Source organism: Nocardia blacklockiae, from assembly GCF_015477355.1.
Classification (GTDB): domain Bacteria; phylum Actinomycetota; class Actinomycetes; order Mycobacteriales; family Mycobacteriaceae; genus Nocardia; species Nocardia blacklockiae.
Window position 1 is genome coordinate 1 of sequence record NZ_JADLRJ010000010.1, and the last position, 55,301, is coordinate 55,301.

The window sequence follows — 55,301 nt, forward strand, 5'->3', positions numbered from 1 at the left end:
CGCCCTGGCCGTTGACCATGTCGTAGAGCAGGGTGCCCGACAGCGGGCCTTCTTTCTCGCCGGGCGCGGGTTTGAGCGCGTCGGCGAACTGGTCGATGGTCTTGATCATCGTGTCCAGCTCGACCGGTGTGCGGGTGCGTTCGACGGTGAGGTGCGACTTGTCCGGCAGGGTCGGTCCGCCGGTGTAGCGGGGGGTGAGTTCGATGTGGCGATCGGTGACGATGGACGGCGAGATCAGTGCGGCCGTCACGTCTTTCGGCAGTTTCACGTCGCTCTTCACGACCATGTGGACCTCGACGAACTGCCCCTTGGGCACGATCTTGTCCACTTTGCCGACCTCGAGGCCGAGCACCGTGATCGGATTGCCCTCGAACATGCCGGCGATATTGCGGAAGTCCGCGGTGATGTGCGTGCTGTGGGCGATCGGGTTCGATGTCGACGCGCAGCTGACCGTGAGCAGTGCCGCGACACCGACGTATGCGATCAGCCCGACGCGGAGAGCGGAAGTCATTCGCTGGTTCTCCAGGCAGGTGAAAGAGCCGGATGCGACGGCGGGGACCAGCTCGAACTCGACTCGCGACGCAGCACGGCGGGGTGAAGCATCCGTTGGGGACAGACACTTTGTATTTTCGGATACACTGTAACCTAAATAACAAGTCCTGGTCAACGGGTTCTCGCAACACTGTTGCCGTTATAGTACGCGGCGGCAGTCGAGCGTCAATGGGCGCCGCGCACGTCCGCGAGGTGGTCGCGGGCCGTTCGCTCCAGGTGCATCAGGTCGTTGGCTACGCTGACGAAGGTGAAGCCCTGCTCCAGGCGTCGGCGCGCGGTGCGACCATCCGGACAATGGATGCCCGCGGGTTTGTCGGCCGCTTTCGCGGCCTCGAGCACGGTGCGCACCGCCGCGTCGAATTCCGCGTCGACAGCGGGGTCGGTAGGGCTGGCGCCGCCGAGTGCCAGGCGCAGATCCGACGGGCCGATGTAGAGGGCGTCGACCCCGGCGACCGCGGCGATCTCCGCGGCGTTGCGCAGCCCGGACGCGGTTTCGATCATCACCACGCACGCGATCTGGGCATTGGCTCGGGCCGGCGCGGGCCCGATGCGCAATCCGGCGCGCAGTGCTCCGTTGCTCCGGTGGCCGGTCGGCGGGAAATAGCAGGCAGCAGCGGCCTGCTGGGCCTCCGCAGGGGTGTCGACCATCGGCACGATCACCCCGCGCGCACCGGCGTCGAGGGCCTGGCCGATCCAGAACTGGTCGTTGGCTTGCACCCGCACCAGGGCGGCGACTCCGGCGGCGTCGATGGCAGTGATCCCGGCGAGCAGGCCTCGATACTCCATCAGTCCGTGCTGGGCGTCGAGGCAGATGTAGTCGTAGCCGGTCGTGGCGATCCGCTCGGTCGCCACGGGGTTGTCGCAGACCACCCAGTAGCCGACGGCCCGGTGGCCCGACCGCAGCCGGCCGGCGAATCCGCTGTCACCGTGCGGTGATTCGCTGGTCATGTGAGCTCCTTCTAGTGGTGGTGGTGTCGATGTGCGGCGAGGCTGTCGATGCCGAAGTCGGCGGACAGATCTCGCCAGACCGAGTGCGCGTGATTGGCCTCGCGCTGGGTGTTGTCGTATTCGATGAGCAGGTCGGGGCCTTGGATCCGGTAGTAGTGGGGCTCTCCCGGCGCGGTACCGCCTGCCCAGCCGAAGTAGGTGTCATCGAGCGCCGCGGCGTTCGTGTAGCGGTCGGCGAGCACCTCCGCCAGAGCGCTGGGCATGCGGCCGGTGTACAGCGCGATCAGATGGCGGAGCTCGTCGCGCTGGGCAGCGTCGAAGGCTCGCGCGGCGAGCCCCTTGGGCGGAACGGAGATCGCCAGCGCGGCGTGGTCGGACTCGGTGTAGCCACTGGCCGCTTCCGCGCGCCGATCGATCTCGTCGACACGTGCGATCAGCTCGGCATCGGCGAACCGCCCTCGCCACAGCTGCTGCATGTGCATCATCGCATCGCCGTGCGAGACCCGAGCTCTGTTGCCGGACACGATGTCCGAGACTGCCGACCGATGAAGCAGAGCCTGGGCGCGCTGTTCGGGATCGCAGGACCGGAGCAGGCGGAACGCGATGTCCTCGAGCCCGCCCAGCGGGCCGGAGCGATCCGCCCAGCAGCGCGACGCCGGCGGGATCCGCGCCGAGGAAACAGGGTGTCATCGACACGATCGCGCCGTCGATGATCAGGTAGTTCAGGGAGATGTGATGGCCACCGAACCGCCACGCCCACACGTGCCCGCCCGGCGTCCCGAAGACCCTGAGCCAGTACAGTCCCGGATCGCGGCCTCGTTCGCGGGCCCAGCGGGTCTGCCAGCCCTCGACTCGGTCGAGGATGTTCTCCAGCCCGACAAGCGTTGCGACAGTGTCGTATCCGGCAGGGGACAGGCCGGACGCCACCAGCTGCATCGCGAGGCCCTGTTGCCGCGGCGACTGCTCGCCCAGCGCCAGCCCGCCGTGGTCGGTCGGTGTGTAGAACCACCGCAGCCGCTCGGCGTCGGCGTCGGGCGTCAGTGGTGAGCCGATCAGCGCGTCGAGGCGCTGCCGGGAGGTAAGCGCGTCCAGCCATGCCGCGGCCCCCCGCCGCATGGCGGCCGCGACCAGCTCGCGTGGTCCGGTTCCCGGCGTCGGACGGGAGGGAGCGGGATGTTCACCGGCCATCGGTCGGTTCCGTGGCGTCGGACACGTCGAGCATCACCTTGATGGCGTCGCCGCGGCGTTCGGCGTAGGTGTCGAACGCCTCGCCGATGTCCTCGAGGTCGAAATGGTGGGTCACGAGCGCGTCGGTGTCCAGCCGGCCCTGCCCGGCCAGGGAGACGGCTCGCGCGACCGAGCCCTGCCCTTCGCCGCGCACCGTATGCAGTGAGATGCCGTTCATGACGGCGTGATTGAGGTCGGCGGTCACCGGCTGGTCGAAGAAACCGACGAGCACGACCTTGCCGGAGCGTTTGGTCATGTGGATCGCGTCGTCCACCGCGGCCGCGGCGCCCGAGCATTCGAGCACGATGTCGGCGCCCCGCCCGCCGGTCAGATCGCGGACCGCGGTGACGGGATCGTCGGTGCGCGAGTTCACCACCAGCCCCGCACCGAATCGTCCGCCCAGCGCCAACCGGTTGTCGCGGGTACCGACGAGGGCTACCGGATGCGCCCCGAGTTGCCGTGCGACCTGTACGGCCAGCAGCCCGATCGGGCCGGGCCCGATCACGGCGACACTCGCGCCCACGACCAGGGAACCGAGCACGTCGAAGGCGTGCATGACCGACCCGACGGTGGTCAGCACCACCGCGGCGTCGAAGGTGACCGAGCGGGGAAGCGCATGCAGCGTGGACACGTGATTGACCACATAGTCGGCGAATCCGCCGTGGACGGTCATGCCCTGGCACCGATGCCCCTTGTCGGGTCTGCCGTAGTTCAGGCAATCGGTGTAGAAGCCCGCCAGGCAGTTGACGCATCGCATACACCCGCGATGCGACTCACTCACCACCCGGTCGCCGACGGTGAACTCGTCGACGCTGTCGCCCACGGCCACCACGACACCCGCGTACTCGTGTCCCGGGACGAAGGTTCCCGGCGGCGGCGGGGCGCCGCCGAAGAAGCTCGAGCTCCGGATCTTCAGGTCCGTCCCGCACAACGACGCCCGCCGCACCCGGACCAGCACGTCCTCGGGCCCTACCTCGGGTATCGCCAGCTGTGTCGTCGTGATCGTGCCCGGCTCGCCGAGGACGGCGGCCCGCATTGTCTCCGAGGGCATTCACGGCCTCCCTGGTGGATTCGGGCAGCAGAGCTGAGCTGCACGCCCGTATTGAATAATGTTGTCCCGCAACGGTTTCAAGCCCGACGGTGCGCACGGCGATGAAGAGTCCGCCGCCGTGGGTTCGAATCGCGTCGGCTGAGGGTGGTGGCGAGGCCGACACGGTCCTCGCGTCGCCCGGCAGGTCTGCGCCGGGCGTGACTCAGGGCTGTGGTCGCCCGCGCTGTTGTGCCTGGCGCCGGAGCTGCCGGCGAACCACTTGCCGCACCACGCGTCGCTGTACGCGGGCGAACAAGCCCGTGCCGCGGATTTCGCGGAGGATGCGTTCGCCGGAGTTCCGCAGCTCGTCCATGAGTTCGTCTACCGGCCCGGCGAGGAGGACGTGATCGCGTTTGCGCCAGGCGCCGGCGATCATGACCGATTCGACGTTGGCCGTCGTCGAATTCAGCGCTGCGGCAACGGGATCGTGGGACGGCCACAGGTTGAGCATGCGCGCGTCGAGGATCACCAGGTCGGCCTGTTTTCCCGGTTCGATCGTGCCGATCCGGTCGGCGAGACCGAGCGCGCGAGCGCCTTCCAGTGTGGCCCACGACAGCGCGTGTCCAGCTGTGAGCGGCATCTGTGGTGCGCCGAGTCCGGTGCGCCGGTATTCGTGCGCGTGCGCGGCGCCGCGATGCTGTGCCAGGCAGAGCCGGGCCGCGACGAGCATGTCCCCCGCGACCACGACCTCGGTGTCGGTGCCCAGCGACGGCGCCGCCCCGCAGCGCAGCAGGTGGTCCACCACGGCGGTGCAATGTCCCTGTCCCAGTTCGTTTTCCGGTGTCGAGGTGATGGTGGCGCCCGCGTCGACCAGTTGCCGGACGGTGTCGTCGGTCAGGCCGGTGCCGTGCACGATGTTCGTCAGCGGACTCCAGAGGCCCGCGGCGCGTACCGCCTCCCAGCCGGCGCCCGGCGCGCCCGCGCTCTGATGCATCGACGCCAGTACTCCGCGCTCGGTGGCGGCCCGCAGATCGGCCAGTGCGACATCGGGTTTGGACAACTGCGGTCCCTTGATCGCCATCCCCACCGACAACAGATCACTCGCACCGATCGCGCCGTCGATCAGGCGGTCGATCTCGCGGGTGTCGTGCGGGCGATCCACCAGCGCGTGTGGGGTGCCGTGGAGGAACACCGCACGGACACCGGCCTGCCGCAATCCCTCGACGGCGGCGTCGGCGTGCTCGGGCGTGCCGCAGTTGTGACACCAGTCGCCGATCGTCGTGACACCGCTGTTGATCTGGCTGACAGCGCCCGCCGCCGTGCCGATCCGCATGTCGTCGGGGCGATAGTGCCGTGCCGCCACCCCGTGGGCCTGCGCGAGGTAGTCCGGCAGAGTCCAGTCCGTACCGGCGAACCGCAGCGCGGTCTGCCAGGTGTGCAGATGGGCGTTGACCAGTCCCGGGATGACGATCCTGCCGGAGAGGTCGACGGTCTCCACGTCGTCGGCCCGCAGACGGCTGCCGATCTCCGCGATCCGGTCGCCGTCGATGAGGATATCGATGTCCTCGGCGTCTGCGCGGTGCGGTGCCATCGTCACCACCTTGGCCCCGCGCAACAGGATTCGGCTCATTCGCTGCCTTCCGGCTTCCGGCGAGCGCGACCGGACACCGATTCTCCCCGCGTGCGGGTCGGTATCATGCTGTGCGCCGCGGCCTGGGTGATGCCTACGCGATCGTCGCCGACCGCGATCGAAGCGAGGTAACCGTCCGGGCGGATCACCAGCAGCGCCGGATCTGCGACACCGTAGCTGCGCGCGAAACCACCGCCGATGTCGGCGAGGACCACCTCGGCGTCCGCCGCGGGCCCCGCGTCCACGGCCACCCGGCACAGCGCGGCACCGGATTCGGGCCGGCGCAAGGCCGTCAGTTCGGCGGCCGCCTCGGCGCCGAAGCCGATGACGGTGAAATGTGGGCCCCGCATGATGTCGAACAGTCGCCGTGGCCCGCCCGCGGCGCTGAGCAGCTTCGCGTCCGGTGCGCGGTCCCCGACCCGGAGGGTGGCCGTGTGCTGGGCGTGGGAGGCCAGCGGGCCGCCGTGGTAGGAGATCGCGAGCTGGCTTTCGTCCTTGCCGCGTTTGATGCTGGAGGGATCGAGCTTGCCGAGGCCTTCGTACTTGCCCGTCGACAGTTTCAGCACGGCGGCCGCGATCGGAAGTCGTTCGGCCTCATAGCTGTCCAGCAGCGCCTCGGGAGCGCCGGCCAGCACCTGCCCGAGCTTCCAGCCGAGGTTGTAGGCGTCCTGGATCCCGGTGTTGAGGCCCTGCGCGCCCGCCGGGGTATGCACATGGGCGGCGTCACCGGCGAGGAATACGCGGCCGGAGCGGTAGCGGTCGGCCAGGCGGATGTTGGGCCGGAACACCGATGTCCATGTGATGGCGGACAACCGGATTCGTTCGTCGCCGGTCTGCGCGCGGATCCGTGCCAGGACGGCTGCTTCGTCCGACGGCGGCTCCTCGTCCGGGCGCAGGCGGATCATCCACTGGAACCGGCCGGAATGTGGCAGCGGGCAGGCGCCGACGAACCGGCCGCGGGGCCCGGGCCAGACGTGCCAGCGGTCACGGCGCAACCCCGACACCTCGGCGTCGACGAGCAGAATCCGATCCGCCTCGTCGGTGGACCCCGAGAAGCCGATCCCCAGTCTCTTGCGGACCGTGCTCGAACCGCCGTCGGCGCCGACGAGGTAGCGGGCGGTGATCTCCTCTGTCCCTCGGGCATGGCTCACCGTGGCCACCACCTGGTCGGCGTCCTGTTCGAAAGCGATCAGTTCGCGGCCGAATTCGACACCGCGGCCCAGAGTCTCCAGCCGAGCGTGCAGTGCGGCGTCGGTGCGGTGCTGCGGTATCAGCCAGGTATTCGGGTAGGGGATCTCGGTGGACGCATCGTGCTGTGCTTGCATGCGCCAGGGAATTGTGAAGGGGCCCAGATGAATTCCCATCAACGGATAACCGGAACCACCGGCCAGGATGTCATCGAGCACACCGAGGTCGTCGAGCACCTCGAGGCTGCGAGGCTGGATGCCCTTGGCACGCGAACCGGCGAAGGCGTGCTCGGCCTTGTCGAGGATCCGCACCGACAGCCCACGCCGAGCCAGATCCACCGCCAGCGCCGTACCGGTGGGGCCGCCACCGGCGATGAGCACGTCCACGTGATCGGCGGCCATCACAGCACCGCCTGTCCCGCACGGCGGGCGAAGGCATCGAACTCGGTCGCCACCTCTCCGGGTCGTTCGTAAGGCGCCATATGTCCGCATCTTTCGAGGACGTGCCAACGGGTGGGAGTGAGCAGGCGGCGCATCTGGTCCATCCGGGCCATCGGGGTGACGCGATCGTCCGCCCCCCACAGCAGCAGCGACGGCACCGGCAGCCCGCCCACGCGGGCATAGAGGTCCTGCCGTCCGGTGAGGGGGAAGTCGGCCAGCGTCGCGAACAGCGCGTAGATGGAGCCCTCGAACTCGTAACAGGACTCCACGGTCGCCGACAGCCTCGCCGACAGCTGCGGATCGCGCACGTTGTGCGAGAGGTGTGTGCGCAGCAGGCGACCGCCCAGGTACCGGCCGGCCAGCGCGCCGACCCGATCGTGGCGCAGCAGTTTCGTCGCCGCCATCGGCGGCTCGAGTCCCGCCGGACCGGCGAGGGTCAAGGTGGCGGTCTGCTCGACATGCTGTTCGACGAAGGCGGCCGCGACCACCGCACCCATGGACGTGCCGATGACGTGCCAGGGCCCGGTCAGACCGAGCCGGGAAATCAGATCCGACAGTTGGCGGACGAACAGCGCGTCGTCGTAGACCGCGCGGACCCGATCGGAATAGCCGCGCCCGTATGCGCTGTAGGCCAGGGTGCGGAAACCTTGCCGGTGCAATTCCGCGGCCAGGCCGTCCCAATAGAACAGCGGAACCGTCAGGCCCGGCGCCAGTACCACCAGCGGGCCGTCGCCCGGACCCGTCAGCTCGTAGTGCGTGACGCCGTCCGAGCATTCGACGAAGCTGCCGCGCAACGGCTTTCGGGTATCCGGATCCAGACGCCGGTGTTCCCCACGTGCCACGAAATATCTCACGATCGCCCCTCCTGTCCGGCGTGCCCGCGGTGCGGGAGGGTGCTCAGGAATCGGCCGATCCGGTCGGCCACCCAGTCGGGCGCCTCTTCCGGCAGCAGATGGCCGCCGCCGTCGTGAACGGCTTCCTGGCTGCCGGGAATGTCGCGGGCGAAATGCTGGGCGTCCATCCCCGCGCTGCGCAGCACCAGTGTGGGCACCGCGATCCGCGGGATCTCTGCGGTTCGGTCGGCCTGCTCGGTGTTGGCGAAGTCGATGAATGCTTGCTGATTGCCCTTGCGCGTCAACATCGCATACACCCGATCGACCATGGCGTCATCGACGATCGCGGTATTACCCGCACCGACCGTGGAGCGCAGATTCCGCGCGGTGGCCGAACGGGTGACCAAATGACGCATCAGCACTCTGGTCACCGGGTTCCGCGCCAAGCGCAAACCCAGCGGCAACGATTTCCCCGGATACCCCGTGGCGTTGACCAGCACCAGCCGGTGCACCCGCCGTGGATGATCCAACGCGAAGTTCCAGGCGATGTTGCCACCGAGGGAATTGCCCACCAGCGAGGCTTCCGCCACATCCAGCGAGTCCAGAAAACCCGCCACCGTGCCCACGTAAGTACGAATGCGGTAGTCGCGATCACGACGAGGACCGGTGAGCCCGAACCCCGGCAGGTCGAGGCGGATCACGTCGAACGACGACGACAACGCCGCAGCGACCTTGTCGAAGTGATGCAACGAGGAACCGCTGCCGTGCAGCAGCAACACCGGCGGTCCCGCTCCGGCCCGCTTGTAATGAATGTTCGCGCCGTCGACCGTGGTGAAGCGCGAGTCCGCGTCGATGTAATCGTCGGCTGCTCTCCGTGCCATCATAATGGCAACAGTGTTGCCGAAATTGGGAGAGTCGTCAAGCCTCGTCGCGCAAACCCGACAGCGCGGTGACGAGCAACCGCAAACCGAAGCCGAACTCCTCCTCGAGCCGACCCGAGGGCAGGACATCGGCAACGGCCAGCGTGGCCGGGAAGGTGGCCGGATCGAGGCGGCGGTAGAACGCGGCGATCGCCGCGGGCTCCGCCTGCGCCAGTTCGTCGTGCGCGGGCAACTGCGCCGCGAACCCCAGGACGAAACGGGCGATGGTGGCATACGCGCGTGCCGCGGTCACCGGAGAGAAGCCGCTGGCCAGCAAGAACTCGAGAAAACGCTCGCGATGCAGCATCGCGTTCGGGCCGACCGGCACCTGTTCGATGAGCAATGGCGCGATGCGCCGATGACGACTCAGAACGTCGAAGAGCCCTTGCGCCGCCGTCAGGCACGCCTGCTGCCAGTCCATTTCCCGCACCGCCACGGGATCGAATTCGATCTCACCGAAGACCCGGTCCACCACATGCGCCACCAGCTCGCCACGGTTGGCCACCGCACGGTAGAGAGTCGCGGTACCGGTGTCCAGTCGCTGGGCGAGCGTGCGCATCGATAACGCCTCGGCCCCCTCCTCGTCGACAATGCGCAACGCCGCGTCGATGATTCGATCGAACGGAAGTCGTGGCCGCCCGGGAGCGCGACGCGCTTTGCCTTCGGAGGCGGATGGGGCGCTGGAATCGGCAGTAGTCACCGTCCCAGTGTCTCAACACCGGGCCGCGCGGCAGTGGCCGAGGAGCGCGTCGCCACCGATAGGGAATGTGGGCAATCGGCTCCGGCTGCTCGGCATCGACGATGAGCCAGGTATCTGCGTTTAGGCGGCCGAGTTGCCGAGGGTTTCGTCCAGTGCGGGTAAGGGGCGCCGGCAGATTTCGCGAGCTTCCTCGGGTGGGAGGCCGAACATCCGCAGCAGGTCCTCGGTTACCTGATCGGCGGCCTCGCCATCGTCGCGTTCCGGCTGGGCGTGGAGCAGCTGCCCGAGGCATATCGCGACGCCGGCGACGACGGTCATGGCCAGCTCGGGGTCTCGAACGTCGAAACGCCCGGCGGCGACCGCGGCCTCGATGTCACGTCGCGCCCGGGGCGCCAGACCCTTGTCCGAGCTTGCGAGGTTGAGCCCGTCGTTGAGAATGACCTTGCTGAGGGTGGGATTTCGGCGGTGCAGGCGGCCGGTGAGGCGAAAGCTCTGCGCGAAGACCTGGGCTGGATCCTCCACGTCGTCGCACAACAGGTCCAGGAGTGCGCCGTGGTGGTCGAGCGCCTCCTCGACGGCGGTTCGGAACAGTTCCTCGCGGCTCTGGAAATGGTTGTAGAACGAGCCCATTCCGACGTCGGCGGCCTGGGTGATCTCGAGGATCGGCACGTTGAGCTTGCCCTCGGCCAGCAGGGATTGCGCCGCTCCGACCAGTGCGGCACGGGTGCGTGCCTTGCGGCGTTCGAGGCGGTTGGGCTCCGAACCGTTGCCTGCGGTCATCGATTCACCCTCTCTGGCGTGCTTGCCCGCCATCGTAACCTTGCCACTCAATTTTGACGGAATCGTCAAAACCTATTGACTGACGCCTCTCTCGTAAGTGACGATACCGTCAGTACATGGAAGGGGGTGGTCGATGAACGGCCATCACGATGCACACGCCGGATTACACAGCGAGCACGGCGCGCTGGCGGGCGAGCATCCCGGACGTGCGCGCAATCCCGTGATCAAGGTGCTCGACCTGGCCTGGCTGGAGTTCGAGAAGCCCGATCTGGACGCGGCGGAAACCTTCGCCCACGCTTTCGGGTTCACGACCGCGATGCGGACGGCCGACGAGGTGCAACTGCGCGGAACCGACCCGGGCTCGCCCTGTGTACTCGTCCGCAGTGGCGGCCGCTCGCGTTTCCTCGGTCCGGCCTTCCGGGCCGCCGATTCCGCCGACCTGCTGCGACTCGCGGAAGCGACCGGCACGCGAGCCGTGGCGCTGCCGGAGTCGCTGGGCGGGTCGACCGTTGATCTCGCGGACCCGAGCCGTCTGCGCGTACGGGTGGTCGCGGGCACGCACGAACTGGAGGCCCTGCCCAGCCAGCGGCCACGTCTGCTCAACGTCGGGCACGAGGTGTCGCGCGTCAACGACACCCAGCGGCCGCCTCGGGTACCGGCGCGCGTGCAGCGGCTCGGTCACGTGGTGGTCCAGACGACGAGGTATCGGGAGACGCTCGATTGGTATCTGGAGCACCTGGGTCTGATCGTCAGCGACTTCCTCTATTACCCGGGTCAGCGTGACAGCGGTCCGGCGATGAGCTTCATCCGCTGCGACCGCGGTTCGGTGCCCGCGGATCACCACACACTGGCGCTGACATTGGGACCGTCGAACCGCTACGTGCACTCGGCGTATCAGGTCGCCGACATCGACGCGCTCGCGGCCGGTGGCGAATATCTGCGTGAGCAGGGCTATCGCCGATCGTGGGGGATAGGCCGCCACATTCAGGGCAGCCAGATCTTCGACTACTGGCGCGATCCCGACGGCTTTCTGGTCGAGCATTTCAGCGACGGCGACATGTTCGACTGCACCCTCGAGCCGGGCTGGGCGCCGATGAGCGCTTCCGGTCTGGCGCAGTGGGGGCCGCCCGCGACCAAGGACTTCCTCGGCATCAAGCCCGGTCTCGACGCGTTGCGCGAAGTGCGCTCGACCCTCGACGCGCTGCGCGAGGACAACGAATTCGATCTCCGCCGCCTGCGCGGCCTGTGGAAAGTGGCCAATTCATGAGCACATCCGTCCTCCGCACCGCCGACGCCTGGTGGGTGCGAACACCGGCGGGCGCGGCTCGCGTCGACACGGTCGCGACGACCACCCGGGAGCTGCTGGCCGACCGTGCCGCGATCACCACCGCAGCCGCCAGTTCGGACACCGTTCCGCCGGAAAGCCTTTCGCTGATCTCTCCGGTGACCGCACCGTGCCGCGTCGTGGCGCAGATGACGAATTTCGTCTCGCACGTGAAGGACTCGGGCATGGATCCCGAGACCGTACCGTTGACCTTCTTCCGCAAGGCCTCCGGATCGATCAGCGGACCCCACGACGACATCATCCGGCCCGCGCACGTGCGGCTGCTCGACTACGAAGTGGAGATCGGCCTCGTGTTCGGCCGCGACATGCCGGTCGGCTCCGACGTCTCGGCGGAGAACCTCGCGGACTACATTGCGGGCCTGGTAATCACGAACGACATCTCGGCCCGCGATGTCCAGCTGCCGAAAACGCAGTTCTACGAGGCGAAGTCGTACCCCACCTTCACTCCGGTAGGCCCGGAGCTGGTGCTGCTGGACGCCGATGAGCTGAAGCGGTTCGAGGATCTGCGGCTGCGGCTGTGGGTCAACGGTCGACCGCGGCAGAACATGACGGTCGCGGACATGATCTACCGGCCGGTGGAGGCCCTGCGGGAGCTGACTCGTTTTCAACGGATGGATGCCGGGGACCTGCTGCTGACCGGCACTCCCGTCGGCACCGCCATCAGCGCGCCACCGAAGGTGGCGGAAATCATCGGCTCGCTGCTGCCGCCGAAGATCAAGTGGCAGTTGTTCTTCCGTGGCCAGGCCAAGAATCCGAAGTATCTGAAGGACGGCGACGTGGTCGAGGCGGCGATCGGCACCGACGACGGCGCCATCGACCTGGGTCGTCAGCGCACGATCGTGAGGTACGCCCGATGACCGACCGATCGATGATCGCGACCTCGACCGAGGAACTGCTCTGGCCCCGCTACGCCGGTCCGGAAGACCTCACGGCCGTCGAAGCCGTGCCGTTGGCGGCACGCGGGCTACCCGAAACCGCCTACGACCTGCTGACCCGCGCGGCGACACGGTGGCCCGGAAGGACCGCGGTGACCGTGCTGCCGGACGCGGAGCATTGGCGAGAGCCGTTGCGGCGCACCTACTCCGAACTGCTGGCCGAGGTCCACCGATATGCCAACCTGCTGCACGAGCTGGGCGCGCGCCGCACCGATGCGGTCGCGCTCATCGCGCCCAACTGTGCGCAGTTGCTCCCCGCCACCCTCGCCGCGCAGCTGGCGGGCATCGCCGCGCCGATCAATGGCGGTCTGTCACCGCACCATGTCGCCGAGCTGCTGCGCCGTTCGGGGGCTCGGGTTCTGATCTGCGCCGGCCCGGAACTCGCACCCGATATCTGGACCGCGGCAAGCGATCTGGCCGCCCACGGGCTGCTGGATGCTTTGCTGGTCTTGCGTCCGACAGCCGCCCCGGATCCTGCTCCGCTCTTGCCCCCGATCGGGGATCTGCTGATCGGCTACCTCGACGTCCTTGCCGCCCAACAGGATTCGACCGGGTTCCGCGGTGAGCCACCCGCGGCCGCGGATCTGGCGGCGCTGTTCCATACCGGCGGGACGACCGGCGTGCCGAAGCTGGCGGCGCACCGTCACTCCGGTGAGGTCGCCAACGCCTGGATGATCGCCGCCAACTCCCTGCTCGACGAGGACTCCGCGATCTTCGCCGCGCTGCCGCTGTTCCACGTCAACGCTCTGGTCGTCACCTTGCTCGCGCCGCTGTTCCGCGGCCAGCCGGTGGTGTGGGCCGGTCCGCTGGGGTACCGGGACATCGCGTTGTACGGCCAATTCTGGAAGATTGTGGCGCACTTCCGAATCGCCGCGATGAGCGCGGTGCCGACGGTGTACGCGGTGCTGGCGCAATGTCGCGTCGACGCCGACATCTCGAGCCTGCGCTACGCGATGGTCGGTGCGTCGCCACTGCCACCCGCGGTGCGCGAGAACTTCCAGCGCCACACCGGCGTGACCCTGGTGGAGGGCTACGGGCTCACCGAAGCCACCTGCGCGACCGCGCGCAGCTTCCCCGACCTGCCGCGACCCGGCGCGGTCGGGCAGCGCATGCCCTATCAGCAGGTCGGGGTCGTCCGCACCGCCGAGGACGGACCGTGGCAACGGCTGCCGGTGGGGGAGACCGGCGTGCTGGTGATCAGCGGGCCCACCGTTTTCGCCGGGTATGTGACCGGCCACGACGAACACGGCCACCATCTCGACGGGCTGGGCACCGTGGTCGACGGCTGGCTCAGCACCGGAGATCTGGCTCACCTCGACGAGGACGGCTTCATTCATCTGCACGGTCGCGCAAAGGATCTCATCATCCGGGGCGGGCACAATATCGATCCGGCGACGATCGAGGACGCGTTGCTGAGCCACCCGCAGGTCAGCGCAGCCGCAGCGGTGGGCAGACCGGACGCGCACGCCGGTGAGGTCCCGGTCGCCTACGTCGTCACCTCCGGTACCGATGTCACCGAGGAGGACTTGGTGGCGTGGGCCGCCGAGCGCGTGCACGAACGCGCGGCCGCGCCCAGAACCGTCACGTTCCTCGACGCGCTGCCCGTCACCGACGTCGGCAAACCCTACAAGCTGGGTCTGCGCGCGGACGCGACCCGCCGTGAACTGCTCGATGCGCTCGCCACGATCTCCGGCATCTGCGGCGTCAACGCCGTGGTCGACGACGGGACGATCGTCGCCACCGTCACGGTCGCGCCCGACGCCGATCGGACCGCGGCCGAGGCGACGCTCGGCCGCTACGCGATCGACTGGAAACTCGAGGTACAGCAATGAGAATCGCGTCGATGGTGCTCGCGGGCCTGCTCGCGGCGGAATTCGCGTCCTTGGGAGCAGGCAAACTGCTGGCGGTCGCCTCGATGCGCAGGCGTGCCGAGCGGCTCGGGTACTCGACAGCCGCATATCGCGGGATCGGTGCGGTCGAGGCCGCCGCGGCCGGCGGTGTGCTGCTGGGGCTCGCCTTCCCGTCGATCGGCGTGGCGGCGGGGAGCGGGCTGGTGCTGTTGATGGCCGGTGCGATCGCCGCACACCTCCGAAACAATGACGGCCCAACGGAAATCGCGCCCGCCGCGGTCTCCGCAGTGGTTGCCGTGACGTACGTCGTCACGCTGGCGGGTGTGTTCTCGTGAGCCCGCCGGCTGTCCCGGTCGTGATCGTCGGTGCGGGTCCGGCCGGGCTCACCACGGCCACGCTGCTGGCGCAGTACGGCGTCGAATCGCTGGTCCTGGATCGGTGGGAAGGGGTCTACCCGCAGCCGCGGGCGGTCCACCTCGACGGCGAGGTCCGGCGAATCGTCGAACGTCTCGGCATCGGTGCGGAATTCGACACCATCTCGCGGCCCGCGTCAGGGCTGCGCCTGGTCGACCCGTATCGCCGGGTACTCGCGCAGTTCGATCGCGACCCGTCCGGAGGACGCAATGGGTTCCCCGAGGCGAATCTGTTCGATCAACCGGAGCTGGAAGCGCTCCTGCGCGCCAACCTGGACCGCTGTCCGGCCGTCACGCTGCGCGGGAACGCCGAGGTCACCGCCGTGACCGAGGAACTCGACGATGTCCGGGTGGATTTCACCGACCTGGCCACCGGTGCCGTGGAATCGGTTCGGGCGGACTACGTTCTGGGCTGCGACGGCGCGCACAGCCTGGTGCGCGCGGCCATCGGCGCGCGCATGCGGAATCTGCGATTCGAGCAGCGCTGGCTCGTCGTCGACATCGCCACACCGGTCGAGCTGGGGCAATGGGACGGTGTGCACCAGGTCTGCGATCCCGGACGGGCGGCGACCTACATGCGCATCGGTCCGACCCGCTATCGGTGGGAATTTCGCTTGCGTCCCACCGAAACGGTGGCGGATTACCGAGACATCTCCAGGCTCTGGCCGTTGCTGTCGCCGTGGTTCGATGGAAAAGACCGCGAGAGCGTCGAATTGGTGCGGGTCGCGGAGTACACATTCCGTGCGCAGCTGGCCGATCGATGGCGGCGCGGACGGGTGTTCCTGCTCGGCGATGCCGCGCATCTCACGCCCCCTTTCATCGGGCAGGGCATGGGAGCTGGTATGCGAGATGCGGCGAATCTCAGTTGGAAACTCGCCGGGGTGCTGCACGGCCACCTGCCCGACACTCTGCTCGATACCTATGAAGCCGAGCGAAAGCCCCACGCGCGTGCCATGATCCGGCTCGCCAAGCTCACCGGACTGACGATGACCGAGGGCGGTGAACTCGGCAACCGGCTGCGCCGCCTCATCGCGCCGAGGCTGCACTGGATACCCGGCCTCTCCCGGATAGTCGCCAACGGCGAGTCTCCGCCGCTGCATCGCTCAGCGCTCGTCGTGGCGCCGCCGCTACGCCGAGGTCTGTCCGGCCGGCTGGTGCCCAACGGCCTTCTAGGGGACCGGCGGCGTGTCGACGATGTCATCGCGGGCCGCTACGCCGTTGTCACCCTCGCCGATCCGTCGCCGGGGGACCGGACGACCGTGGCAGAACGCGGCGGCGTCGTGCTGCGCCCGGCCCCGCACACGGAGCTGTACCGCTGGTTGCGGCGCGCGGGTCCGACCGCAGTCCTGGTTCGACCGGACGGCAGCGTGCAGAGCTGCGGAAGAAGTCCGTCCGCGCTGTGCACATCAGTACCGAGGTTCACACCGAGTTCCGTTCCCGCTGCGGACGGCCGTCCCGATATTTCCAGGAGTTTCGATGCGTAAGCACGTCGATGTACCCAGCTACGAGCCGGACTTGTATTCGCCGCAGGCGATTCGGGACACCTATCCGCACTACGAACGACTGCGGAAGCTCGGCCCGGTGGTGTGGCTCGCCCGCCAGAAGGTCTACGCACTGCCGCGGTATGCCGAATGCAAGCAGGTCCTGCGCGATGACGCGACGTTCGTCTCCGGCGCCGGCGTCGGCCTGAACCCGATCACCAACCGGCTCTCGCGCGGAACCACCTTGAACAGCGATGGCGCCGACCACGCCCGTCGTCGAGGGCTGCTGTCCCCGCACCTGACTCCGCGCGCACTCCGCACCATGCGCGAAGCCGTCGACGCGCAGGCGGACGCGGTCGTCGCCGCCGCCACCGCGAAAGGTCGCATCGACGGTGTCGAACTGGCGACCGCGCTCCCGATGTCGATCGTGCCCGATTTGATCGGCTGGCCGCACAACGGCCGCGAGAACCTTTTACGTTGGGCCGGGGCGACTTTCGACGCGCTCGGACCCATCAACCAGCAATCGGTGCGATCCGCGCCCTCCGGCATCGAGATGATGCGATTCGCTCGGCGGCTCGCCCGCGATCGCGACATCCTGCCCGGCGGGGCGGGACAAGACGTGCTGCGAGCCGGTGACGAGGGCACGATCCCACGCTCCGAGTGTCCAGCCGTGCTGATCGACTACTTGGCGCCGTCGTTGGACACCACGATCAGCGCGATCGCGAGCGCGTTGTCGCTGCTGGCCGCCCATCCCGAACAATGGCGGCTGCTGAAATCGGATCCGTCGCTGATTCCCAACACGGTGAACGAGGTCGTCCGATACGAATCTCCGATCCGCGCGTTCTCACGCAAAGCGGTCCGTGATGCCGAGATCGCCGGAACGCCGATCGAGGCGGGAGCGCGGGTCGTGGTCATCTACGGTTCGGCCAATCGTGACCCACTCGAATGGGAATCCCCGGACACCTTCGACATTCGCCGCGACGCCGCCCGTCAACTCGGATTCGGCCACGGCACCCATGGCTGCGCGGGCCAGGGACTCGCCCGCCTCGAGACCCAAGCCATCCTGCGTGCGCTGATCGAACGCGTCGACCGCATCGAGGTGGCCGGAGAGCCCGAATGGGCGATGAACAACATCATCCACCGTTACGCGCGTTTGCCGCTGCGACTCTTCCCTGCCTGAAGGAGGCACTCCGATGAAAGTCATCATCGACTACGACCGCTGTGAGGGACACGGGCTGTGCGCCGAACAAGCCCCGGCGGTGTTCGGTCTCGACGACGACGCCGAACTGATCTATCACTTCGCCGGCGGCGAAGTGCCCGGCGACCAGGTCGACGCCGCTCGTGCGGCCATCGTTTCCTGTCCGGTCGCAGCCTTGCGGGCATCGTCGTGAGCGAGCGTCACGCCGTGGTCGTCGGTGCGCCCATCGCTGGTGTCACCGCGGCCCGCGAGTTGCGGGCGCTCCCACGGCGCCGACGAGATCGTCGCACTCACCCCCGTCCCGGACCCCACCGGAAAGGCACTGGCGGGAACAGTACGGAACGTGTCGCTTCCGACACTGCTGATCGGCGAGGCGCGACCATAAAGTTCTCGATATGCCTCTCCTCGCGACCACCGGTACCCACCACGTGCGCCTGACCGTGACCGACATCGAGCGGTCCCGCGCCTTCTATCAGGATGTACTGGGATTCGAGGTCGTCGCCGAATCACCGGGCAGCCCAGCCGATCCCGATGTCCGCACCGACCCCTACCGGTTGTACGGCGGGTGCGTGTTCCAGGCCAACGGAATGCTGCTGGGCCTGCGGCCGGTCGCACCGGCCACCGATCGATTCGACTCCGAACGCGTCGGGCTCGACCATCTCAGCTTCTCCGTCCCCTCGAAGGACGAACTGTTCCGCGCCGCCGCCCGGCTCGACGACGCGGGCATCGACCATGGCCGGATCACCGACATGGACCAATTCGGAATCGCGATCATGTCCTTCACCGACCCCGACGGAATCCACCTCGAACTCACCGCCCCGCTGTGACACCCGGGTCGCGAAACCGGTTGTGACAGCGTCGGATACGGAATAGGCGACCCGCTGGACACACGTTATGCGAGACGGAACACAGGTCACGAGGAGGGCGCACACCAGCGGAACCGCCGCCTGCCTCCACCGCGAAACTGCCGGTGAGCCTTTACCAGGGCACTGTTCCGGCGTCGTCGAAGAATCCGCCGGTCGGGCCGTCGTCGGGGAGGGTCGCGAGGTGAATCGCGATCGCCGCGCCCTGTTCGGGGGTGCGGTGGCCGCGGAAGCCGTTGAGGTCGGTGGCGGTGAAACCGGGGCAGCCGCAGTTGATCAGGATGTTGGTGTCGCTCAGCTCTTTCGCGTATTGGACGGTGACGGCGTTGAGGAAGGTCTTCGACGCCGAGTACGCGGCGGAGATCGGGCCGGTCTCGGCGCCGGGCGTGGTCTGCAGGGTGAGCGAGCCGACGCTGCTGGACATGTTCACGATGCGCGGTGCCGCGGAGGCGCGCAGCATGGGCAGCATCGCGTTGGTGACGCGGATGACGCCGATCACGTTGGTTTCCACGGCAGCTCGCACGATCGCGGGATCGACCGTGGTGGGCGTCTGTGGCATGCCGCCGGTGATCGCGGCGTTGTTGACGAGGACGTCGAGGCCCCCGGCTCGGTCGGCGACGAGATCGGCCGCGGCGGCCACACTCGCGTCGTCGGTGACGTCGAGCGGTACGCCGAACGCATCGGTTCCGGTCGCGCGGAGCTTCTCGACCGCGGTGTCGCGGCGGTGCGCATCCCGCGCGCCCACACCGATTCGCCAGCCGAGGGCGCCGAGGCCGGCCGCGGTCTCGTATCCGATGCCTTTGTTCGCGCCGGTCACCAGCGCGATCTTCTGTGTACTCATACCGTCGATCCTGGCCCGGCCTCGAACAGCGCGTCCAAGACCGACCGGGTCCTCGGCGATACCGCACGGGTATCGGCCGTGGTAAGCGCCGGATACGATGACATGGTGGAGACGCGGGAGTTGCGATACTTCGTGGCCGTCGCCGAGGAGTTGCACTTCGGGCGGGCGGCGCGACGGCTCACGATGGCGCAACCACCGCTGTCGCGGGCGATCCAGCAACTGGAACGACGGCTCGGAGTCGTTCTGCTGCACCGCACTTCACGCGCGATCACTTTGACCGAGGCCGGGTCGGTGTTGCTGCGGGAGGCCCGGCTCGCCCTCGACGCGGTCGACGCCGCGGAACGCCGCACTCGCCGCGCTGCCGCCGATCAGCCGGGCGTAGTGCTGGCCACGAAGGCCGGAGCGTCCAGCGAACTGTTGTCGAAGCTGCTCGACGCCTACGCCGCCGAACCGGGCGCCGTCGCCGTCGAGGTGCTGCTGTGCGGGCCCGGCGAACAGGAAAGACTCCTGCGTGACGGTCGCGCCGACGTCGCCCTGCTGCACCGGCCCTTCGACTCGACGGCCGGATTCGACACCGAGGACCTGTACACCGAACAGCAGGTCGTGGTCCTGCCCGCGGGTCATCCTCTCGCCAACCGGACCCAGCTGTCCTGGGCCGAAATATCCGCCTCGACAGATCTGCCCTTGCCGCGCTGGCCTCGACCGGACGGGAGCTATCCGGACGGCCCCGGCCCGCAGGTTCGCGACCACACCCAACTGATCCAACTGATCGCGCTCGGCCGGACCTGCGCGGTCATGCCGGAGTCCGTCCGAACCCACTTGCGCGACGACCACTCCGTCGTGCCGGTACCGGACGCGCCGGCGGTCACCACCGTCATCGCCTGGCCGCCGCACAGCAGATCCAAAGCCGTCGCCGACCTCGTCCGCACCGCACTACACCTCTAGCCGATACCTGCCGCCGGGTGCGGTCGAACAGCGTGACGCCGAGCTGGGATTCCAACTTGGCGACCGACGCGCAGCGCCTGCTGGCTCAGGTGCAGCTGTGTGGCGGCGCGACTGAACCCGGAATTGTCGGCGACGCATAGGAATTGCCCAACCGAGTACAGACATCGCGGCCATTGTCGAGCGGTTCCCGTGCTTGGGAAAACAGTTCCGCGGTGTCGATATGTTTCGATGTCGGCGGATCCGCTGCCGCTCGTCTCGAACTTCGCCGCGGACAGAGCCGATTGCGCGAGGAGTCGATGATGGTCCGTGGCGATGTGCATTTGTGCGGCAGTATTCCGTTGGCGGATACCGAAGCGGTGTTCACCGCGGCGGCGCGGCGGCTGGGTCCGTGGTTGGCCCGCATTCCCGACGGGGAGGTCGGCGAGCGCGACAACTTCACGGTTTGGCAGTTGCCGCGCATGGCCGCCCACCCGGATCTCGAGATGGCGCCGCCGCCGAGTCCGGAATACGGGCCGAGTGCCCGGGTGCGGCCGCGGCCGGGCATCGATGCAGCCACAATAGATTTCGGACCGCTCGGTTACGCGGACGCCGCGCTCGACTCGTGGCAGGTCTTCCGCAAGCTCCGCGAGGACGGGACCATCGACGCGGGCGTCAGGTTCCAGGTTTGCCTGCCGTCGCCGATCTCGGTCGTCGGGGCGTTCGTCGGAGACCCGCAGGATGTGCTCGAAAGTCGTTACGAGGCCGCGATTTTCGCCGAACTCCACAAGATCGTGGCCGCGATCCCCCGCGCGGACCTGGCGGTGCAGTGGGATTGTCCGGTCGAGTTCGCCATATTCGAGGGGATATTCCCCTCCTGGTTCGGCGCCGACTATCCCGAGCAGCTCGCGCAGGTCGTCGAGCGCCTGGTCCGGCTCGGCGATGCGGTACCCGAGGACGTCGAACTGGGGTACCACCTGTGCTACGGCGATTTCGGGCATCAGCATTTCGCGGAACCGGCCGACACCGGTCGCATGGTCGCGGTAACCGCCGGAATATTGGATTCGCTGGCGCGGCAAGTCGACTGGGTGCACATGCCGGTTCCGCGAGCGAGAGCCGACCGCGCCTATTTCGAGCCGCTGTCGACACTTCGGCTGCCCGCGCGAACCCGGCTCTATCTGGGACTGGTGCACGCTACCGACGGCCACGCGGGCGCGCGCCGGCGGATCGCCGCGGCGCGCGGTGTGATCGACAATTTCGGCATAGCCACCGAATGCGGCCTGGGACGCCGCCCGGCCGAACAAATCCCGAGTCTCCTGGATCTGCACGCCGCGGTGGTCACCGACCTGAGCTGAAGCGCCAGGGTCAGCCTGTCGCGTCGGTGGCGGGCGTAGTCCCGGCCTGGGCGCGGTTGAACCCCGCCTATCGACCAACCGATCGGCGCGACAGCGACAATACTGTGGGGATGGCTGACCGCGCCGAAGCATCGCAAGGGGAGAAGGATCTCGTCGAACGGGTCGTGGGGGTGGGGGACCCGATGGCGGTCGGCCGGTTTCGCTACTGGTTCCGGGCGCGGCAGTGGGAATGGTCGGCCGAGGTCGCGCGTATGCACGGTCACCCGCCGGACACGCAGCCCACGACCGAGTTGCTGTTGTCGCACAAGCACCCCGACGACCGTGACCGGCTGGAAGCGATGATCGTCTCGGTCGAAGACGGAGGCGCGTTCTCGAGCCGGCATCGCATCATCGATACGGCCGGACGAACTCACGAGGTGCTCGTCGTGTCCGAGCCGATGGCCGATGCCCACGGCACGGTGACCGGAACCCAGGGCTACTACATCGACCTGTCGGCCGCCGCGAACGAATACCGCAACGAGGCGATCGAGGACGTGCTCCCGCAACTGGTCGATGCCCGCGCGGTGATCGAGCAGGCCAAGGGCGCGCTGATGCTCGCGTACGGCATCAGCGCCGACCACGCGTTCGCGGTGCTGCGCTGGCGGTCTCAGGAAACCAACACCAAACTGCGCGCCCTCGCCCACCGGCTGATGGCGAATCTGCGCGACGTCACCGGCGACGAGGTCCAGCTTCGGTCCCGGATGGACCATCTGCTACTGACCGCACACCACGGGCTCGACCCCGAACCGGCCGACTGACACCTCGCCCGCCGCGCGGCTTGGTGTCGGAACTGGACGAAGACCGAGACCGGCGCGGAACGAATCCGTGCCGCTGCTTGCGGCGAGGCATCGGCTGGGTCGGTTGGTCCGAGGAGGTCGCCTTCACGGCGTATCGCCTCTGGTGTGGTTCGCGCGGAGACCGTCGATGAGGATCGACAGCAATCGTGGTGCGCGCGCGTCGAGTTCGGCGTCGTCGAGCCGCGACAGCCAGCTGATGAGCACGATGACGTCGCGGGCTTCGACGTCGGCGCGGACATCGCCGGTCGTGCGCCCAGCGGCCAGCAGCAGTTCCACGGCGTCACCGATCGGTCCGAGGCTGTGGGCGGCGAGGTCACGCCACGTCGCGGCCTCGACGGCGGCGAAGACGTCGCGTTTGACCCGCGCGTAGGCAGCCACGCGGTCGAACCACGCCGCCAGCGCATCCAGCGGCCCATGGGTTTCGAGCAGGTGCGCGGCCGCCGCGACGAGCTCGTCCATCTCGCGCCGGTACACCTCCGCGAGGAGGTCCTCGCGGGTCGGGAAATGCCGATACAGCGTGCCCTGCCCGATACCGCAGGCTTTCGCGACGGCGTTGAGCTTCAACTCTCCTGGCTGGAGCACGAGTTCGCGGGCCGCCCGGAGGATCCGTTCGCGGTTGCGTTGCGCGTCCGCACGCCGTGGTTCGCCGCTGCCGACAGAAGCGGACATGTGTCCGCTAGTGTGGTCGGTGTAACCGGACATATGTCCATTCTAGGCGGAGGATCCTCATGGCCATCCACGGCAAAGTCGTCGCCATCACCGGTGCCAGCAGCGGAATCGGTGAAGCGACGGCTCGTCATCTCGCGTCACTCGGTGCGGCCGTCGCGCTCGGTGCCCGCCGCACCGACCGGCTGGACCGTTTGGTCGCCGAGATCGAAGCCGTCGACGGCGAGGCGGCCGACACCAGGGTGGACGTCACCGAGCCCACCGACCTCCAGTCGCTCGTCACCCTCGCCGTCGAACGCTTCGGGCGGCTGGACGTGCTGGTGAACAACGCCGGGGTGAGCAGGATCGGTCCCGTCGCCGACCTGGACGTCGCGGGCTGGTCGGCGATGGTCGAGGTGAACGTCAAAGGGGTCTTGCACGGCATCGCCGCCGCGCTGCCGGTGTTCCGTCACCAGGGCAGCGGCCACCTCGTCACCGTCGTCTCGACCTCCGGTCTCAAGATCGTTCCCACCCAAGCGGTATACGCCGGGACGAAGAACGCGGTCCGCACCCTCCTGGAAGGCCTGAGGCAGGAGAGCACCGACGGGGTTCTGCGCACGACGTCGATCTCTCCCGGCTATGTGCGCACCGAACTCATCGACCACGCGGTCGACGATCCAGCCGTACGTGAGCAGGCCAGGCAGAACATGGCCGAACTCGGTATCGACCCCACCGCAGTGGCACGGGCAATCGCCTTCGCGATCGACCAGCCGCACGACGTCGAAATCGGTGACCTGACCATTCGACCGACTCGGCAGGGCTGAGCAAACCGCTCGTCAGCGGGCCGGATACATGCCGGAAAGGCCATTCGGTCTGCTGAGTCGTGTCCGCCCGGGATATCAACCGATCGGCGGGTGGCCGTGCAATTGTTGCCAGAACGGTCCCAGGGCGGCAGGTTCGCGCTCGATGAGGTTTCGGAATCGGTCGATGAATCGCTGTTCGGCTTCGATCAATTCGAGGCGATAGTGGTATTCGATGAGGAACAGCTGGTCGACATCGTGCGCTGCCGCGAGAACGGAACGTTGTTGCGCGGCTTGCCGAGTGAGAGCGCGCTGCCGTTGCTCGAGCAGCGCGGGCACCTCCTCGGGGCGGAGCACCACGATCAGCGAGAGTACGGCCTCGAACTGCCGATACTCCTTGCCGGGAACGGCGACCATTTCCCGGAGGTGTTCCCGTAGCCGGGTTTCACCGGTCTCGGTGGGGGTGTAGAGGGTGCGTTCGGGGCGCGCGCCGTCGCGTTCGGTGCCGGCGGCGGCGATGTATCCGGCACGGGCGAGTTGGTCGACAACCATGTAGAGCGAAGCGTGCTTGTAATCGATATTTCGGTCGGCGTTGCGCTGTTTGAGGAGCTTGCCTATTTCGTAGGGATGCATAGGACGCTCGATCAGGTACGCGAGCACGGTCAGCGCGAGCGGGTTGTGCAGGGGGTCTCGTCGAGCGGCCACGAGACCCTCCTGATTCGATCGGCTACACGTCGAGCACGATGCGCTCGCCGCGGGCGCGGGATACGCAGGGGTAGATGATATCGGCGCGTTCCCTTTCCCCAGCCTGCAGGACGTCGTCGCGGTGATCGGGCAGCCCGGCCAGGACCCTGGTGGCGCAGCTGCCGCAGACGCCGTCCTCGCAGGACAGCGCCACCGTGGGATCGACCTCCTGGATGACACTGAGCAGGGTGCGGTCCGCCGGGACCTTCACGACGACGCCGGAGCGGCGCAACTCGGCCTCGAACGGCGCGTTGTCGGAGTGGGGCCGATCGCTCGCGGCGAACCGTTCGGTGCGCACGATCGCGTCGGGGTGTTGCGCCGCAACGGTTTCCACCGCACGAAGCAAGGTTTCGGGACCGCAGCAGTACACCGCCACGCCGCGGGGAGCGGCGGCGATGACCGCGTCGAGATCCGGCCGGGCGCTGGTGTCGGCGGGGCACAGCCGCACCCGCTCCGGGTATCGACCGCGCAGCGCGGCGGCGAAAGCCATGGAGGTCAGCGATCGTCCGCGATAGATCAGCTGCCAGTCCGCGCCGCGGCGCTGCAGCCGATCGATCATCGGCAGGAACGGAGTGATACCGATACCGCCGGCGATGAACAGGTAGGCGGGTGCGTCGATGAGGGGAAAGGTGTTGCGTGGTCCGCGAATACCGACGCGCATTCCCGGCCGCAAGCTGTGGATCTCGGTCGAGCCGCCGCGTGCGGCGGGCTCGTTGAGCACCGCGATCCGGTAGATGGCGTGCTCGGCCGGATCACCGTGGAGCGAGTATCGGCGCACCCGGCCCGAGGGCAGCACCAGATCGACGTGCGCTCCGGGCTCCCACTCCGGCAACTGCTCGACTTCGGTCGGCCGCAGCGTGAGAGCGACAGTGTCCGAGGCGATTTCGCGTCGATCGGCGATCGTGACCCGGATATCTCGGCCGGACGCGCGCACCGGTAGGAGCCGACGGCCCCGCCTGGTCTTCCCGCCCGGTTTGTACAGCGACAGCAGCAAGGCCGCCACCAATCCGAGCAGCGAGGTCCCGAATCCCCAGAAGGCCACCGCGGCGTCGGCGGTGAGCTGCGCGGTCGTGCCGCCGGTCGCGGCCAGCTGGGCCGCCTGCCGATGGGCCCGTTCGAGAGTGTCGTGCAGGAATCCGAACGCCAGGAACAGAATTCCCACCGCGATGCTCAATTTGACGGCGACCCAGTAATAGCGGACCAGCCCCCATCCGGTGGTGACGCCGAGCGCCAAACCGGTGAGTATGGTGGCGAAATTCGCCCACGGCAGCAAGGTCATGTCGAAAACCGTCATCAGCTCGTAGGTGGCCATGCTGATGCCGATGTCGGTCGTGGTCATGGCCACGAACCCCATCGCCGTAACAGTGAGCGCTATGCCCACCCAGCACGCCGCCGCCACCGCATGAGCGGCCACCAACGCTTTGCGCGGCCCCGGGCGCAATTGCCCGGCGAGCAGCGAAACCGCCGGAACCACAAACCAGGTCGCGAACATCGCCACCAGATCCCCTATCAGGAACGCTTGCAGCACGGTCGCGACCATCAGCAGCCATCCCGGCCCCAGCAGCAGCGGCCGCGGACACTCGGGCCTCAGCGTGATCAATGCCGCGAGAAGACCGCTGAGCGCGGCCAGGAGAAACCACACCGGCACCACCGCCGCCGGGCGGGAAGGCGGAAACACCGGCGGCAGCTGAGTAGCGACCAACGCGACAATCGCGAAGGCCCACAAAATGTTTCGAGCGGACACCGGTGGCGGAGCAGGCCGCGGCGGGGTGGACGGAGGACGGATCGCGGTTCGGGTCGGCACTGCTGACTCCTCGATTAGTCGATATCGACTAATCGAGTATCTCGGGCATGTGCCGTCCCGTCATCGGGGATCACCCTGAAACCGCCGAGTATCCGCCGGGCCTGCCCCGGCCGAACTCCCGAACAGACCGTCATTGTCCTGGCAGGTCGACCGCCAGAGTGGCGAGAAAGCGGGTGGCGAGTTCTGCTTCAGGCGCACCGATCTTTTGGAAGATCTCGATGGCCTGCCGGATCGATACCGCTGCTGCGGCTGTGTCACCGAGGCTTGCCTGACATCGCGCTGTCCCTTCCAACGCCAGGCCCTGCTCGAGTTGGCTGTTGATCGCGCTGGCTGCGGCGAACGCCTCGGCGAAGCTGTGCAACGCCTTGTTCGGTTCACCTATGGCCAGCGACAGGCGTCCGATCTCGTTGAGCACCTCGGTGTAGCCGAGTTTGCTGCCGAGTTGATCGTGCAGAGCCAGTGCCTTCTGGAACAGATCGACGGCTGCGGAGTACTGCCCGGTCCGAACGCGCGTGATACCCAGGTTGTTGAGAGCGTTGGCTTCACCGACCCGGTTGCCGAGCTCGCGATAGCGGGACAATGCTTGTTCGTGGAGGTCGGCAGCGGCAACGTAGTCCCCGATTTTTTCGTACACGATGCCGAGATTGTTGAGTGCATCGCCTTGGCCGGGGCGGTTTCCGAGTTCTCGGTAGCGGACCAACGCTTGCTTATGCAGGTCGGCGGCTACCGCGTAATCCCCTTTCCAAGTGTGCGCGAGCCCGAGGTTGGTCAGCGTGTTGGCCTGCCCCTGACGGTCACCGAACTCGCGGTAGCGAATCAGTGCCTGTTGTTGGAGATCAATGGCGTCGGTGTAGTCCCCGGTTGCCTGCCGGATATTGCCGAGGTTGCCGAGAGCGCTGGCTTCTCCGGTCCGGCTACCGACCTCTGTGAAGGCGGCCAGCGCCCGGGTGTACAGGTCGTTGGCAGCGTCGAAGTCACCGGTCTTCTGGCGCACAATGCCCAAGTTCATCAATGTGTTGGCTTCGCCCCTGCGGTTGCCCAGCTCGCGGTAGAGCGTCAGCGCCTGTTCGTGTAGCTCGATCGCGGTAGCGTGATTTCCGATGCGCGCCTGGACGAGTCCGAGGTTGGTAAGCGCACCAGCCTGTCCGAGTCGGTTGTCGAGTCTGCGGTAGCACGTCAGCGCCTGCTGATAGAGGTCGGCGGCGTCGGTGTGGTCTCCGACCAATCTGTGCAATGTGCCGAGGTGTTTCAGGATGTTCGCCTGACCGAGCTCATCGGAGAGGGTTCGGGCGATAGCGAGGCCCCGCTGATGCAGTCTTATCGCGAAAGTCCAAGGACCGTCGTGTTCGAGCAAGCCGGCAAGGGTGTCGATGAGATCGACGGCCCGCGCGGGCTCGCCGGTGGCGCAATGGTCGAGGCAGGCGAGGAGGTTTGCGCGCTCTGCGCGCAGCCATGTCAAAGCGGCGATCTCGCTGCCGAATTCGCGTCTCGTCGTATCGGCACGCAGGGCGGTGGTGGGCCGGGTGCGGCGGGCCAATCGCTGATCCGCAGCAGCGGCGGCAGCCTGGTAATAGTCGAGCAGTTTGTCGGTTCTCTCGTCGACCGTGTCCCCACCGTGGCTGTGCGCCAAAGTGCGTGCGTATTCGCGCAGAAGATCGTGCAACTGGAAACGACCGGGCTGGATTTCCTCGATAAGGTGATCGGTGTAGAGCTGCTCCAATTCGGTCTGTGCCATACCCGTGGTGATATCGGCCAGTGCTGCTGTCGCGTATGCATCGGTGTCCGGGCCGGGGTGTAGCCCCAGAGACCAGAACACGCGTTGTCGCTCGGAAGGTAGGTCGCGGTAGGACATGGTGAATGCGATGCGCACCGCTCGTGGTCCTGCGGCGAGTTCGCGGAGTCGGTCGGGTGTCGCGGTGAACGCGGCGGCCAGATCGGCGACGGACCATGTCGGACGCTGAGCCAACCGGCTGGCTGAAAGTACGATGGCCAGCGGCAGGAATCCGCAGAGCCTGACGATATCGTTCACCGCGGCTCGCTCGGTGTGAGACATGGACTCGCGGCGGCCTGCGCGGGAGATGAACAGCGTGGCCGCGCTGTCGATGTCGAGTACGTCCAGCGATAGGGGGATGGCGTCGTCGAGCGCGGACAGGCGTCGGCGGCTGGTAATCAGCGTCAGACATCCGCTCCCCGCAGGTAGAAGTGGTTCGACCTGCTCGTCGTCGTAGGCATTGTCGAGGACGAGCAGTATCCGCTTGCCGTTCACACGATCGAGCCAAAGATTCTGACGTCCCCGCAGTGTCGGCGGCATGAAGCGCGGATCGACACCGAGATCGGTGAGCAGTCCCGCGAGGATGTCGGTGGGTTCAGCGGGGGAAAGTCCGGGCGTGTGGCCGTGCAGATCGACGAAATACTGTCCGTCGGGAAACTTGTGTGCCAATCGGTGGGCAGCACGGGTGGCCAAGGCCGTCTTCCCTACGCCGGGCATGCCGTCGATCGTGCGTATCGACACCACTTGTCCCGCGCCGGCAGCTTCCACGATCCGTGCTAGCTCGTTCTCACGTCCTACCAACGAGGCCACGTCCCGGCGCAGCGTTGTGGTGACGATCGGACGCGGCTGTTCCTGGACCGAATACTGGATGGTGAAGTCTCGACCGACCACAACGTCGGTGATCACGATCGCCGGCGCGGCATCCGACAGCGCAGAAAAGTCCCGGCCTACTGCTGCGCTGTCGGAGGGTGAGGCGGCCGACCGTCGGCGTGGATCCCGCTGATGGTGAACGAGCCGTCCACCGACGTCTTCTCGGCGACAACGCCGGCGCCGCCGGCCACGGTGACATCGGTGATCGTGAGCTGCCCGGCACTGACTTCATGCAAGCGCACGCCGACGCTCTCCGCGACCTGTGGAGAGTGGCGATGTATCGCCACCAGTACTTCGCCGGCCGCAGTGAGTAATTCCTCATCGCGTCCAGCACCGGCCTGCGCGAGTTCTTCGACCAGTACCGCGCGTCGTGCAGGCGATTGTGGCCGGCGTTCGAGCATTTCCACGTCTACAGACCGGTAGCGGCCGGTGATCAGCCTCTTCACAGCCTGATAGGCGTCGGTTACCGCCTGTTCGGCCGTGCCGGTCAACCCCGCGGCGGCACCAGCCGCCAAAGCAGCCGCCACCATCGTCACCGGATCCACCCCGTCGACCTCCCATGTTCGACCCCTCCGACCCGTGCGGAGTCGTACCACTGAACCAAGGGGTGACCATGCATCGCAAGAGTTCCGCCGAACCATATTCTCCGGTCTGTTATGTCGAAGGCGCGCGCGCGTCACCTCGCTCGTGTGCGGCGGCGGCTGGAACAAACCGGTCAGATGCAATAACCTGAATGGAAGCTATTGCGGCCCTTGGCTTTTCGCTGATCAATGGAGGTGTCGTGTACTAGAATCGGCGCTGTCGAAGGGGATGGTCACCCGGGACCGCCGCGCTGATCGAGCCCCGTTATCCCTCGCGCCGTCGGGTGGGCCGAAGACGTTCTGCCCGAGCGCGATGCGTATACGCTGGAATGAGAGTTGGCCATGTCCCGTCATATCCTCGAGAAGGCGCTCGTTCTCCTGTCGGTCTTCGTTTGTCCGGTCGCCGTGGCCGGTCCCGCGGAGGCGTTGCCGACCACCACGATTCACTGCGGAAAGCATTACGACAGCGTCGACTGGCAGGCTCCGTCGTTGGCCGATACCTCGCATGTGGATACGCTCTTCTTCGCTGTCGACGTCGGCGGGGACGATATCCGTTCGGGCACCGGAGTGTCCGCTACCGTGACCTTCCGGACCCTGTTCAGCCGGGTGGACACGCGGCGGAGCGCCGTGTTGACCTCCGATCCGCACCCGAACAATTCCCATTTCTCCGGAAGCGTTTCGCTGGGGTCCCGCAGTGACGACATCGAGTCGCTGGTCAGTCCCATGGACATCTTCCGGGTCGAACTCGTCTCGGCCTCCGGTCAGCCCGATATCTTCAGCACTCCGGACAACTGGAACATGGATTCGCTCTCGGTCCAGTACACGACGTTCGAGGATTCCCGGACGTTCCACCCCCTGGTCCAGGGGTCGGGGAGTCCCTGGCTCCACCGTTTCAAGGCCGATTGCGACAACGATTCGGGCGAGGGCGGCCCGCTCTGGACCGTGGTCAACCCGACGGTGTGAGGATCCGGAATCGGCCGCGGCGAACGTGTGCCCGGGTGGGTGTCCATACCCACCGTGGCCTCTTGGTCACAGGGTAGGCATGTACCGCGGACCCGTGGCGGGCAGAGACCCGACGTTGGCGCGGTAGAACTCGAGGTGACTTCTCGCTGCCTTGTCCCAGCCGAATCGGGCGGCGAGGGCCTTACCGCGTTCGGCGGCGGAAGGATCTCGGCGCAAGTTCTGTGCCATGGCGGTGGCCATGTCGGCGGGGTTCGTGGCGTAGGAAATGGTGTCTCCGAACACTTCTCGCAGCACGGGCAGGTCACGCCCGACCACCGGCACGCCCGCGGCGAGTGCCTCCATGGCGGCCAGGCCGAACCCTTCCTTCGTGGAGAAGAAGGGAACCAGGCTGGCGCCGGCCACCAGAGCGGGCAGGGAGTCGTGGGGCACGGTCCCGAGGATCGTCGGCTGGACGGCCAATTGTGTTGCGCGCGAGTCGAAAGCGGACCGGTAGGCGCGATAGTCGAAGAGTGTTTCGCCGCCCGCGTAGACGAGGCGCAGGTGTGGATGGTCGCGGCGGAGCAGGGCGAAGGCCTCCAGGAGATCGAGGCTGCCCTTGCGGGGTTCGATACCGCCCAGCGCCAGGACGTACGGGCCCAGCCGGCGTGACCAGTCCAGGCGGGCGGGGGAATTGGAAGCCGTTGCGAAGCGGTCGTATTCGACGCCGTTCGGGATCACCGTCGGGCTCAGGCCCCAACCCGCGTGGACCTCCGCGGCGACGGCGGCCGAGACGCAGATGTGGGCGTAGGGTTCGACGATGGCGCGCTCGTGGCAGGCGGCCAGCTCGGGTGTGGTGAAGGTGTCGAGGTGGTGGATGGTGCGGATGCAGCGGTCGACCGCGTTGGCGCTGATGCAGTCCTGGGCGTGCACGATGTCGTAGGCGGGGGGAGTGAAGGCGGAGCGTAATGCGTTGATGGAGCGCATGATCCGGTCACCGACCGATTCGCCGTCGGCGGCCTCGAACGGCACCACCCGCACGGTCACCGCCGGATCGACGGGCTGGAAGAAGGCCGAATCGCCGCCGCGGCCCAATGTCCACACCGTGACGTCCACGCCCAGCTTCGCCAGTGCCTCCGCGAGATTCAGCGTATGCACCACGCCCCCACGGGGTTTGGTGGAATAGGTGAGCAACGCGACCCGCATCAGAACCCGCCTTTGTCGCGCATCAGGTTGTGGTACGCGTCCACCCGGCGCTCGGCTAGGTGACGCAGCACGCGCCGGGCCCGCTCCACCTCCGCGTCCACATCGATGTCCGCGACCGCCAACCCGCCCTTGGACCAGGTCTTGGCGAGGATGTCGCCGCCGGGACCGACGATCTTGGCCTGCCCCAGAAACCGCAGCGACCCCGTGATGCCGGTCTGGTTCGACGAGGCCAGGACCACCTGGTTCTCGGCGGCACGAGCCTGGTCGTACAGGTCGAACAGGCGGGACTGGCGGTCGTTGGGCATGCGGGAGGCGCGGTCGGTGACGCTGGCGGGCCAGGCGGACAGTGCCGCGATCGTGCGAGCGCCGTCGAGGGCCAGGGCACGCGCCGATTCGGGGAAGGTCTTGTCGTAGTCGATGAGCATGCCCAGGCGGCCCACGGGAGTGTCGAAGGCGGTGAAGCGATCTCCCGCGGCGTAGGCGAGATGTTCGCCCGCGGGCTGGTGGACCTTGCGGTGGCGGCCCAGGACGCCGTCCCCGGTCACACAGACCGCGGCGTTGTAGCGGGTGCCGCCGCTGTGCTCGGCGTAGCCGACGCAGAGGGTCATCGCGCCGGCCAGGCGGCACAGCAGCCGGATCTCGGGGCCGTCGGGGTCGATGGCCTCGGGCGCGGTCGCCGGGTCGGGATTGCGTAGGTCGCCGATGTAGCCGCCGAGCGTCGCGTCGGGCAGCACGAGCAGGTCGACGCCGTCGGTGGCGAGCCGGTCGATGATGCCGGTGATCTTGTCGAGTGCGCGGGCGATGTCGCGGCCGAAATGTGCTGCGACGGCGGCGATCCGGGTGACGGCCATGGGAATCCGGCTCAGGCCGCCGCGGTCGCGCGGCGGGCGCGCACGATCCGCTCCGCGAGGTGTTCGGCGTCGCGGGCGATGGCCGCGAAGCGACCCGACCCCCAGGTGTGCAGCCACGGCAGCCCGAGGAAATACAACCCCGGAGTGGTGGTGACGCCGCGATTGTGACAGGGGTGTCCCTCCCCGTCGAAGACGCCGACGCGCAGCCAGCGGTAGTCGGTGCGGAAGCCGACCGACCACACCACCGAGGTAATCCCGCTCGCCGCCAGGTCCGTTTCGGTCACCTCCCGTTCGGGCCGCCACACCGGCCGATAGCGCTCCTCGGCGGGTGCGTCGATGCCCTCGCGGGCGATGTAGTCGTCGATGGAATCCTTGATGCTCTCGGCCACGGCGTCCGCGGCGTCGAGCTGCTTGGCCAGGGTCGGCTCGAAATGCGCTGTGCCGCCGGTGACGTCGATCATGCGGCCGTAGAGGGACATGCCCTCGAGGGCGAAGCGTCGCAGGTCGATGTCGCGCCCGCCGTCGCGGCCGGTGACGTAGTGATTGGTGTTCTCGCGCTTGCCGAGGCCGCCGGGCTGGTCCTCGATGGGAATGTCGTAGTGGCCCATGTCCTGGAGCCACGCCACGCAGTCGCGGCCCCGGTAGAAGCGCGCGACGCGCGGCGCGCCGCCGACCGCGAGATGCACCTTCCGCCCGGCCAGATGCAGGTCCTCCGCGATCTGCGCGCCGGACTGCCCGGTGCCGACGACCAGGACCGCGCCTTCGGGAAGGTCTGCGGCACTGCGGTATTCGGCGGAGTGCAGCTGCCGGATCGTGTCGGGCAGTCGTTCGGCGAACCGCGGAATCGTGGGTGTGTGATAGCCGCCCACGGCCACCACCACCTGATCGGAATGCATTGGCCCCGATGTCGTTTCGATGTCGAAGCCGCCATCGTTCGCCACGGTTACCGCCGTGACGGTGACGTGCTCGCGCACCGGCGGATCGAAGGTGTCGGCGTAGCCGCGCACCCACGCGTAGACCTCGTCGCGGGTCATGAAACCGTGCGGTTCGGGACCGTCGTAGCGATAGCCGGGCAGCACGCACTGCCAGTTCGGTGTGACGAGAGTGAAGTTGTCCCAACGGGTGTCGCGCCACTCGTGCGCGATGGTGTCGCGTTCCAGGACGACATGGTCGATACCGCGGTTGGTGAGGTGCCAGCTGATCGACAGCCCGGCCTGCCCGCCGCCGATCACGACGACTTCGTGATGGTCAGGCATGAGCGGCCGCCAATCCCTCGGGTACGGGCGGCTGTCCGACCACGCCGTGCCGGGCGACCACGCTGTCGTAGATCTCCGGACGGCGGTCGCGCAGGTTGTACATGCCGCCGCCGCGGGCCAGCTCGAGCGCGTGCTCGACGTCGACGGTCGCGGTGGCCAGGCCGGGTTCGGTGCCGGTGGTCGCGAGGACCTCGCCGCCGGGGCCGACGATCTTGGCGCTGCACACGAAGCGCAGCGAGCCGAAGGTGCCGGCCTGGTTGGAGGCGATCCACACCACCTGGTTCTCCACGGCCCGCGCGCGGTCGAAGATGTCGAAGCGCTGGGTCCAGCGGTCGTCCTCGAGCCGTTCGGCCGTGGCGGTGCGGGCGGTCGGCCACGCCGACAACGAGGCGATGATCTCCGCGCCGTCCAGTGCCAGCGCCCGCGCGGCCTCGGGGAACGCCTTGTCGTAGCAGATCTGCATACCCATTCGACCGATCGGCGTGTCGAAGGCGCGGAACCGCGAACCCGCTGTGTAGCAGAGGTTTTCGCCGAGCGGCTGATGCACCTTGCGGTACGAGCCGAGCACGCCGTCGCCGGTGAGGGTGACCGCCGCGTTGTAGCGGTCCTCGCCGTCGGCCTCGCAGAACCCGAGCGTGACGACGAGATCACCGGCCATGGCGGCGATCCGCCGCAGCTCGGGCCCGTCGAGCGCGAGGGCGGGCGGCAGGCTGCGCAGCCGTCGCCGCCGCGCCTCCTCGCTCTCGGTGTCCCCGCCCAGGCTGGGTAGATAGCCGCCGAGGCAGGCTTCGGGCAGCACCAGCAGGCGGCTGCCCCGGGCGCGGGCCCGATCGATGAGGTCGCCGATGGTGCGGTAGCAGGTTTCCATGTCGCGGCCGAATTCGGCGGCGGCGACGGAGATGGTCAGGTCGGTCATGAGAGTCCCAATCCGGTGACGGTGCCGGGCACCGCGGTGGTGGTGGTTCCGTCGGGCCAGCGCAGTCGGACGCCGGGGACGGTGGTCAGGACGCCGCACACCGCGGAGGTCACGGGTCCCGTCGCGCCGATCGCCGCGCCGGGACGGTCGGCGGTGAGCATGGCGAAGCCGGGGAAACAGGTGATCCATTCCGCGACAGCGGCTTCGGCGGGACGCGGGATGCGCGCAACGTCCAGTTCCACGCCGACGCCGGACGCCTCGGCGAGCATGCCCGCGGTTCCGGCCAGCCCGGCCATGCTGACGTCCTTCGCGGCGGCCGGTGCGGTGTCGGCGACGAACCGGCCCAGCGCCCGCAATTCCGCGCCGGTTCGCCGTGACGACGAATCCCATTGCCGCCCTGTGTAACCCGGACGCCACCGGCCGCCGAGATCCGCGGTGACGCGCAGTTCGTCACCCACCCGGCCGCCACCGCCGGGCACCGGCCGCGCGGTACGGCCCAGGGCGGTCACAGACAGTGCGGCCGGGCCGATCTGAGTGTGCCCGCCGAGCACGGGCACGCCCCAGGTCTCGCTCGCCCGGGCCAGGCCGCGCAGGATGCGCGTGAGCAGCGACCGGGTGGGAGCGGCGACCGCGTCGAGCAGCCCGACGGGTTCGGCGCCCATGGCGGCCAAGTCGTTGAGATTCACCAGCGCCGCGCACCAGCCCGCCCATTCCGGATCGCGTTCGACCATGGCGGCGAGAATCGCGTCGCAGGCCGCGACGAGATCGCTGCCCGGCACCGGCGCACCGTCGTCGCCGCGGAAGCCGTTGCCGCCCAGCGACATCGGCTGCGTGCCGAGATCGTTCAGCAGCGGGCCGAGCAACGCCTTGGTAGTCCGGGCCAGCCGGTCGATCCGGTCGATCGGCCAGCGCATGCGTACGTGCGGTGCGCCGCCGATCATGCTGTCCTCCAGGCGATTCCAGCCCAGCTGGGTGAACATCGCGGCATACCGCCGCTGCACGGTGGCCTCGAAGCGCAGGACGTTCGCGTTCTCGGCATGGGCGCATGCCGCGCGCACCAGCGCATGGCCGACCCCGCGGGTGCGGCGCGCGCCGTTCACGACCAGCCGGCTGCCGGTCCACCAGCCGAGATCGGTGGTGGTGGCAGGGGCCAGGCGCACGCCGCCGAGGACGGTTCCGTCCGGGGCGAGCGCGGCCAGGACGATGGTGCGCGGGTCGTCGTCGATGTCGTCGGCGTCGCTGCCCTCGAACAGGCCTTGTTCCAGGACGAAGCTCTCGTGGCGCAGCGCGCGGTAGGCGGCGAGGTGGCGGGCGTCGGCGGGGCGGATCAGGAATCCGTCCTCGGCTTCGGTGGGCATCGGGTGTCCGGACAGGACACAGTGGTCGGGGGACGACGAGGCCCGAAAGGTGTCGACGGCGACCATGTCAGCCTCCCGCGGTCCGGAGCACACTGCACGCGCCGCACGCCGCGCAGCCCGCCTTCTGATCCGCGCCGAGCATCCCGGCGCGGCGCAATGCGTCCGCGACCCTGCGGGTCACGTCCTCGAGCAGTGACGGTGCGGGTGCCGCCGCGCCGTCGACGTCCGTGGCGAGCGTCCCGGCCAGCGGCCGGAAGGGAACGACGAACGGGTAGACGCCCATCTCGATGAGTTCCCGTGCGCCACGGACCAGGTCGTCGGGGTCCTCGCCGAGCCCGACCAGCAGATAAGTCGACACCTGGTTGCGGCCGAATACCCGCACGGCTTCCGCCCAGGCCGCCCGGTACTCCGACAGCGGCACCGTGGACTTGCCGGGCATCCAGCGGGCGCGCACCCGGTCGTCGAGAGATTCGACATGGATGCCGATGGACTCCGCGCCCGCCTCGCGCAGTTCCGTGAGGACCGCCAGGTCGGCGGGCGGTTCGCACTGCACCTGGATCGGCAGGCCGGGAACCGCCCGGCGCACCGCCCGCACGCAGCGCGCCAGATGTCTTGCGCCGCGGTCCTTTCCGGCCGTGGTGCCGGTGGTCATCACCATCTGGCGCACCCCGTCGAGCCGGACCGCGGCGGCCGCGACCTCCGCGAGCTGCTCGGGCCGCTTGACCGCGACCGTCGAGCCCGCGGCCAGCGACGCCTCGATCGCGCAGAATCGGCAGCGCTGGTCCTCGCCGTACCGGATGCAGGTCTGCACCACGGTCGTGGCGAGCACGTCCGCGCCGTGCAGCTTGGCGATCTGCTCGTAGGCGACGCCGTCGGCGGTGCGCAGGTCGTAGAAGCGCGGCCGCCGCACCGGCTCGACGGCGACACCGAGGTCGGCGCCGTCGCGCAGCAGCCGGTCGCCGCGCAGCGTGTAGGGACTGTCGGACCTGATGGGAACGGCAGCGCCGGCGCCCCCGAACAGCACATGACCGTCGTCGCTGGGCCCGGCCCCGGAACGGCGCTGCACCGGCACGTCGACGCGAATTCCGAGTAGCGCCAGGTCTACTCGCGTGGACACCTCGGTCATGGCGGACGCCTACACCTGATAGGTGGAGTTGATGATGGCGCCCTTGCGCGCGTAGTGGATCAGCGCGTCCTGCACATCGAGCGGATGCGCGGGGATCACGCCCTCGATGAGGTCCTCCTCGCGCGCGCCGTGCAGGGCCAGGCCGAACCGGCAGGCGAACACCTTGCCGCCCTCGGCGATGAAGGTGGACAGCGCCTCGTTGATGTTCTGCTCGCCCGGGAAACCACTGTCGCCGGTGGTCGGGAAGCCGCGGTTGGCGACGCAGTTGATCGCGCCCGGACCGTAGAAATAGATGGCCGATTCGAAGCCCTTGCGCAGCGCCCGGGTGGCCTGGAGTACGGCCACGAAACTCACCGACGACTCGTGCGCGATGCCGTGCACGAGCGTGAAGTACGTTTCCCCGGCCTCGGCGCGGTAGTCGGGGAAGATCTTGGTGGCGCCGTAGATGTTGGTGCCCTTGGGCAGCGCCGGGTGCGGGATCTCGGCCAGCGATTTCGCGATGTTCTCCTCGATCGCCTTGTCGATGTCGGAGGTGGTCTCGGTGGGTGCGGACATGCTGCAACTCCTGGGGAAGGTTTCGGCGGAATCGGTGAATTCGGTCCGGGGAGGTGGTTCACCGATGGAACTAGTTGACGCCCAGCGCATTTCCTGTTGGTCACATCCGGAGTAATTGGAGGTTGCCGAAACCTCACCGGCCGCTCTATGCGCCTCCTGCTCCGAACCGACTGTGCGACAACGTATCTCGTGTCCGCAAGGCTGTGAACAAGGATAATTTCAGAGGATCGGGCAATCGCCGCGTAATCCTCCTCCTGGACTTTTCCGAAGGCCGTTAACACTCGACCGCCGTGGACCCAACGAATCCGTAACACCCGCGGTGGCCGTCTCCGGAGGACGAACACGGTCCGCCGTCTCACGTCGCCGGATTTCTACGATATCGACGTCGCCCGCAGTCCAACGAGATGACGAAAAGGACTAGGCCTTTCGCTCGTTCGGAGGCACCGTCTCGTGATCACTCCTCCCGCACGAAGGTGTCGCTGTTGGTCAGCACCGCGTGTGCCCACGGCAGCGTCAGCCGCTCCGCCGGGGCGCCCGGCCGGGGTGGCTTGACGGCCTCGTCGGACACCAGGTGCCAGGCCGCGTGCAGCCGTCCCTCCCGCAGCAAGCCGGTGAACGAGCAGATACTCGCGATATCGCCCGGCGCGGAGAACGCGAAATGCGCGCACGGTCCCCGATGCAAACCCTGGATAGGTACCGATGCCCCGGCGAACGCGCTGTCACCGAGAGCGGTCTCGAAGGTCCCTCGCAGGATGCCGTCCCTGTCGTCGGTGATCACCAGCAACGACCCGTACTCGTTGCGCCACCGGCCTTTCCAGTTCTTGTCCGATACGGTTCCCATACCGGCGGAGTACCCATCCGGGGACGGTTCTCCTCAGCCTCGACGCGAACCGAACATCGGCGGGCCGACCTCCTAGCCTCCCGTCGCCGCCGACGCACGCTCGCCCGCGTGCAGCAGTTGTTCGTTGAGGTGGGCGCGGGAGGCGTCGACGTGGTGGGCTCCGCCGGAGGCCAGGTCGGCGGTGATATCGGTGCACGCTTTGGCGGCGGCGGTCGCGCGGGGGATCGCGGTGTGCTCGTAGGCGCGAACGGCTCGGTCGAGGTCGGGGTGGGTGGCGAGGGCGGCGGCCAGGTCGGTGCCGTCGAGCAGGGCGAGGTTGGCACCGACGCCATAGGGCGGCATCAGGTGGGCGGCGTCGCCGAGCAGGGTGACGCCGGGGACGTGGTCCCAGCTGTGGCCGACCGGAAGCACATACAGGGGACGATTGACGAAATCGGTGCTGTGGCGGATCAGGTCGCGCAGACTGTCGTGCCAGCCGTCGAAGCTGCCCAGCAGGTGCTCGCGCACCGCAGCCGGATCGTCGAGGTCGACGCCCGCGTCGACGTGCCAGTCGACGGGAACGTCGGCGAGTCCCGCGTAGACGCTCAGGCGGCCGTCGTCGGCGCGTTGCGCGGACAGCATCGTGGCGCCGGCGGTGGCCATGAGAGTGCCGGAGCCGACGAGGGTCGCCAGGGCGGGATGGCGGTCGAGATCGGTGACGGAGCATTCGATGACACTGTTGCCGAGGTAGGCGGGGGTCACCGCCGAAACGGCCGGTCGGATGCGCGACCAAGCGCCGTCGGCACCCACCACGAGGTCGAAGTCCTCGGTGGTGCCATCCGCGAAATGCAGGCGAGGGGTCGCGTCGACGCGGGGCGTGACCCGCTCGACCGGCCGCCCCCACTGCACGGTGCCGGGTTCGAGCGAGTCCAGCAGCAGTTCGCGCAGTCGGCCGCGGTCGATCTCGGGTGCGGAGCGCTCGCCGACTCCGGGGAGTTCGTGGTGCAGTAGTTCGGCGGTGACCGGATCCACGGCCCGCATCTCCTGGGCCTCGGGGCGGGCCGAGGCGAGGAACCGCTCGAACAGCCCGAGGGTGCGCAGCGCGGCCTGGCCGGTGGGGACGTGCAGGTCGAGCATGCCGCCCTGCCGACGTGCTCGCGGTGCGGTGTCGCGTTCGAAGACGGTTACCGCGAATCCGTGGATACGCAGGCCGCCGGCACACGCCAGTCCGCCGATTCCGGCACCGACCACGGCGATACGCGGGGCAGGGGAGTTCATCGTGATCAAGTCCTTCGAGGGAGGGAGGTCGGCGACTCGGCCGAGGCTGCGTCAGAAAACCACAACCACTACAAACATGCAACCGCTAAAGTTTTTTACCGTTACACCTTTTCGGGGGTACGGTGTCGCCATGAGCGAACCGATCGGCCGACGTGAGCGTAAGAAGGCGCAGACGCGCAAGGCGTTGGCCGACGCCGCGCTCGAACTGTTCGTGGCCCGCGGCTACGACCAGGTGGGGGTCCGGGAGATCGCCGACGCGGCGGATGTGTCGGTCACCACGCTGTTCAAGTACTTTCCGACCAAAGAGGCGCTGGTCTTCGATCTCGACGAGGACGTCGAGGCGGCGCTGGTGGCGGCCGTGCGTCAGCGTGCGCCCGGCAGGACTCCGCTCGCCGCTTTGCGCGAGCACCTCCGCGGCTGGGTAACGGCCGTCGCCGCGGCCCCGACTACCCCCGCCTTCGCTCGCCTGATCGAGGAGACTCCCGTCCTGTCCCAATACGCCAGCCGTATGTGGCTGCGTCACGAAACGGCGCTCGCCCGCGCTATCGCCGCCGAAACCGGTGCTGCCGCAGACGATATCGCCTGCGCGGCCCTCGCTCGCTTCGCGCTCGAAGCCGTCGAGCTGGCACGTGGACAACCCGATCCGGGCGAGGCGATCGACACGATCTTCGACCTGCTCGACCGAGGCTGGTCCGGCACCCCGCCCCCTGACCGCCACTAGACAGAGGCCTCGAGGCCTTCTCCCGGTGCCCCCGTTATCGCTGGCCGGCTCAGCGGGTGGTGTACGCGCCGCCGTTGAGATGGATCGTCTGCCCGGTGAGGTGGCGGGCCTGCGGTGAGGCCAGGAATTCGACCAGCGCGGCTACTTCCGCGGGGCGTCCCGGACGCTTGTCGTGCGTGGCCGCGACGAGTTGGGAGAGTCGTTCGCCGGTGAGGCGGCCCTGGAAGAAATCCGTGTCCTCGATGTAGCCGGGTGCCACCGCGTTCACGGTTACCCCGGCCGGACCCAGCTGCGCTGACAGGCCCGCCGACCACGCGGCCAGGGCGGCCTTGGCCGCGCCGTAGGAATTCCCGGCGTACTCGGCGCCGATCGACCCGATGTTGATCACCGATCCGCCCGAGCGCAGCCGATCCCGCAGCGCCGTCGTGGTCAGCACCGCGCTGAGCAGGTTCGCGGCCAGATTGTCGTGCCAGCGCCGGGCGGTCTCCGCCAGCGACTCCGGTTCGGGGCCCGCGAAATCGGCATTGCCCCCGGCCATGTTCACCAGTACGTCCACACTCGGGCCCACCTGCGCGGCGAAGTTCTCGACGCTCGCCGGATCCGTTGCGTCGCAGCGGATTCCGACCACGCCCAGTTCGTCGGCGGTCTGCCCGACCCGGTCGGAGCGCCCGGTGATCACCACCTCCTCGCCGAGCTCGGCGAAGCGCTGCGCGACCGCGCGTCCGAGTCCGCGGCTGCCGCCGGTCACCACGATCGTTCTTGCCATCGTTTCCCTTCCGTCGATATATTTAGCGCTAAACATACACCGCTCGGGAGAATCGGGACAGGACGAATGACACTCGACACAGTGCCGACGGCGGCACAGATCGCCGCCGCCTGGAACCGTGAACTGCCCGGCGCGCGAACGCGATCCATCGAGATCATCACTCCGCTGTGGGGCGTGGCGAAGCTGCTCGCCGACGAGCGGCAACGCACCCTGCGCCGGCTCGGCATCGACGAGTCGACCCTCGACCTGCTCAGCACCCTGCGCCGGGCGGGCGAGCCGTATCAACTCACCACCCGGCAGATCACCGCCCGCAGCCTGGTCACGGCCGGGGCCATCTCCCAGCGTCTGGCGCGCGCCGAGGACGCGGGGCTGATCACCCGCGCGCCGACCACCTCGTCCCGCCGCGGCGTCCTGGTCACGCTGACCGCCGAAGGGCACGAGGTGATCGAGCGCGTGGTGCGCGAATTGTTGGACTACGAAACGACTCTCACCGATCGACTCACCGGCGACCAGCAGGCCGCCCTCACCGACGCCTTACGCTGCCTCGCCGCCGCCGTACGCCCCGGCCACGAGTTGTGATCCGCCGCAACGGATTACCCTGACGCCCGCGCGGAATGGGACTTCGGCGGTGGTCGGATCGGCAGATGCCCTGCGCGAGCCGGCGATGGTGGGCGCACGTTGCCGAGGTTCTGTGGATGGCGTTGCGCGGCGGCCGAATCAGGTTGGGGGAGGGGTGGATTCGGCCTCGGCGAAGCGGTCGGCGATGTCGCGGGCGGTGACTTTCGCGAGGTCGACGAGGAAGGGGACGCGTTCGGCGATCATGAGGGTGGTCGGGCCGCGCAGGCCGAGGGCGAAGCGGCAGCGGCCGGAGGGGTCGAGGATGGGCAGGCCGATGGTGCGGAAGCCGGGGTCGAGTTCTTCGTCGTTGTAGGCGTATCCGCGGTCGCGGGCGTGGTCCAGTTCGGCGCGCAGCTCGGCGGGGCCGGAGACGGATCGATCGGTGCCCTCGTCGTAGGGCAGGTCGCGCAATTCGTCGTCGGTGGTGTCCGACCAGGCCAGCAGCGCCTTGCCGAGGGCGCTGGCGTGCAGAGGCAACCGTACGCCCTGCAAGCGGTGCCCGTCGCTCTCGCGCCAGCGGCTGGTGCCGAGCAGGACCGCGTGGATGCTGTGCCGGATGGCGACCGACGCGCTGGCGCCGGTGGTGTTGGCGAGCTGTTCCAAACAGGGTTCGGCGAGGTAGATCCGGTGCTGCCGATAGGCGATCTGACCGTATTCCGCGAGCGCGCCGCCCATCCGGTAGCGGCTGGATTCGTCGTCCTTCTCCAGGAATCCGGCGTGTACGAGCGCGGCCAGCAGGCGATGGGTGGTGCTGACCGCGAGCCCCTGCTGCCGGGCCACCTCGGAGACACCGCGCTCCTGCCCGTCGCGGAAGCAGTCGAGGACCGACAGGGCACGGGCGACGGTCTGCACACCGGAGGCTTCCACGCGAGCGACGGTAGCACAGGCGATCGAACGTCGGCGCCTGGAAGTTTCCGATTGATGGAAAGCGAGCGCAGTGAATCGGTCGCCCTCCGAAGTCGCCTTCTGCACAGGTAGACGCGATGGCCGACGACTTATAACCCCGCTGAATTCCGTTGTCAATCCTTCCAATCCACGGAAAGGATTACCTCGCGGTGCCCGGTGCGGATGCCTAACGTCCGACGGCAGTGATCGGCTCTGCGGAAGAGGTACTCCACGATGTTTGGCACGCGGCACCGCCGCCGGCGTCTCGCGCTCGCGCTCGTTCCCGTCGCGGTGCTCGTCGCCGCGTGTGGCTCGGGCGCGACTACGGGCGTCGACCACGGGACGGTCGTGATCAAGGTGGCCGATCCCGGGAACGAGGGCCCGCTGGCGGTCGGGAAACGGGACGGCACGTTCGACAAGGCGCTGGCGCCGTTGGGCGCGCGCGTCGAATGGGTCACCACCACACCGGGTTTCAGCTCCATGCTGAAACTGTTCAACACCGGTCAGCTCGACGTGTCGGGCGCCGCGTTCAGTCCGGTGGTGGGCGCGCTGTCCAAGGACGTCGCGGTGCGCATCGTGGCGGTCCAGGATCCGGCGGGCAAGGATCAGAGCGGCATCATCGCGACTCGTGATTCCGGCATCCGCGCGGTATCCGACCTGGTCGGGAGGCGGGTGGCGGTCAACCCGGCGGCCAAGGGCGAATACATCCTGCTGAAGGCGCTGGCCCAGGCCGGTGTCCCCGCGGACAAGGTGACCCGAGTTCCCTTGCAGCAGAAGGACGCCGCCCCCGCCTTCGCCACCGGCAAGGTCGACGCGTGGGCCTCGTTCCTGCAGCCCTACCAGGAGGCCAAGGCCAACGGCGGGGTGGAGATCGCCACCGAGCAGAGCATCGGATCCCAGGACAACTCGGTCGTCGTCTTCCGCACCGAGGTCCTCGACGAGCATCCGGATATCGCCGCCAAATACCTGGAGGTGCTGCGGGAGCTGACCGCGCGCCAGCGCACCGATCCCGCGGCCTTCGAGAACGTCTTCGAGACGACGGGGCCACGGGCGTTGTCGGGCCAGCGGCTCGCGGACGCGCTGCGAGTCGGTGCGGAGGCCACCGTGCCGCGGCTGCCGCTGGACTCCGACGCCGCCGCGCTGGCGGACGTGGTGGACCTGTTCCACGCCAACGGTGTCGTCTCGCGCAAGATCACCGCCGCCGACATCTTCTACGACCTGCGCTCGAAACTGACACCCGAGCAGCTCGGCGCACTGCGGGCAGGGCAGTGAGATGGCGACCGAGGTGACGGCCCTCGCTCTGGCACCGCCGCGTTCGAGAGCCGAACGGTCCAGGCCCGCATGGCTTTCGGTGACGCTGCGCTTTCTCCTGCCGGCGGTCTTGCTGCTGGCATGGTGGCTGGGGTCGGCCACGGGCGCCCTCGAGCCCCAGGTGCTGGCCGGGCCGCCGAAGGTGTGGTCAGCGGGCGTCGAACTGCTGCGCAGTGGTCAGCTGCTGGACTTCGCGACCGCCTCGCTGCTGCGCGCGGTGTTCGGGGTCGGGCTCGGGGTGTCGGCCGGGCTGGTGCTCGGCCTGCTGTCCGGGTTGTCGAGTCTCGGTGAGGAACTCGTGGATTCGACGATGCAGATCGTGCGCGCGGTGCCGTTCCTGGCGCTGGCGCCGCTGTTCATCGCCTGGTTCGGCATCGACGAGCTGTACAAGATACTGCTCATCGCCGTGGCGACGGTGGCGCCGATGTACGCCTACACCTATCTCGGCGTCCGCAATGTAGACCGCAAGATGGTCGAGGCCGCAAGGGGTTTCGGGCTGGCCGGGCCGCGCCTTGTCCTGGAGGTGGTGCTGCCCGCGGCACTACCCGGTGTGCTCATGGCGCTGCGCGTGTGCCTGGCCATCAGCATCACCGGCCTCATCGCCGCCGAACAGGTCGGCACCACCGAAGGCATCGGGTACCTGGTCACCTTGGCGCAGGAGTACAACCGCACCGATTACATGGTGTTGTGCATCGTGCTCTACGCACTGCTGGGCTTGGTGTTCGACGGCATGGTGCGGCTGGTGGAACGATTCGCGATGCCGTGGCGCGGACAGGTGGCGATGCGATGACCACGGTCTCGGAAACCGTTGCGGTGCAACCGCATTCCACCGCCGAGGTGGCCGTGTCGATCACCGGCCTGCGGAAAGCGTTCGGCGACAAGGTGGTCCTCGACGGCGTCGACCTGACCATCCGGCGCGGCGAGTTCGTGGTGCTGCTGGGACCCAGCGGCACCGGGAAGACCACCTTGCTGCGGCTGCTCACCGGCCTGGAGACACCGGACATCGGCACGGTGCTGGTCCCGGACCGCCGCACCACCGTGTACCAGGAGCCGCGGCTGATCCCGTCCAAACGGGTGCTCGCCAATGTGACTGTGGGCCAACGGCGTTCGCGGAGCACCCGGGAGGCGGGCCTGCGCGCCCTGGCGGAGGTGAACCTGGCGGGCAAGGCGCGCCAGTGGCCCGCGACGCTGTCCGGCGGCGAGGCCCAGCGCACGGCCCTGGCCCGGGCGCTGGTCCGCGAACCGGACCTGCTGCTGCTGGACGAGCCGTTCGCGGCCCTGGACGCACTCACTCGGCTGCAGATGCAGGAACTCGTCGGCGAACTGGTCGCACGACATCGCCCGGCGGTGCTGATGGTCACCCACGACGTGGACGAGGCGGTCCGGCTGGCCGATCGGGTGCTGGTACTCGACCACGGCCGCTTCGCCGCCGATCTCACCCTCGAGCTCGCCCGCCCGCGCGAGCACAACGACCCACGGGCCGTGCGCTACCGAGCGGCACTGCTCGCCCACCTCGGCGTCGGCACCTCGCCCGCCGAAAACCTCCGGGAGCAGCACACATGACAACATCAGCACACGAGCCCGCGCTCGACACCCTCTGGTACACCCGCTGCCCGGTCCCGACCGCCAGCGGCCTGGCGCACAGCTTGGGCTGGCTGAGCGAGACCGCCGCCCGGAACGACCTGCGGTTCGGCGTCCTGCAGGATGCCGGGCCGGAACTGGCGGTGCGGCATTTCGATCACACCCTGTCCGGGCTGATCCGCGAGGGCGGCAATGTGCCCGCCCTGGCCGCGCGCGCTCACGGCTCGCCTACCCGGCTGATCGGACTGACCTGGATCGACGAGGCACAGGCCATATTGGTGGGCCCGGATTCGCCGATCGGCTCAGCCGCCGACCTCGCCGGGCACCGGATCGGGATCCCGGCCTGGGCCCAGGATCAGGCGCGGAGCTTTCCGCGCGCGATGGCGTTGCACGGCTTCGCGAGCGCACTGCGCCTCGGCGGCCTCGGCTTCGGGGACGTCACCGTCACCGAGGTCGGTGTGGACCGGAATCCGCAGGTGCGCACCGAAATTCAGCAGCGCGGCCGCAGTGTCACGTGGGGCGTCGACGAACTGCTGCGGGGTGACGTGGACGCGATCTATGTGAAAGGCGCACGGGCGCAGGAGATCGCGCGGGAGCACGGCCTGCGGGTCGCCGTGGATCTCGACGCCACCGAGAGCAAGCGATACCGGGTGAACAACGGGACGCCGCGGCCGATCACCGTGCACGCCGACCTGCTGGAGCGGCGGCCCGAGGTCGTGGTGGGCTTCCTCGCTCAGAGCCTGCGCGCGGCCGACTGGGCCGCCGGGAACCTCGACGGGGTCCGTTCGGTGCCACAGCGCGAAACCCTTTCCGGCCCTGACGGTGTCGTCGCCGCCTACGGCGCGGACTTCCACCGCGGTCTGCACCCCTCGCTGTCGGAGGAACGCCTGGAGCTGATCGGCATCCAGAAGCAGTTCCTCTACACCCACGGATTCCTGGCCGCCGATTTCGACCTGGCCTCCTGGGTGGCGCACGAACCGCTGCGCCGGGCACAGGAACTCGTCGCGGCCGAACGCGCGGCGGCATGAGCGGCGGGCACGCGGAGCCCTCCGCGCCGGAATTCCTGTGGCGGTTGCCGACCCGCGGCGACGGCCGCCGGGCCGATCCGGGTTTGCGGCATCGCGGCGGTTTCGCCGGGCCCGCGCCGATCAGCCCTGCCACCGATGTGCGGCCCGGCCGGTTCGGGCCGTTCGACGACCTGCACCAGATCATCGACGCGGCGGAACTGTCCGGCCTGGACGGAGTGCTCGCGCCCTACGACCCGGACGGCGAGGAGTCGTGGATCGTCGCGGGCGGCGCGCTGCGGGCCACCCGCCACTCCCGCGTCGTCGTGGAGTTCCAGCCCGCCTTCGGCACCCCGGTCTACGCGGCGAAGATGTCGGCCACACTGCAACGGCTGTCCCGCGGGCGACTGGCGTGGCGGCTAGCCGTGGACACCGACGACGCCGAGGCGCGGGCGCGCGGCGACCGCGTCGGCGGGGACGACCGCTACGCCCGGGCGGCCGAATTCCTCACCGTCGCCCGCGGCGTGTGGAATGCCGAGCCGGTGGCCGCCGCCGGATTCCGGGGGACCGGATTCGATTACGCCGGAGAGTATTTCGATGTGGTGGACGGCGGGTTCCGAGGCATTCTGTCCGGCCTGCCCTTTCCCGAGGTCCAGCTGACCGGCGACTCCGACGCGGCCCTACGGCTCTCCGCCGAACACGGCGACGTCCACGTCTTCACGGAGACAGCGGAGGGGCCCGGCCGTTCGCTCACCGCGCTCCGGGAGCGGGCGAGTCGCGCGGGCCGGACGGTACGCGCCGCGCTGGAACTGCCGATCATCGCTCGCGAGACCGACTCCGAGGCCTGGGCGCGGGTGCACCGGCAGTGGCGTGAATTGCATCCGAGTGGTCCGGACGCGCAGGCGTGGCGTATCGGCGACGACCGCTGGGCGGGATTCGCGGATCTCGGCTATCCGCAGGCCATCGGCCTGGTCGGCAGCTACGAGCGGGTGGCGCGGCGGTTGCGGGACTACGTGGCGGCCGGGGTGGACACCTTCGTGCTGTCCGGCCACCCGCACATCGAGGAAATACACCGCGCCGGGGAACACCTGCTGTTCCGCGCCGACCCGGCCGGTCGCACCCTGAGGGCGCAGGAGGCCCCCGCATGAGCATCGACATCTATTGGCGCATCGGCATGGAGGGCGATCACGCGTCGCTGCGCACGCCCCGCCGCTACAACCGCGGCCACGCCAACGGCTACGGCCCCGGCAATATCGCTCCCGCCGTCCGCCACGGCGAGCTGGACGGCTACGGCTACATCGACCATATGGCGGCGGTCGCCAAAGCCTCCGAATCGGCGGGTTTCCTCGGCGGGCTGCTGCCGTCCTTCCCGGTCACCGAGGACCCGTGGGCGGTGGCGTCCGCGCTGGCCCGCGAGACCACCACCTACCGATTCATGGTCGCCTTCCAGCCCGGCTTCCTGCATCCGGTGCAGGCGGCCCGGATGTCGGCGAGCCTGCAACGCGCCACCGGCGGCCGGCTGGTCTACAACATCATCAGCGGCGGGGGAGGGCCGGCCCAATTGTGGTGGGGCGACAAGGTTTCCCACGACGACCGGTACGCGCGCACCAGCGAATTCCTCGACGTGCTGCGCGGCGTGTGGGACGGCGAACCGTTCGATCACGACGGCCGCTTCTTCCGTACCGCGGGGGCGACGCTGCCGACGGGCCTTGCGGGACAACCGTTCCCGGAGGTGTACTTCTCCGGCTCCTCCGCCGCCGCCGTGCAGGCCGCGGGACGGCACGCCGACTACTACCTGTCTTGGCTCGAGCCCTACGCCGATCTGCGCGCCAAATTCGACGGTGTTCGCGCGCACGCCGAAACCGCCGGTCGCACACCGAAATTCGCCGTACGTATCGACATCGTCGCCCGCCACACCGAGGAGGCGGCGTGGGCGGAGATCGAGCAGGGTTGGGCATTCGTCGATCGCGACGCGGCGAACCGCGCCGCGAAGGGTGACTCGGTCGGCGCGGCGCGCATCCAGGGCTGGGTGCCCGAAACCATCACCGGATACCGCGATCTCGAAGTGCAGCCGAACGTGTGGTGCGGCTTCAGTCTGATCCGCGGCGGGCCCGCGTTCGGTCTGGTCGGCAGCTACGAGCAGGTCGCCCAGCGGCTCGACGAACTGATCGACCTCGGCGTCGACGCCTTCATCCTCGCCGGTAACCCTCATCTGGAGGAGGCCTATCGCGTCGGTGAGGAAGTGCTGCCGCTCCTCGGCCGCTCCCGCCTCACCGCGCCGACCCCTGCGGCGACATCCGCCGCGCTGCTGTAAACCCAGACCCCCAACAGTTCTCAGGAGTACAACCATGTCCGTCCGTGTCGGCTACTTCCCGCACAACAACTCGCTGTTCGTCCTGCGTCACCGCGGCATCCTCGAACGCACGCTGCCCGATGTGGAATGGGTCGACCTGCGCACCCTGCCGCAGCCGGAGCCGGTCGATCCGGCGACCGCGCTGCCGTCCCAGCACTCCGACTGGCTGTTCACCGATATCGGCTACGACTTCATCGGCACCGGATTCACCCCGCCGGTCACCGCGCTCGGCAACGGCAGAGACATTGTGTACGTGGGGATTTCGGGGCCACGGGTCGAGAACGGCCGGTTGGTCACGCTGGCGTCCTCCGGTATCGAGTCGGTGGCCGATCTCCGCGGCAAGCGGGTCGGAGTCGCGCACGGCTCCTGGCAGACGACCCTGGTGCTGTTCGCGCTGGACAACGCCGGACTGAACTGGTCGGACATCGAACCGGTCGACACCGGGGTGCACGACGGCGGGCAAGCATTGCTCAACGGCGAACTCGATGCGTGGGTCGGCGCCTATCCGAGCTTGAGCGCGATCGAAGCCACCGCGGACCTGCGGACCCTCGTCGCCACCGACGGCCTGTTCAGCCACCCCTCGCTCTGGTTCACCCGCCGGGACTTCGCCGAGAACCACCGCGACGCCCTCACCGCGATCATCGACGCCCTGCAGGAATCCGACGCCTGGATCACCGAAAACCCCCGCGCCGCAGCACAATACTTCGTCGACGACGTCATCGCCCGCGGCGGTACCGCCGAACTCGATGCCTGGGAAGCGGCCCTGCGCGGCCGCCCGTTCGGCCTCAACCCCGTCACCGACGCATTCCTCGACGAACAGCAGCGCGCCGCGGACCTGCTCGCGGCCAATGGATTACTGCGCGCGGGAGTGCGGGTGCGTGACGCCGTCCTGCCGTGGATCGGGACGATCGTCGACGCCGCGAAGGCAGGCGTCTGATCCCGCGGTGCCCGGAAGGGTCTGCAACGATCGGGATCATCCGGAATTGCGCTGACGGGAGCCCGCAGGTCTTTCCGCTGAGCCGTCAGTCGGCGAGGATCCGCTCGACGCCCTCCCGATAGGTGGTGACCTGGAAGTCGGGAAAGCGGGCCGCGAATTTCGAGCTGTCGAAGATGTTGTCGTCGCGGTAGCGGCCGATCAGCTCGTACATTTCGTCGAGCGGCTCGACGAAGCGGCGGCCGAGGCGGAAGGCGAGCATCGGCAGCACCGTGTAGCCGATCTTGCGGCCGGTGACCTCGCCGGCGATCTCGATGAGCTGGGCGTAGGTCTGCCGGTTCGGGTCGATCGGCAGGTGCCAGGTCTGGCCGTAGGCATCGGGGGTGTTGCCGAGCAGGGCCAGCGCCCGGCCCGCGTCGGGGGTCCAGATCAGGGAGCGCTCGGTGTGGGCGTCGACCGGGACGAACGGCCGCTTGCCCGCCCTGATCCGGTCGAACACCAACGAATTGGTGTAGCTCTTGGTCGAGCCGGGCCCGTAGAACTCGGGGGCGCGGCCGATGAGGCCTTGAATACGGCCGGACCGCACGGCCTCGAGCAGCATGGTGGCGAGTTCGCCCCGGACGCGTCCCTTGCGACCGCTCGGTGCGAATGTTGTCGACTCCGTCTGGGGCGCAGACGTTCCGGGATACATGTAGGTGTTGTCGAAGAAGACGAGCTTGGTCTCGTGTTCGGCGCAGGCGTCGATGACGTTGCGCATGATGACGGGGAACCGACGCTCCCACAGCTCCGAGTCCAGGGGCAGGCCGACGGTGAGGTAGGCGATCTCACTGCCCGCGACAGCACGGCTGGTGGCCTCGGCGTCGGTGAGGTCCGCGGCCACGAGTTCATCGGTGTCGCCGACCCGCGACGGCTTGCGGCTCACGAGGCGAATGTCCTCGATGTGGTTGCGATGGAGCTCGTTCACGAGTTCGTCGGCGATCGGTCCGCCGGCGCCGAGGACGGTCTGCATGCGGTCTCCTCGAGGTGATGGGGCGGTGTCGTGCCACCGAACGATCCGTGCGCTATGTTTACAGTGCTAACACAGTGTAGAAGGACGAAGTAAGCAATGTCAACATCGGAGAAAACTGGCTACCATCACGGCGACCTGCGCGCGGCGCTGCTGTCGACCGCGATGGAGATGCTCGAAGCCGGGGAGCCCTTCTCGCTCCGCGCGATCGCGCGCCGGGCGGGCGTGTCGCCGACGGCGCCGTACCGCCACTTCAAGGACCGCGGCGCGCTGGAATCCGCACTGGCCGTCGAGGGCTTCCGGGACTTGCTGGCGGATCTGGACGAGGGGCGCAACCCGCCCGCCTCACTCCAGGACCTGGCCGAGTTCGCGGTCGCCTACGTCGCCTTCGCGCTGCGGCGTCCGGCGTTGTTCCGCGTGATGTTCGGCAAGCCGTGCGACGACGCGGACGACGAGCGGGTCAAAGCCGCCGACGCCCTGCACGAGCTGCTGGCCGACGCGCTCGACCAGGTCTTCCCCGAGGCGGACGCCTCGGCCCTGGCGTCGGGCGGCTGGGGCCTCGCTCACGGGCTGGCCTGCCTGTACCTCGACGGCAAGCTGCACGCGGCCTCGAACGAGGAGGTCGCCGAGCGGGTGCGCGGCGCCTTCCTCGCCATCGCGTCGGTCGGCTCCTGACGCCCAGCCTCGCGCCCTGCGTTGTTGACAGTGCTTACATGCCGTGCGATCCTCGGTGTTGACACCGCTTACATTGGAGGAGAGTCGATGGCATCGACCGGCAAGCTGACCGAGCGGACCGAGGACCTGCGCTCGCTGAAACCGATCCGGACGATCCAGCTCGACGTCACCACCGAAGGCCAGCTGGCATTGCACATGCCGGTGCCCACCTCCGTGCAGGATCGGAGCTGAGGACGATGACCAAGCGTGTCCTGAATGTCGTTACCAATGTCGGCCACTACGACGACCCGTCCCACCCGACCGGGCTGTGGCTCTCCGAGCTCACCCACGCCTGGCACGTGTTCGAGGAGGCGGGCTTCGAGCAGGCCCTGGTCAGCCCGGCGGGCGGCCCCACTCCGCTGGAGCCGCGGGCGCTGAAGTTCCCCAACTACGACAAGACCGCCAAGGCCTGGCGTGCCGACCCCGCGAAGATGGATCTGCTCGCGACCACGAAGAGCCCCGAGCAGATCGACTCCGCCGACTTCGACGCCATCTATTTCACCGGCGGCCACGCCGTGATGTACGACTTCCCCGATTCCGAAGGCCTGCAGCGCATTACCCGCGAGATCTACGAGCGCGGCGGCATCGTGTCCTCGGTCTGCCACGGCTACTGCGGCCTGCTCGACACCCGCCTCTCCGACGGCTCCTACCTCATCGCGGGCAAGCACATGACCGGCTTCGCCTGGCAGGAGGAGATACTCGCCCGCGTCGACAAGCTGGTGCCCTACAACGCCGAGGAGCGCGCGAAGCAGCGCGGCGCGCTCTATCAGAAGGCGAAGCTGCCGTTCGTGTCCTACACCGTCGTCGACGGCAACCTCGTCACCGGCCAGAACCCGGGCTCGGCCAAGGCCACCGCGCGAAAGGTCGTCGAGGCGCTCGCGGGCAACACGTAGATGAGGGTGCCCGGCGTAGCATCGTCGATCGTCGCTGCCACTGCGGGCAACACGCCCATAGTGTCTCGAACGCGGTTCGTTCCGATCCGTCTCGAGCCGGACCGCCCGATGCGGCTACTCAGCCCGCCGTGAAGTATCGGGCGGTCCGGTGCTGGATCAGTGCGGAAGTCGATCCGCATCCTGATAGCAACGCCACTGCATAGTCTTCGGCAAGGTCTTGCATCGTTCGATCAGCTGCTCGTACCGGGACTTTTCTTTGGGTCCGGCCACACTGCTGCCATTGCCATTGCTGTCCAGGTTGCCCGCCGAGCCGGTAGAGCCGTCGCTTTCGGGAGACTCGGCTACGGCGTAACCGCCGTCCACTCCCGCCGGGCCGAGACCCGGGCTCGCCGTGGCGGTGCCGGCGGCCAGGGCAATCGGCACCGTGACGGCGAACAGCCCGGCGGCGAGAACGCGGGGAATCCGGTGAATCATGTGACTCCTTCTCGAATCGAAACGGAACACTTGATCAACACCGGAACCCTAGCCGAACTGCCAGAACCTGCATCGCAACCCGGACATACCAGCGTTTTCGGGCACTAAGGCCGCGCGGCTTCGATCGGAGCCCAGCACGTGCAGGCGATGTTCACCGTGCGACCAGCCCTGACCGTAGCCACCACAGAGCAAGCCGAACCCTTTGCGCGACAATATGTTCGGTCGCCTCTGCGAATGACTCAGGGATCGGATTCCGTGCACAATGCCTGCCACTTCACCCGAACTCGGCAGCGGGGCTGGGTCGTATCGCCGACGAGGAGATGGTGTGGAAGGGGGCGGCGCGCTCGGTGCTGTTACCGGGTTCGGTGGGTGAGGTCGGTGATGGCTCGGGCGGTGGTGGCGGGTGCTTCGCGGGGGACGAAGTGGCCGATGCCTGGGAGGACGTGGCGTTGGTAGGGGCCGGTGAAGTATCGGCGTTGGGTTTCGGTGGTGTGGGGGAGGTTGTCTCGGTCGTCGGCGCCGTGCAGGACGACGGTGGGGGCTTCGATCGGTGGGTGGGTGGCCAGGTGTTGGTCGAGGTCGGCGTATTCGGGGGCGCCGGGTTGTTCGCCCCATCGGTTCAGGTAGGCGTGGGCGGTGATCCGCGGCCAGTCGTCGTTGTCCCAGGCGCGTGCGGTGCGGGCGAATTCGGATTCGGTGAATTCCCATGCCGGGGACCAGGTTCGCCACAGGTAGCGGCAGATCTCGCGGCGGTCCTCGGTGAAGGCGCGGCGGCCGCGCTCGGTGGCGACGAACCATTCGTACCAGTAGGCCCGGGCCAGGTCGTAGGGCACGGGTGTGGTCGGTCCGCTGGCGGCGTATCCGGCGGAGAGGGCGACCAGGCCGTGTACCAGGTCGGGGCGGCACGCCGCGACCGCGTATCCGGCGCGGGCGCCCCAGTCGTGCCCGGCGATCACGACGGGACCCAGTTCGAGGGCGTCGATGAATGCGATGAGGTCGTCGGCCAGCGCGGCGGTCTCCCCGCTGCGCACCGAATCGCTGGAGCGGAAACGGGTTTCGCCGTGCCCGCGCAGCGACGGCAGCAGCAGCCGGTGCTCTCGCTCGAGCAACGGAACGACCTCGCGCCAGCAGCCGACATCGTCGGGCCAGCCGTGCAAGAGCACCAGCGGAATCTCGTGGGGGTTGCCGGCCTCTTCGTAGGCGATGTCCAGGTAGGTGGTGCGCACCGAATTCGTCATCGCGATCGCTCCTTCCCGCCACCCCTTGCGTGGAGCGTCCAGCGGCGGTCGTCGTGCGCTGTCGGCGACATTCACCAGATGACGACATTCACCAGGAACTGCGCGATGATCTCCGGCAGAATCCCCGGGCCAGCGCTGAACGACGCCTTGCCCCGCGCCGGAAGAATGCCGACGCGGTAGCACTGGCCTGACGCAGCAGCTCGCCGCCGCGGCCTGGCGGTGGCCACTCGGGGTGGCTGGCGGGCTACTTGTCGAAGGCGTCCTTGATCTTCTCGCCCGCGTCCTTGATGTTGGATTTCGCCTGGTCGGCCTTGCCTTCGTTCTCCTTGTCGGCATCGCCGGCCGCTTGGCCGAACTTCTCCTTGGCCTGTCCGGTCAGATCGTCGAGCTTGTTCTTGGCCTTGTCCGTGGCGCTCATTGCGATCTCCTTTCGTGAGGAGTCCGGTGGCAGTTGCCGCCGGCCCACAACCGTCATTGCCTCGGAAGCCGTCGTCAAACACCGCCCTGTCATGATCGTGGTGGCGTACCCGCGTGATCGTCCCGGGAATTCATGAGGAGGATGCGGTGCTCACGATCGTGCAGATATCGGCCGCTGTGGCGGCGCTGGTGCATTGCCTCATCTTCGTGCTCGAATCCGTGCGGTTCGCCGATCCCGCGGTCTACCGGCGGACTTTCCGCGTGGCCGACACCGAGCTGGCCGCGGTCCGGAGCTGGGCCTTCAACCAAGGCTTCTACAACCTGTTTCTCGCGGTCGGGGCCTTCGTCGGTGTCGGGCTCCTGCGGGGCCTGCCCTCGGCGGGCTGGGCGCTGCTGCTGATGAGTTGCGGTTCGATGCTCGCCGCCGCGGTCGTGCTGGTGGCCAAGGATCGTCGCTTCGCGCGGGCCGCCGCCGTGCAAGGTGTCTTCCCCGCGCTGGCCCTGCTGGCTGCTCTGACGCAGCTCTGAATCCGGGGCGGCAGCGCCGGTTCGCCGACGGCGTGGTTCTACCGCAGCTGGT

Annotated in this window: 57 protein-coding genes and 2 pseudogenes (1 of these 59 running past the window's edge); 26 read left to right on the forward strand and 33 right to left on the reverse strand. The window is 68.4% G+C overall.

Features of this window, described 5'->3' with window-relative positions:
- From IU476_RS26100 to IU476_RS26145, 11 genes and pseudogenes are all read right to left on the reverse strand, one after another.
- Positions 1-511 (reverse strand): MlaD family protein (locus IU476_RS26100; RefSeq protein ID WP_195104385.1); only part of this gene is annotated, 511 nt, incomplete at its 3' end.
- A 206-nt stretch (positions 512-717) separates the two neighbouring features.
- Positions 718-1,500 carry an HpcH/HpaI aldolase family protein gene (locus tag IU476_RS26105; RefSeq protein WP_195104386.1) on the reverse strand — a complete coding sequence of 261 codons (783 nt, stop codon included), beginning with the start codon at positions 1,498-1,500 and terminating at the stop codon, positions 718-720.
- 11 nt (positions 1,501-1,511) lie between these two features.
- A complete protein-coding gene (locus IU476_RS36870; protein ID WP_324194348.1) occupies positions 1,512-2,165 on the reverse strand; it encodes a DUF3500 domain-containing protein in 654 nt (217 codons plus the stop codon).
- 1 nt (position 2,166) lies between these two features.
- Positions 2,167-2,688: pseudogene (locus IU476_RS37240) on the reverse strand (DUF3500 domain-containing protein); the annotation flags it as partial.
- Positions 2,678-3,778, reverse strand: coding sequence for a zinc-dependent alcohol dehydrogenase (locus tag IU476_RS26115; protein ID WP_195104387.1), 1,101 nt, complete (start codon positions 3,776-3,778; stop codon positions 2,678-2,680). The gene IU476_RS26115 and the pseudogene IU476_RS37240, both read right to left, overlap by 11 nt.
- A 202-nt stretch (positions 3,779-3,980) precedes the next feature.
- Positions 3,981-5,387 (reverse strand): amidohydrolase family protein, encoded by a 1,407-nt coding sequence (locus IU476_RS26120; protein ID WP_195104388.1) that lies wholly within the window; start codon positions 5,385-5,387, stop codon positions 3,981-3,983.
- Positions 5,384-6,976: an FAD-dependent monooxygenase gene (locus IU476_RS26125; protein WP_195104390.1), complete on the reverse strand. Its 1,593-nt coding sequence runs from the start codon at positions 6,974-6,976 to the stop codon at positions 5,384-5,386. The genes IU476_RS26120 and IU476_RS26125 overlap by 4 nt, the downstream gene beginning before the upstream one ends.
- Positions 6,976-7,869, reverse strand: a complete 894-nt coding sequence (locus tag IU476_RS26130; RefSeq protein ID WP_195104392.1) for an alpha/beta fold hydrolase — start codon at positions 7,867-7,869, stop codon at positions 6,976-6,978. Before IU476_RS26130 ends, IU476_RS26125 begins: the two co-directional genes overlap by 1 nt.
- The gene (locus IU476_RS26135) at positions 7,866-8,732 is read right to left on the reverse strand and encodes an alpha/beta fold hydrolase (protein WP_228824365.1); all 867 of its coding nucleotides are present in this window, start codon (positions 8,730-8,732) and stop codon (positions 7,866-7,868) included. Before IU476_RS26135 ends, IU476_RS26130 begins: the two co-directional genes overlap by 4 nt.
- A 34-nt stretch (positions 8,733-8,766) precedes the next feature.
- A complete protein-coding gene (locus tag IU476_RS26140; protein ID WP_324194349.1) occupies positions 8,767-9,381 on the reverse strand; it encodes a TetR/AcrR family transcriptional regulator in 615 nt (204 codons plus the stop codon).
- Between the two features lie 207 nt (positions 9,382-9,588).
- On the reverse strand, positions 9,589-10,248 hold the full coding sequence (locus IU476_RS26145; protein WP_195104394.1) for a TetR/AcrR family transcriptional regulator: 660 nt from the start codon (positions 10,246-10,248) through the stop codon (positions 9,589-9,591).
- A gap of 133 nt (positions 10,249-10,381) precedes the next feature.
- Between IU476_RS26145 and IU476_RS26150 the strand changes: the two genes are divergently transcribed.
- The 8 genes from IU476_RS26150 to IU476_RS26185 all read left to right on the forward strand — a co-directional run bounded on the left by IU476_RS26150 (position 10,382) and on the right by IU476_RS26185 (position 18,297).
- Positions 10,382-11,515: a VOC family protein gene (locus IU476_RS26150; RefSeq protein ID WP_195104395.1), complete on the forward strand. Its 1,134-nt coding sequence runs from the start codon at positions 10,382-10,384 to the stop codon at positions 11,513-11,515.
- On the forward strand, positions 11,512-12,450 hold the full coding sequence (locus tag IU476_RS26155; RefSeq protein ID WP_195104396.1) for a fumarylacetoacetate hydrolase family protein: 939 nt from the start codon (positions 11,512-11,514) through the stop codon (positions 12,448-12,450). The genes IU476_RS26150 and IU476_RS26155 overlap by 4 nt, the downstream gene beginning before the upstream one ends.
- Complete coding sequence (locus IU476_RS26160; protein WP_228824366.1) at positions 12,447-14,360, forward strand: acyl-CoA synthetase; 1,914 nt, start codon at positions 12,447-12,449, stop codon at positions 14,358-14,360. The genes IU476_RS26155 and IU476_RS26160 overlap by 4 nt, the downstream gene beginning before the upstream one ends.
- Before the next feature lie 11 nt (positions 14,361-14,371).
- Positions 14,372-14,713 carry a DoxX family protein gene (locus tag IU476_RS26165; RefSeq protein WP_228824367.1) on the forward strand — a complete coding sequence of 114 codons (342 nt, stop codon included), beginning with the start codon at positions 14,372-14,374 and terminating at the stop codon, positions 14,711-14,713.
- Complete coding sequence (gene mhpA / locus IU476_RS26170; RefSeq protein ID WP_195104398.1) at positions 14,710-16,275, forward strand: bifunctional 3-(3-hydroxy-phenyl)propionate/3-hydroxycinnamic acid hydroxylase MhpA; 1,566 nt, start codon at positions 14,710-14,712, stop codon at positions 16,273-16,275. Before IU476_RS26165 ends, mhpA begins: the two co-directional genes overlap by 4 nt.
- Positions 16,268-17,452 carry a cytochrome P450 gene (locus IU476_RS26175; protein ID WP_195104399.1) on the forward strand — a complete coding sequence of 395 codons (1,185 nt, stop codon included), beginning with the start codon at positions 16,268-16,270 and terminating at the stop codon, positions 17,450-17,452. The genes mhpA and IU476_RS26175 overlap by 8 nt, the downstream gene beginning before the upstream one ends.
- 13 nt (positions 17,453-17,465) lie before the next feature.
- Positions 17,466-17,663 carry a ferredoxin gene (locus tag IU476_RS26180; protein ID WP_195104401.1) on the forward strand — a complete coding sequence of 66 codons (198 nt, stop codon included), beginning with the start codon at positions 17,466-17,468 and terminating at the stop codon, positions 17,661-17,663.
- A 202-nt stretch (positions 17,664-17,865) separates the two neighbouring features.
- Complete coding sequence (locus IU476_RS26185; protein ID WP_195104403.1) at positions 17,866-18,297, forward strand: VOC family protein; 432 nt, start codon at positions 17,866-17,868, stop codon at positions 18,295-18,297.
- A gap of 151 nt (positions 18,298-18,448) precedes the next feature.
- Here the strand turns inward: IU476_RS26185 and IU476_RS26190 are convergent, their stop codons facing one another.
- Entirely contained in the window at positions 18,449-19,174 is a 726-nt protein-coding gene (locus IU476_RS26190; RefSeq protein ID WP_195104406.1) for an SDR family NAD(P)-dependent oxidoreductase, read from the reverse strand.
- Between the two features lie 102 nt (positions 19,175-19,276).
- Here IU476_RS26190 and IU476_RS26195 point away from each other — a divergent pair, with 102 nt between their 5' ends.
- The 3 genes from IU476_RS26195 (at position 19,277) to IU476_RS26205 (ending at position 22,247) form a co-directional block, all read left to right on the forward strand.
- Positions 19,277-20,119: a LysR family transcriptional regulator gene (locus IU476_RS26195; RefSeq protein WP_228824368.1), complete on the forward strand. Its 843-nt coding sequence runs from the start codon at positions 19,277-19,279 to the stop codon at positions 20,117-20,119.
- A 173-nt stretch (positions 20,120-20,292) separates the two neighbouring features.
- Positions 20,293-21,450 (forward strand): hypothetical protein, encoded by a 1,158-nt coding sequence (locus tag IU476_RS26200; RefSeq protein ID WP_228824369.1) that lies wholly within the window; start codon positions 20,293-20,295, stop codon positions 21,448-21,450.
- 110 nt (positions 21,451-21,560) lie between these two features.
- The gene (locus IU476_RS26205) at positions 21,561-22,247 is read left to right on the forward strand and encodes a PAS and ANTAR domain-containing protein (protein WP_195104407.1); all 687 of its coding nucleotides are present in this window, start codon (positions 21,561-21,563) and stop codon (positions 22,245-22,247) included.
- Positions 22,248-22,370: 123 nt separating this feature from the next.
- On the opposite strand, the gene IU476_RS26210 is transcribed toward IU476_RS26205, so the two are convergent.
- Positions 22,371-22,955 (reverse strand): TetR/AcrR family transcriptional regulator, encoded by a 585-nt coding sequence (locus IU476_RS26210; RefSeq protein WP_195104409.1) that lies wholly within the window; start codon positions 22,953-22,955, stop codon positions 22,371-22,373.
- Positions 22,956-23,014: 59 nt separating this feature from the next.
- On the opposite strand from IU476_RS26210, the gene IU476_RS26215 reads away from it, so the two are divergent.
- Positions 23,015-23,755 (forward strand): SDR family oxidoreductase, encoded by a 741-nt coding sequence (locus IU476_RS26215; RefSeq protein WP_195104411.1) that lies wholly within the window; start codon positions 23,015-23,017, stop codon positions 23,753-23,755.
- Positions 23,756-23,830: 75 nt separating this feature from the next.
- Here IU476_RS26215 and IU476_RS26220 read toward each other — a convergent pair whose 3' ends face one another.
- The 4 genes from IU476_RS26220 to IU476_RS26235 all read right to left on the reverse strand — a co-directional run bounded on the left by IU476_RS26220 (position 23,831) and on the right by IU476_RS26235 (position 29,450).
- Positions 23,831-24,436: a PadR family transcriptional regulator gene (locus IU476_RS26220; protein ID WP_195104413.1), complete on the reverse strand. Its 606-nt coding sequence runs from the start codon at positions 24,434-24,436 to the stop codon at positions 23,831-23,833.
- A gap of 22 nt (positions 24,437-24,458) precedes the next feature.
- The gene (locus IU476_RS26225; protein WP_228824370.1) at positions 24,459-26,177 is read right to left on the reverse strand and encodes a PDR/VanB family oxidoreductase; all 1,719 of its coding nucleotides are present in this window, start codon (positions 26,175-26,177) and stop codon (positions 24,459-24,461) included.
- A 232-nt stretch (positions 26,178-26,409) separates the two neighbouring features.
- A complete protein-coding gene (locus IU476_RS26230) occupies positions 26,410-28,956 on the reverse strand; it encodes an ATP-binding protein (RefSeq protein ID WP_195104415.1) in 2,547 nt (848 codons plus the stop codon).
- Between the two features lie 41 nt (positions 28,957-28,997).
- Entirely contained in the window at positions 28,998-29,450 is a 453-nt protein-coding gene (locus IU476_RS26235; RefSeq protein ID WP_500048433.1) for a Het-E N-terminal domain-containing protein, read from the reverse strand.
- Between the two features lie 387 nt (positions 29,451-29,837).
- Here IU476_RS26235 and IU476_RS26240 point away from each other — a divergent pair, with 387 nt between their 5' ends.
- The gene (locus tag IU476_RS26240; RefSeq protein WP_195104419.1) at positions 29,838-30,464 is read left to right on the forward strand and encodes a hypothetical protein; all 627 of its coding nucleotides are present in this window, start codon (positions 29,838-29,840) and stop codon (positions 30,462-30,464) included.
- A 66-nt stretch (positions 30,465-30,530) separates the two neighbouring features.
- Here the strand turns inward: IU476_RS26240 and IU476_RS26245 are convergent, their stop codons facing one another.
- From IU476_RS26245 to IU476_RS26285, 9 genes are all read right to left on the reverse strand, one after another.
- Complete coding sequence (locus tag IU476_RS26245) at positions 30,531-31,646, reverse strand: MSMEG_0565 family glycosyltransferase (protein ID WP_195104421.1); 1,116 nt, start codon at positions 31,644-31,646, stop codon at positions 30,531-30,533.
- Positions 31,646-32,497: a carbon-nitrogen hydrolase family protein gene (locus IU476_RS26250; RefSeq protein ID WP_195104422.1), complete on the reverse strand. Its 852-nt coding sequence runs from the start codon at positions 32,495-32,497 to the stop codon at positions 31,646-31,648. Before IU476_RS26250 ends, IU476_RS26245 begins: the two co-directional genes overlap by 1 nt.
- 11 nt (positions 32,498-32,508) lie before the next feature.
- Positions 32,509-33,753 (reverse strand): MSMEG_0569 family flavin-dependent oxidoreductase, encoded by a 1,245-nt coding sequence (locus IU476_RS26255; protein ID WP_195104425.1) that lies wholly within the window; start codon positions 33,751-33,753, stop codon positions 32,509-32,511.
- Positions 33,746-34,669, reverse strand: coding sequence for a carbon-nitrogen hydrolase family protein (locus tag IU476_RS26260; protein WP_195104427.1), 924 nt, complete (start codon positions 34,667-34,669; stop codon positions 33,746-33,748). The genes IU476_RS26255 and IU476_RS26260 overlap by 8 nt, the downstream gene beginning before the upstream one ends.
- Complete coding sequence (locus IU476_RS26265; RefSeq protein WP_195104428.1) at positions 34,666-36,093, reverse strand: MSMEG_0567/sll0787 family protein; 1,428 nt, start codon at positions 36,091-36,093, stop codon at positions 34,666-34,668. The genes IU476_RS26260 and IU476_RS26265 overlap by 4 nt, the downstream gene beginning before the upstream one ends.
- Position 36,094: 1 nt before the next feature.
- Positions 36,095-37,153, reverse strand: a complete 1,059-nt coding sequence (locus tag IU476_RS26270; RefSeq protein ID WP_195104429.1) for an MSMEG_0568 family radical SAM protein — start codon at positions 37,151-37,153, stop codon at positions 36,095-36,097.
- A 9-nt stretch (positions 37,154-37,162) separates the two neighbouring features.
- A complete protein-coding gene (locus IU476_RS26275) occupies positions 37,163-37,708 on the reverse strand; it encodes an MSMEG_0572/Sll0783 family nitrogen starvation response protein (RefSeq protein WP_195104430.1) in 546 nt (181 codons plus the stop codon).
- A 454-nt stretch (positions 37,709-38,162) separates the two neighbouring features.
- Positions 38,163-38,549: an avidin/streptavidin family protein gene (locus tag IU476_RS26280; RefSeq protein ID WP_195104431.1), complete on the reverse strand. Its 387-nt coding sequence runs from the start codon at positions 38,547-38,549 to the stop codon at positions 38,163-38,165.
- A gap of 72 nt (positions 38,550-38,621) precedes the next feature.
- Positions 38,622-39,806 (reverse strand): FAD-dependent oxidoreductase, encoded by a 1,185-nt coding sequence (locus IU476_RS26285; protein WP_195104432.1) that lies wholly within the window; start codon positions 39,804-39,806, stop codon positions 38,622-38,624.
- 130 nt (positions 39,807-39,936) lie between these two features.
- Between IU476_RS26285 and IU476_RS26290 the strand changes: the two genes are divergently transcribed.
- Positions 39,937-40,527, forward strand: a complete 591-nt coding sequence (locus tag IU476_RS26290; RefSeq protein ID WP_195104433.1) for a TetR/AcrR family transcriptional regulator — start codon at positions 39,937-39,939, stop codon at positions 40,525-40,527.
- Between the two features lie 49 nt (positions 40,528-40,576).
- On the opposite strand, the gene IU476_RS26295 is transcribed toward IU476_RS26290, so the two are convergent.
- Positions 40,577-41,293 (reverse strand): SDR family NAD(P)-dependent oxidoreductase, encoded by a 717-nt coding sequence (locus IU476_RS26295; protein ID WP_195104435.1) that lies wholly within the window; start codon positions 41,291-41,293, stop codon positions 40,577-40,579.
- A gap of 66 nt (positions 41,294-41,359) precedes the next feature.
- Between IU476_RS26295 and IU476_RS26300 the strand changes: the two genes are divergently transcribed.
- Positions 41,360-41,872 carry a MarR family winged helix-turn-helix transcriptional regulator gene (locus tag IU476_RS26300; protein ID WP_195104437.1) on the forward strand — a complete coding sequence of 171 codons (513 nt, stop codon included), beginning with the start codon at positions 41,360-41,362 and terminating at the stop codon, positions 41,870-41,872.
- Between the two features lie 138 nt (positions 41,873-42,010).
- Here IU476_RS26300 and IU476_RS26305 read toward each other — a convergent pair whose 3' ends face one another.
- Positions 42,011-42,778 carry an IclR family transcriptional regulator gene (locus IU476_RS26305; protein WP_195104439.1) on the reverse strand — a complete coding sequence of 256 codons (768 nt, stop codon included), beginning with the start codon at positions 42,776-42,778 and terminating at the stop codon, positions 42,011-42,013.
- 252 nt (positions 42,779-43,030) lie between these two features.
- Here IU476_RS26305 and IU476_RS26310 point away from each other — a divergent pair, with 252 nt between their 5' ends.
- The 7 genes from IU476_RS26310 to IU476_RS26340 are packed head-to-tail and all read left to right on the forward strand — an operon-like array spanning position 43,031 to position 49,982.
- The gene (locus IU476_RS26310; RefSeq protein WP_195104440.1) at positions 43,031-44,068 is read left to right on the forward strand and encodes an NrtA/SsuA/CpmA family ABC transporter substrate-binding protein; all 1,038 of its coding nucleotides are present in this window, start codon (positions 43,031-43,033) and stop codon (positions 44,066-44,068) included.
- A 1-nt stretch (position 44,069) separates the two neighbouring features.
- Positions 44,070-44,897: an ABC transporter permease gene (locus IU476_RS26315; protein WP_195104442.1), complete on the forward strand. Its 828-nt coding sequence runs from the start codon at positions 44,070-44,072 to the stop codon at positions 44,895-44,897.
- Positions 44,894-45,670, forward strand: coding sequence for an ABC transporter ATP-binding protein (locus tag IU476_RS26320; protein WP_195104444.1), 777 nt, complete (start codon positions 44,894-44,896; stop codon positions 45,668-45,670). The genes IU476_RS26315 and IU476_RS26320 overlap by 4 nt, the downstream gene beginning before the upstream one ends.
- Complete coding sequence (locus tag IU476_RS26325; RefSeq protein ID WP_195104446.1) at positions 45,667-46,716, forward strand: ABC transporter substrate-binding protein; 1,050 nt, start codon at positions 45,667-45,669, stop codon at positions 46,714-46,716. The genes IU476_RS26320 and IU476_RS26325 overlap by 4 nt, the downstream gene beginning before the upstream one ends.
- On the forward strand, positions 46,713-47,840 hold the full coding sequence (locus IU476_RS26330) for an LLM class flavin-dependent oxidoreductase (RefSeq protein ID WP_195104448.1): 1,128 nt from the start codon (positions 46,713-46,715) through the stop codon (positions 47,838-47,840). Before IU476_RS26325 ends, IU476_RS26330 begins: the two co-directional genes overlap by 4 nt.
- Entirely contained in the window at positions 47,837-49,006 is a 1,170-nt protein-coding gene (locus IU476_RS26335; protein WP_195104450.1) for an LLM class flavin-dependent oxidoreductase, read from the forward strand. The genes IU476_RS26330 and IU476_RS26335 overlap by 4 nt, the downstream gene beginning before the upstream one ends.
- 34 nt (positions 49,007-49,040) lie before the next feature.
- The gene (locus tag IU476_RS26340; RefSeq protein ID WP_195104452.1) at positions 49,041-49,982 is read left to right on the forward strand and encodes an ABC transporter substrate-binding protein; all 942 of its coding nucleotides are present in this window, start codon (positions 49,041-49,043) and stop codon (positions 49,980-49,982) included.
- Positions 49,983-50,067: 85 nt separating this feature from the next.
- On the opposite strand, the gene IU476_RS26345 is transcribed toward IU476_RS26340, so the two are convergent.
- Complete coding sequence (locus tag IU476_RS26345; RefSeq protein WP_195104454.1) at positions 50,068-50,988, reverse strand: NAD-dependent epimerase/dehydratase family protein; 921 nt, start codon at positions 50,986-50,988, stop codon at positions 50,068-50,070.
- Positions 50,989-51,084: 96 nt separating this feature from the next.
- Between IU476_RS26345 and IU476_RS26350 the strand changes: the two genes are divergently transcribed.
- The 3 genes and pseudogenes from IU476_RS26350 (at position 51,085) to IU476_RS26360 (ending at position 52,592) form a co-directional block, all read left to right on the forward strand.
- Positions 51,085-51,660 (forward strand): TetR/AcrR family transcriptional regulator, encoded by a 576-nt coding sequence (locus IU476_RS26350; protein ID WP_195104456.1) that lies wholly within the window; start codon positions 51,085-51,087, stop codon positions 51,658-51,660.
- 120 nt (positions 51,661-51,780) lie between these two features.
- A pseudogene (locus IU476_RS26355) lies at positions 51,781-51,891 on the forward strand (acetoacetate decarboxylase family protein); the annotation flags it as partial.
- Between the two features lie 5 nt (positions 51,892-51,896).
- Positions 51,897-52,592 (forward strand): type 1 glutamine amidotransferase domain-containing protein, encoded by a 696-nt coding sequence (locus IU476_RS26360; RefSeq protein WP_195104458.1) that lies wholly within the window; start codon positions 51,897-51,899, stop codon positions 52,590-52,592.
- A gap of 156 nt (positions 52,593-52,748) precedes the next feature.
- On the opposite strand, the gene IU476_RS26365 is transcribed toward IU476_RS26360, so the two are convergent.
- The 3 genes from IU476_RS26365 to IU476_RS26375 form a co-directional block, all read right to left on the reverse strand.
- A complete protein-coding gene (locus tag IU476_RS26365; RefSeq protein WP_195104460.1) occupies positions 52,749-53,066 on the reverse strand; it encodes a hypothetical protein in 318 nt (105 codons plus the stop codon).
- Between the two features lie 353 nt (positions 53,067-53,419).
- Complete coding sequence (locus tag IU476_RS26370; RefSeq protein WP_195104462.1) at positions 53,420-54,304, reverse strand: alpha/beta fold hydrolase; 885 nt, start codon at positions 54,302-54,304, stop codon at positions 53,420-53,422.
- 244 nt (positions 54,305-54,548) lie between these two features.
- Complete coding sequence (locus IU476_RS26375) at positions 54,549-54,722, reverse strand: CsbD family protein (protein WP_195104465.1); 174 nt, start codon at positions 54,720-54,722, stop codon at positions 54,549-54,551.
- A gap of 146 nt (positions 54,723-54,868) precedes the next feature.
- On the opposite strand from IU476_RS26375, the gene IU476_RS26380 reads away from it, so the two are divergent.
- Entirely contained in the window at positions 54,869-55,249 is a 381-nt protein-coding gene (locus tag IU476_RS26380) for a DUF1304 domain-containing protein (protein WP_195104466.1), read from the forward strand.
- A 38-nt stretch (positions 55,250-55,287) separates the two neighbouring features.
- On the opposite strand, the gene IU476_RS26385 is transcribed toward IU476_RS26380, so the two are convergent.
- On the reverse strand, positions 55,288-55,301 hold the 3' portion of the coding sequence (locus tag IU476_RS26385) for an alpha/beta fold hydrolase (protein ID WP_195104469.1). 775 nt of this gene lie beyond the right edge of the window; 14 of the gene's 789 nt are visible here — the last part of the coding sequence; the start codon falls outside the window, past its right edge; it ends in the stop codon at positions 55,288-55,290.

Excerpts from the sequence above, each read along its gene's own strand:
- IU476_RS26135 (WP_228824365.1), bottom strand. The coding sequence starts at position 8,732 with ATGATGGCACGGAGAGCAGCCGACGATTACATCGACGCGGACTCGCGC.
- IU476_RS26315 (WP_195104442.1), top strand. The coding sequence starts at position 44,070 with ATGGCGACCGAGGTGACGGCCCTCGCTCTGGCACCGCCGCGTTCGAGA.
- IU476_RS26350 (WP_195104456.1), top strand. The coding sequence starts at position 51,085 with ATGTCAACATCGGAGAAAACTGGCTACCATCACGGCGACCTGCGCGCG.
- IU476_RS26365 (WP_195104460.1), bottom strand. The coding sequence starts at position 53,066 with ATGATTCACCGGATTCCCCGCGTTCTCGCCGCCGGGCTGTTCGCCGTC.
- IU476_RS26180 (WP_195104401.1), top strand. The coding sequence starts at position 17,466 with ATGAAAGTCATCATCGACTACGACCGCTGTGAGGGACACGGGCTGTGC.
- IU476_RS26330 (WP_195104448.1), top strand. The coding sequence starts at position 46,713 with ATGAGCGGCGGGCACGCGGAGCCCTCCGCGCCGGAATTCCTGTGGCGG.
- IU476_RS26335 (WP_195104450.1), top strand. The coding sequence starts at position 47,837 with ATGAGCATCGACATCTATTGGCGCATCGGCATGGAGGGCGATCACGCG.
- IU476_RS26120 (WP_195104388.1), bottom strand. The coding sequence starts at position 5,387 with ATGAGCCGAATCCTGTTGCGCGGGGCCAAGGTGGTGACGATGGCACCG.
- IU476_RS26260 (WP_195104427.1), bottom strand. The coding sequence starts at position 34,669 with ATGACCGACCTGACCATCTCCGTCGCCGCCGCCGAATTCGGCCGCGAC.
- IU476_RS26375 (WP_195104465.1), bottom strand. The coding sequence starts at position 54,722 with ATGAGCGCCACGGACAAGGCCAAGAACAAGCTCGACGATCTGACCGGA.
- IU476_RS26155 (WP_195104396.1), top strand. The coding sequence starts at position 11,512 with ATGAGCACATCCGTCCTCCGCACCGCCGACGCCTGGTGGGTGCGAACA.
- IU476_RS26265 (WP_195104428.1), bottom strand. The coding sequence starts at position 36,093 with ATGGTCGCCGTCGACACCTTTCGGGCCTCGTCGTCCCCCGACCACTGT.
- IU476_RS26370 (WP_195104462.1), bottom strand. The coding sequence starts at position 54,304 with ATGACGAATTCGGTGCGCACCACCTACCTGGACATCGCCTACGAAGAG.
- IU476_RS26210 (WP_195104409.1), bottom strand. The coding sequence starts at position 22,955 with ATGTCCGCTTCTGTCGGCAGCGGCGAACCACGGCGTGCGGACGCGCAA.
- IU476_RS26310 (WP_195104440.1), top strand. The coding sequence starts at position 43,031 with ATGTTTGGCACGCGGCACCGCCGCCGGCGTCTCGCGCTCGCGCTCGTT.
- IU476_RS26235 (WP_500048433.1), bottom strand. The coding sequence starts at position 29,450 with ATGGTGGCGGCTGCTTTGGCGGCTGGTGCCGCCGCGGGGTTGACCGGC.
- IU476_RS26340 (WP_195104452.1), top strand. The coding sequence starts at position 49,041 with ATGTCCGTCCGTGTCGGCTACTTCCCGCACAACAACTCGCTGTTCGTC.
- IU476_RS26290 (WP_195104433.1), top strand. The coding sequence starts at position 39,937 with ATGAGCGAACCGATCGGCCGACGTGAGCGTAAGAAGGCGCAGACGCGC.
- IU476_RS26105 (WP_195104386.1), bottom strand. The coding sequence starts at position 1,500 with ATGACCAGCGAATCACCGCACGGTGACAGCGGATTCGCCGGCCGGCTG.
- IU476_RS26250 (WP_195104422.1), bottom strand. The coding sequence starts at position 32,497 with ATGGCCGTCACCCGGATCGCCGCCGTCGCAGCACATTTCGGCCGCGAC.
- IU476_RS26175 (WP_195104399.1), top strand. The coding sequence starts at position 16,268 with ATGCGTAAGCACGTCGATGTACCCAGCTACGAGCCGGACTTGTATTCG.
- IU476_RS26150 (WP_195104395.1), top strand. The coding sequence starts at position 10,382 with ATGAACGGCCATCACGATGCACACGCCGGATTACACAGCGAGCACGGC.
- IU476_RS26195 (WP_228824368.1), top strand. The coding sequence starts at position 19,277 with ATGGTGGAGACGCGGGAGTTGCGATACTTCGTGGCCGTCGCCGAGGAG.
- IU476_RS26280 (WP_195104431.1), bottom strand. The coding sequence starts at position 38,549 with ATGGGAACCGTATCGGACAAGAACTGGAAAGGCCGGTGGCGCAACGAG.
- IU476_RS26215 (WP_195104411.1), top strand. The coding sequence starts at position 23,015 with ATGGCCATCCACGGCAAAGTCGTCGCCATCACCGGTGCCAGCAGCGGA.
- IU476_RS26125 (WP_195104390.1), bottom strand. The coding sequence starts at position 6,976 with ATGGCCGCCGATCACGTGGACGTGCTCATCGCCGGTGGCGGCCCCACC.
- IU476_RS26345 (WP_195104454.1), bottom strand. The coding sequence starts at position 50,988 with ATGCAGACCGTCCTCGGCGCCGGCGGACCGATCGCCGACGAACTCGTG.
- IU476_RS26320 (WP_195104444.1), top strand. The coding sequence starts at position 44,894 with ATGACCACGGTCTCGGAAACCGTTGCGGTGCAACCGCATTCCACCGCC.
- IU476_RS26360 (WP_195104458.1), top strand. The coding sequence starts at position 51,897 with ATGACCAAGCGTGTCCTGAATGTCGTTACCAATGTCGGCCACTACGAC.
- IU476_RS26115 (WP_195104387.1), bottom strand. The coding sequence starts at position 3,778 with ATGCCCTCGGAGACAATGCGGGCCGCCGTCCTCGGCGAGCCGGGCACG.
- IU476_RS26160 (WP_228824366.1), top strand. The coding sequence starts at position 12,447 with ATGACCGACCGATCGATGATCGCGACCTCGACCGAGGAACTGCTCTGG.
- IU476_RS26185 (WP_195104403.1), top strand. The coding sequence starts at position 17,866 with ATGCCTCTCCTCGCGACCACCGGTACCCACCACGTGCGCCTGACCGTG.
- IU476_RS26285 (WP_195104432.1), bottom strand. The coding sequence starts at position 39,806 with ATGAACTCCCCTGCCCCGCGTATCGCCGTGGTCGGTGCCGGAATCGGC.
- IU476_RS26245 (WP_195104421.1), bottom strand. The coding sequence starts at position 31,646 with ATGCGGGTCGCGTTGCTCACCTATTCCACCAAACCCCGTGGGGGCGTG.
- IU476_RS26190 (WP_195104406.1), bottom strand. The coding sequence starts at position 19,174 with ATGAGTACACAGAAGATCGCGCTGGTGACCGGCGCGAACAAAGGCATC.
- IU476_RS26300 (WP_195104437.1), top strand. The coding sequence starts at position 41,360 with ATGACACTCGACACAGTGCCGACGGCGGCACAGATCGCCGCCGCCTGG.
- IU476_RS26270 (WP_195104429.1), bottom strand. The coding sequence starts at position 37,153 with ATGACCGAGGTGTCCACGCGAGTAGACCTGGCGCTACTCGGAATTCGC.
- IU476_RS26165 (WP_228824367.1), top strand. The coding sequence starts at position 14,372 with ATGGTGCTCGCGGGCCTGCTCGCGGCGGAATTCGCGTCCTTGGGAGCA.
- IU476_RS26295 (WP_195104435.1), bottom strand. The coding sequence starts at position 41,293 with ATGGCAAGAACGATCGTGGTGACCGGCGGCAGCCGCGGACTCGGACGC.
- IU476_RS26255 (WP_195104425.1), bottom strand. The coding sequence starts at position 33,753 with ATGCCTGACCATCACGAAGTCGTCGTGATCGGCGGCGGGCAGGCCGGG.
- IU476_RS26275 (WP_195104430.1), bottom strand. The coding sequence starts at position 37,708 with ATGTCCGCACCCACCGAGACCACCTCCGACATCGACAAGGCGATCGAG.
- IU476_RS26205 (WP_195104407.1), top strand. The coding sequence starts at position 21,561 with ATGGCTGACCGCGCCGAAGCATCGCAAGGGGAGAAGGATCTCGTCGAA.
- IU476_RS26325 (WP_195104446.1), top strand. The coding sequence starts at position 45,667 with ATGACAACATCAGCACACGAGCCCGCGCTCGACACCCTCTGGTACACC.
- IU476_RS26145 (WP_195104394.1), bottom strand. The coding sequence starts at position 10,248 with ATGACCGCAGGCAACGGTTCGGAGCCCAACCGCCTCGAACGCCGCAAG.